This window comes from Rothia sp. HMSC068E02, from assembly GCF_001813565.1.
In the GTDB taxonomy this organism is placed as follows: domain Bacteria; phylum Actinomycetota; class Actinomycetes; order Actinomycetales; family Micrococcaceae; genus Rothia.
The window spans coordinates 1-49901 of sequence record NZ_KV812865.1 but is presented as its reverse complement, the minus strand read 5'-3'; the positions used below and the strand labels follow the sequence as shown (position 1 = coordinate 49901).

Genomic DNA, 49901 nt, shown 5'->3' with positions numbered 1-49901 from the left:
AACGCCCCTGCAACCCGAAAATGGGTGAAGTAGAGCACAAATACGGGGGTTTAGGTTCATCCTGACCTAAACATAACAGCAAAACCCCTAGTCAACGCAGGATAAGCCTCCCGAAAGTTCTTCAAAAAAAGTTTAAAAACCTTCAAAAGACCTCGAAAACCTGCAGAAGCTCCCTATAGAGCCCATATAGAAGGGCAGAAGAGCCCCTCAGCATCAAGAAGATAGGAAGAGAAGACGGGAAGAAAAGATGGGAAGAGGGGCTCCGCCCCTCCCCCATCTCTGTATTTCATACCGCCGTATTTCTGTACCGCTGCACTCCCCCGTTCTGCACCTCCCTATATATGAGCACCTACATATGGGGAGAGCGCAGAAGAGCACAGAAAAGGAGGGCACCCCTCACGGGGGCGCCCTCCTTATTCAAACTACAGAGCTACAGGCTGTAGCTCGCTAGCTTCAAAACTTTAGTTCGCGGAAGCGCGACGACGAGAAACATCGTACAGAGTAATACCCACAGCCATCGCCGCGTTCAAAGACTCCATCGCAGAATCAATCGGAATCGACACAATCTGATCGCAGTTCTCAGTCACCAGGCGGGACAGACCCTTACCCTCAGAACCAACCACCACGCACAGCGGCTCATTCGCAAGCTCCAGAGCCGGCAACTCAATATCGCCGCCGCCATCCAGACCAATCACGAAAATACCCTGCTCCTTAGCCTGCTGAATCACGCGAGTCAGATTAGTCGCCATCGCAACAGGAATACGAGCAGCCGCACCAGCACTAGTCTTCCACGCACCAGCAGTCACAGCAGCCGAACGACGCTCAGGAATAATCACGCCATCACCGCTAAACGCGGACACGCTACGAATAATCGCACCCAAGTTACGCGGATCAGTAATACCGTCCAAAGCAACAAACAGCGGCGGAGTCGACAGCTTACCCGAGTGCCAACGCTCCATAGTATCCAGCACCAGGTCAGTAGCGTCCGGGTACTTGTACGGAGGAATCTGCATCGCAACACCCTGATGCACAGAACCATCAGTCAAACGATCCAGCTCGCTACGCGGAATCTCCAGCATCGGAATATTGCGCTTATTCGCAATAGTCATGATCTCGCGAACGCGGTCATCAACCTCAACACGGCTCATGATGTACAAGTGCTTCGAGGGAATCTCAGTACGCAGAGCCTCAAGCACCGCATTACGACCAGTCACCAGCTCATCGCTAGCACGCTTACCGCCCAGACGAGTCTGGAACTTACGGTTCGTACCGGTAGCAGCACGACGCTCCGCCGCGCGCTTCATCTTATACGCCTTGTGATAAACGCGGTCCTCAGCCTTCGGAGTAGGGCCCTTACCCTCAAGCGCCTTACGACCGTGACCACCAGTGCCCTTAGTAGCACCCTTCTTCTTGCTGGTAGCGCCCGGGCGCGAACCTGCCTTAGCCATTCTTCTCTTCCTTCGTCAAAGTTTTGAATACGAGTCTACGCGAGAGAAACCCGCTCGACCTAAGCCTTACGCACAAACGCGGGGCACATCACCCTCTAGCCAACGCTCCAGCTCGAACCATTCGCGCCATCCTTCACCTGCACACCAGCAGACGCCAACAGATCACGCATCGCATCAGCCTTCGCCCAATCCTTCTGAGCACGAGCATCAGCACGCTCCGCCAACACAGCCTGAATCAGCGCATCCAAAGCCTCATGCTCAGCACCCGAAGTGCCCTCAGCATTAAAGCTCATCAGCTGCGCCAGACCCAGCACCTCAGCCATAGCCATCACAGCATTAGCCGCCTCCGAAGCGTCCTCACCGGCAGCAAGCGCAGCATTACCCGCACGAGTCTGCTCATGCAGAACCGCCAAAGCACGCGGAATATTCACGTCATCATCCATAGCCTCAGCAAAAGCCTCCGGAACCTCACGACCCGGTTTCAGCACATCCTGAGTTGCAGCAAGGAACGCCTCAACACGCTCAATAGCGGTTGCCGCCTCCTGCAGAGACGACGGACGGTAATCAAGAATCGAACGGTAATGCGCACTACCCAGGTAATAGCGAACCACCAGCGGACGAGCCATCTGCAGCATCTGCGCCGGCGAAATCGTATTACCGATAGACTTCGACATCTTCTCACCCTCATAGGTGACCATGCCGTTATGCATCCAGAAGTTCGCGAAATCATCACCAGCAGCAGTCGACTGCGCCAGCTCATTCTCATGGTGCGGGAAACGCAAATCCAAACCGCCACCGTGAATATCGAAACGCGAACCCAAATACTTACCAGCCATCGCCGAGCACTCCAGATGCCAGCCCGGACGGCCGCGACCCCACGGAGACTCCCACGAAGCAGTCAGCGGCTCACCCTCCTTATAACCCTTCCACAGGGCAAAATCGCGAGGGTCACGCTTACCGCGCGGATCAGCATCCGCAGAATCCTGCATATCCTCAACGCTCTGATTCGTCAGCGCACCATACTTATCCCACGAACGCACATCAAAATACACATCACCAGAATCATCCAGCGCAGGATACGCGTGGCCACGATCAATCAGACGCTGAATCAGAGCAAACATCTCCGGAATATGACCGGTCGCACGCGGCTCATAGGTCGGCGGATCAATACCCAGCGCCGCATACGCCTGAGCAAAAACCTTCTCAAAACGGTACGCGAGCGCCCACCACTGCTCATTCGGGAATTCACCCTCAAAACCGGGCTCCATAGATTCAGCAGACTTCGCCAAAATCTTGTCGTCAATATCAGTAACATTGCGGACCGTCGTCACCTTCAAACCGCGGTAACGCATCCAACGGCTCAACTGGTCAAAAACCAACGCCGAACGGATGTGGCCCAGATGCGGTTCACCCTGCACCGTAGCACCACAATAATAGATACGCGCCTCACCGGGCACGACGGGCTCAAACTCGCGGATAGTCGCGGAAGCTGAATCATAAAAACGCATAGTCACACTCTCATTCTACGGGGTCGGTTCAAACGCCGGGGCGGTAAATCAGCGATAGGTTACAGAATGGCTCGAAGCAACCAAACACCTACGAACGCGGATACACCAGCGCCGTCGCAATAGCAGCCACACCCTCACCGCGGCCCGTCAAACCCAAACCATCAGTAGTCGTCGCAATCACCGTCACCGGGGCACCCGCCGCCTCGCTCAGCACACGGTTCGCCTCATCACGGCGCGGAGAGAACTTCGGGCGGTTACCCACCAGCTGAACGCTCACATTACCAATCTCAAAACCAGCAGCACGCACAATCGCCGCAGCCTCAGAAAGAATACGAACACCAGAAGCGCCCTTCATATCCGGGCGGTCCACACCGAAATTAGAGCCCAAATCCCCCGTGCCGGAGGCGGCAAAAAGAGCGTCCGCAGCAGCATGAGCCACCACATCACCATCAGAATGGCCACTCAAACCACGCTCACCCGGCCAATGCAGACCAGCAATATACAGAGGAGTGCCCTCTTCGCCAAAAGCGTGGACATCAACACCGGTACCAACACGAGGAATAACAGTCATCACAGGACCCTTCAATCGATCAAACATCTTCTCAGCAGCAGTGCCTCCGCAAAAGAGGCGTTAGGCGGCAAGCTTAGGCAGCAGAATCACCAAACAGCGCGCGAGCAACCCGCAAATCCATCGGAGTCGTCACCTTAAACGCATCCGCATCACCGGCAACCGTCAACACCGGCTCACCCGCCGCCTCCATCGCCATCGCATCATCAGTCAACAGCTCAGCCTCCTCAGCAGGCAGGGAACGGCTACGCTCATGTGCCGCCAACAGGGCAGCCACCTCAAAACCCTGAGGAGTCTGCACCGCACGCATCTGCGCACGCGAAGGAGTACCCGTCACCAAACCAGCAGAATCCACAGTCTTCACCGTATCCACCACCGGCAACACAGGAATCACCGCACGCACAACACCCTGCGGGCTCTCAGAACCCAAACCCTCAAGCACGCGGTGATACACCTGCGGCGGAGTAAAAGCACGAGCGCAATCATGAATCAGCACATAATCCACCGGAACCTGCGCATCCTTCAAAGCATCCAACGCCGCAACCACCGAAGCAGTACGCGTATCACCGCCAGCAGTAATCAATGCACCGGCACGGCGGGCATCCTCCAAAAGCTCCGGGCAACTCACCGAACAATCAGCAGGAACAGTCACCACCACATGCTCAGCAACACCCGAAGCGAGCGCACCCTCCAACGCATAATCCAGCAGGGTACGACCATGCACACGCACAGCAGCCTTCGGGATCGGCTCACCCAGGCGAGTACCCGAACCAGCCGCCAAAACAATCACAGCAGTATTCGCCGCAGAAGCAGAACTCATCAGTCTCAAGCCCGCCTACGCCTCAAACTTATAACCCAAGCCGCGAACCGTCACCACATACTGCGGAGCAGAAGAATCCGGCTCAATCTTCGAACGCAGACGCTTAATATGCACATCCAGGGTCTTCGTATCACCCACATAGTCCGCACCCCACACACGCTCAATCAGCTGGCCACGAGTCATCACACGACCCACATTGCGCAGCAGAATCTCCAGGAGCTCAAACTCCTTCAGCGGCATAGAAATCTCTTCACCATTAACCGTCACCACATGGCGGTCAATGTCCATACGCACCGGGCCGCCCTGCAGCACCGACTCAGTAGCAGAATCAGTCTCCGCCGAACGACGACGCAACACCGCGCGGATACGAGCAATCAGCTCACGCGCAGAATACGGCTTCGTCACATAGTCATCAGCACCCAGCTCCAGACCCAGAACCTTATCCAGCTCAGAATCCTTAGCGGTCAGCATGATAATCGGGACCGAAGACACCTCACGCAGCTTACGGCACACCTCCATACCGGACATGCCCGGAAGCATCACATCCAGCAGCACCAAATCCGCGCCCTCGCGGTCAAACACCGGCAGAGCATCCAGACCGTTGTCCACAATAATCGTCTGGAAACCCTCACGACCCAGCAAAAACGCAAGGGGATCCGAGAGGGCCTCTTCGTCCTCAACAATCAGAATTTTAGACATCAATAACTTCCTTCGATTCCATAAAACCTATACCGCTAACACTACACTGCGGCCGGAGCCTCATTCAGCGGCAACGCCAACGTAAACGTCGAGCCCTCCTGCGGCATCGACCGAACCGTCACGCTGCCACCGTGCTGAGTCATCACGTGCTTCACAATGCTCAAGCCCAAACCGGTACCGCCCGTCTGACGCGAACGAGCCGGATCAACCCGGTAAAAACGCTCAAAAATACGTTTCTGCTCGTCCTCCGGGATACCCACGCCCTGATCAGCAACCTCAACCAGCAGCTGATCCGCCACACGGTGCACCCAAATATCCACCTTCGTATGCTCCGGCGAATAACGCACCGCGTTCTCCACCAGGTTCTGCACAGCAATACCGAGCAGCTCGGCGTCACCGTACACCTCGGGGACCTCCTCGATGCGGGTAGAAATCTGAATGTCCTTCTCCTCCGCCACAATATGCGAACGGTCCACCGCATCAGTAACCAAAGAAGGCACCGATACCGGACCACCACGCGCAATCACGTCGGTCGACTGCAGACGCGAAAGCTCAATAATGTCACGCACCAGCGCAGAGAGGCGGCGCGTCTCCTTATGCAGACGCCCCACAAAATACTCAATCGCCTCCGGGTCATCACTCGCCTGCTCAATAGCCTCAGCCAACAGACTCACTGCACCCACCGGAGTCTTCAACTCATGCGACACATTCGCCACAAAATCATTACGCATACGCTGCACACGAGAAATTTCAGTGCGGTCATCCGCAAGCACCAAAATGTACTCGTCCCCCAGCGAAGCAACACGCACATCCAAGACCAGCGCCTCACCCTCACCGCGGTCAATCTCAAAAGTACGCTCCGCAAAAATACCGCGATGACGCACCATGCGAATCATATCCGCCAACTCATCAGACGCCACCGTATGACCACGCACCAAACCCATCGCATATGCACCCGGAGAAGCCTGAACCACGCCGCCCACCTCATCAATCACCAGGTAGGCGCGACCAATCACAGCAAGCACCTGAGCGGCACCATCACGCAACGCCGGCGCCGACACCAAACTACGCTCCTGCTCCCGCTCACTACGCGCCACCGCGTTCATGCTCAGGACGCCCACCAGCAGACCTATCATGCCCGCAATAAAGGCGATCAGACCGGCATCCATGTACTTCCCTTCTGTTCGGGTACCCCATAAGTATAAATGTGGCCGATACCCAGCACTCAGGCGAACGCTCTTCTTCTCAGGCACGCTCCCCGTACAGAAACCTTACAGAGAACGCAATGAGCCGCCCACCTCAACGGTGGACGGCTCATCACAATGACAGGGGTGAAACCCTGCCGGAGGTATTACTTACCCTGGTTTGCTACGGCAGCAATAGCGTCCTTAGCAGCCTCGGGGTCCAGGTACTCGCCGGGCTTGACGGGCTGGAAGTTCTCATCCAGCTCGTAGTACAGCGGAATACCGGTGGGGATGTTCAGGCCAGCAATGTCCTCATCGGAAATACCCTCGAGGTGCTTGACCAGCGAACGCAGGGAGTTACCGTGTGCAGCAACCAGAACGGTCTTGCCTGCTGCGAGGTCGGGCTTGATGTCCGACTCCCAGTAGGGAAGCATACGGCCCAGAACGTCCTTCAGGCACTCGGTGCGAGGAGCGTTCTCAACATCCGCGTAGCGGGGGTCGTTTGCCTGCGAGTAGGGGTCGTTGTCATCCAGCGGGGGCGGCGGAACGTCGTAGGAACGACGCCAAGTCATGAACTTCTCGTCGCCGTATTCCTCGCGAATCTCGGACTTGTTCTTACCCTGCAGAGCACCGTAGTGACGCTCGTTCAGGCGCCAGGTGCGCTTGACGGGAATCCACAGACGGTCTGCTGCATCCAGTGCAAGGTTTGCGGTGTTGATTGCGCGACGCTGCAGGGAGGTGTGAACAACATCGGGGAGGATGTTGCGCTCTGCCAGCAGCTCGCCGCCGCGCTTAGCCTCAGCGCGGCCCTTATCGGTCAGGTTAACGTCCACCCAGCCGGTGAACAGGTTCTTCTCGTTCCACTCGGACTGGCCGTGGCGCAGGAGTACTAGTTTGTAAGTCATACCTCTATTTTTTCATTTACCCGCCGGTTTGTCATGCCTTAGAGCCTAGAAAATATGCATTCTCCCAAAAATTTATAAGGGTCTTTTCTACCAGAACGAAAGGCTCAAAAACCCCGCCAGAAAAGGGCAAAGCCCCGCACACCATCCGACCGGGACAAACCCATCAGACAGCGCACGAGGCTTCACCATCTATCGCACAAAGCGAGCGCAAAAGCTAACGCTAGAAACGGCGGCGACCCACCGAAGGCCACACACCAGCCAGGAACACGCAGCTAATCACAGCAGCAATCAGCTGAAGAATCAGCACGCTATTACCGCCGCCAGTCACCGCAGCAAAAACGCTAAACAGCGACACCGCAGCGGAACCACCGGTCAAAGCCAGCCACGTGTTCTTCGGGCGCTTACCAGCAAAATCGTAAGCGTTAGCCGGAGACGACCACGCACGAACAAAAGCCAGCACACCAACCACAGCGCCGGCAACAGCCAGTAGCACATCGATAAGAGTGGTCACATAGATGACCAACAGAATAGGAGACATAGTATTCCTTAGAATCAGCAGCTTCTCTAGACAACCCTAGCAAAGTGCCTAGCGGACAGCCTTAAAGGCCTCAACCAAGTCATTGTAAAGGTCATCGACGTTCTCAATACCTACCGACAGGCGAAGCAGGGATTCGGGAATCGAATCCGGCTCGTTACCGTGGCGACGGCGACGCTCCACGAGAGACTCCACGCCGCCCAGAGAGGTTGCCGGGGTCCACAGCTTCAACGCCTCCACGACGTTACGGGCACCAGCCGCATCGGTATCCAGGGTGACGCACAAAATCGCACCGAAACCGTCCATCTGCTTCTTCGCAACCTCATGGCCGCGGTCGCTCTCCAGACCCGGGTAACGCACCTCTGTCACGAAGGGGTGCTCGCTCAGACGCTCCGCCAGCACCTGTGCGTTCTGCACAGCACGTTCCACGCGCAGTGCCAGGGTGCGCAGGCCGCGCAGACCAAGCCACGCCTCCACGGGGCCGGGGATTGCGCCATTGGTGATGCGGTGGTGCAGCATAGCCTTGTACAGTTCCTCATTCGAGGTGAGGGTCATGCCCAGCAGAACATCAGAGTGACCCGCCAGGAACTTCGTTGCGGAGTGAACCACAACGTCAGCACCCAAATCCAGGGGACGCTGCAGAATAGGGGTCGCGAAGGTGTTATCCACCGCGGTCACAATGCCCAGGCGGCGAGCAGCAGAAAGCAGGGCAGGCAGGTCAGCGACCTCAAGCATCGGGTTCGTGGGGCTTTCCAGCCACGCCAGGACCTTCGGTGCCGAGTAGTTCACGTTCTCGGGAGTCACGCCGGTGCGGGATGCGGCATCCTCCATAGCGGCGATAACGCTCTCGGTGTCTTCAATGTCCACGCGAACGAGCTCAATGATGCCGCGGCGCTCCAAATCCTTGCACAGGGTCACCGACGCCATGTATGCGTGCTTCGGAATCAGAACAATGGAGCCAACCGGCACCAGGTCGATGACAGCAGCGACAGCAGCCATACCGGAGGGGAACAGCAGACCCGGCTGGGAAGCGTTCTCCAGCTTCGCCACAACCTCTTCCATGCCCTCCCAGGTGGGGTTCGAGAAGCGGGCGTACACGCGGTCCTGCTCAATATTGACGGCGTCCACACCGCGGTAGGTGGAAGAAAGAACGATCGGAGGGTTCACCGGCGCGTCATGCTCGTGTGCCGGGCGGCCGCCAGAGACGACGAAGGTCTCTGCGGAGTAATTCATGTCGTGGTTATCTGCACTCATGTCTTTAAGCCTGGCACACCCGCGCCCAGAACGCACGCCCGCGCAGGTGACGGCGCGCAGGATTTACATGTTTTTTACCTTGATACGCGCTCAATCCCACGCGGAGGTATCACCAAAACCGCACCGGTGCAGCTAAGAGACCCGGTACCCTTAAGGATGATGGATACTCTCAGCTACACCCCCGATGCACAGAATCTTCCCGCCGACCCGACCGGTCGCCGCGGGCTTTTTATCGTGGTCGAAGGAGGCGACGGCGCCGGCAAAACCACCCAGCTCGCCCTGCTGAATGAAGCACTCAGCGCCCGCGGGTACCGTGTCATCACCACCCGCGAACCCGGCGGCACCGAGATTGGCGAGAAGCTGCGCGCCCTTGTCCTGGAAGCAGGTCAGGGCACCATTGACGACCGCACCGAGGCGCTAATCTTTGCGGCATCCCGCGCGGCTCACGCCTCCCAGCTGATTCGCCCCGCGCTCGCTGAGGGCGCCATCGTGCTTAGTGACCGCTATATTGATTCTTCCGCCGCGTACCAGGGTGTTGGCCGTGATCTGGGTATTGAAACCATCGTCGATTTGAGCCGCTGGGCCACCGCCGACCTGGTACCCGACGCAACCCTATTGCTGAGCGTGCCGCTGAGCGCCGAGCAGGAACGCATGGACCAGCGCGGCACCATCGACCGTATTGAGGCTGAAGGCGCCGCGTTCAAGGCCCGCATTCACGGTGCGTTCGAGCAAATCGCCCGCGAGGACGCTAACGGTTCGCACCGCATCATTGATGGTGTGGGCACAATTGAGCAAGTGCACGCGCGCGTGCTCGAGGTGATTGAGCCTCTGCTTGCCGCCCGCAAGCTGGTCCGCACCGGTAAGGAGGACTCATGAGCCTCTGGGATACCCTGCTGATTCCTGCCGATAAGCTCCAGCAGCTACGCACGGATGCCGCCGCCGACCGCCCCACACACGCATGGCTTTTCACGGGCGCGACCGGTGCGCCTCACCGTGAGGCTGCAAAAATTTTCGCTGCCGCGCTACTGTGCGAGCAGCCCGACCCGCAGAACCGCGGATGCGGCCAGTGCAAGGGCTGCGTGACCGTCATGAACGGTTCGCACGCAGATTTTACGCACTTTAGTACCGAGGCGACGCACATCAGCATTGACGAGGCGCGCGAGCTGGTCATGAAGGCTCAGGACCGCCCGACCGTGGGTCGCTGGCGCGTGATTCTGGTGGAGGACACCGAGCGCATGCCGGAGCGTACCTCCAATGTGTTGTTGAAGGCGATTGAGGAGCCGCCGCCGCATACGATTTGGTTGTTGACGGCGCCCTCCCCCACCGACGTGCTGGTGACGATTCGTTCGCGGTGCCGCCCGGTGCAGTTGCCGGTTCCTACCGATGCGCAGGTGCACGAGTATTTGTTGGCGCACGGTGTGATGGATCCTCTGGCGCAGCGTGCGGCGCGCCTGGCTCTGGGCGATGCGCAGGAGGGGTACCGTTTGGCGACCGATGAGCGGGCGATGGCTCGTCGGGAGTTGATTACCTCCCTGATTCTGAATGTTCGTTCTATTTCTTCGGCTTTCAACGCAGCTGAGAAGCTCACCGACCTTGCCGACCAGGACGCACAGGCTGTCTCCGCTCTCAAGGATGAGCAGGAACGCCAGGAGCTTCTGGCTCTGCTGGGTATTCGCGAGGGTGAGCGTGTTTCTCCGTCCTTGCGAGCGCAGGTTCGCCGCCTGGAGGAGCAGCAGAAGCGCCGCGCTAAGCGCGTTTCCTCCGATACGCTGTTGCGTTCCGTGGCGCAGGTTCAGACGGTTCTGCGTGATGCGTTGGCGGTGGCTCTGTCGGCGAAGGCTCCGCTGGTCAATGAGCATTTGCGTGAGCCTCTGGAGGCGTTCTGCACCCGCCGTTCCGCCCAGCAGCTGCTGGAGGATGTGCAGGCGGTCGAGCTGACTCTGCGTCGTCTGCGGACGAACGCGAATGCGCGTTTGGCGCTTGAGGCGTTGATGAGCCGTTTCGTGTATCAGTAGCTTCTTGGTAGCTTATACAGCACAAAGGGGTACAGCACAAAGGGGAGGCACCGAAGAGATAATCTTCGGCGCCTCCCCTTTTCTATTCATTCTCAGCGCCCCTAGAGCTTAGTTGCGGAATCGAGCTTAGTTGCGGAAACCGTGAACCGGCGACGGAATACGACCGCAACGGGCGATGAACGCCTCCGCGCTAGGGGTGTGGGTGGGCATGACGGGTGCTCGACCGAGCAGGCCACCAAATTCGACCATGTCGCCTACGCCCAGGCCGACCGCCGGGATGACGCGGACCGCGGTGGTCTTGTGGTTCATCACGCCGATTGCTGCCTCGTCGGCAATCATTGCGGCGAGGGTCGCGGCGGGAGTGTCTCCGGGAACCGCGACCATGTCCAGACCGACGGAGCAGATGGCGGTCATTGCTTCGAGCTTGTCCAGGGTGATGTGTCCGGCGGCTGCGGATTCAATCATGCCGATGTCCTCAGAGATTGGGATGAAGGACCCGGAGAGGCCGCCGACATTTGAGCACGCCATGAGGCCACCCTTCTTCACCGCGTCGTTGAGCAACGCGAGTGCCGCAACGGTACCGTGGGTACCGACGGTTTCCAGACCCATTTCCTCGAGGATGTGTGCGACCGAGTCGCCAATCTCTGCGGTGGGCGCCAGGGAGAGGTCGATAATGTTGAACTGCACGCCAAGGCGTTCAGCGGCGAGGGTACCGACCAGCTGGCCAACGCGGGTAATCTTGAAGGCTGCCTTCTTGATTTCTTCTGCACAAGTGTCGAAGGATTCGCCGCGGACCTTCTGCAGGGCGCGGTGTACCACGCCGGGGCCGGAGACACCCACGGAGATGGTGGTGTCTGCCTCCTGAACACCGTGGAATGCGCCCGCCATGAAGGGGTTGTCGCTGACGGCGTTCGCGAAGACGACGAGCTTGGCGCAGCCGAAGCCGTGTGCATCCGCGGTCAGGTCTGCGGTGGCGCGGATGGTCTCGCCCATGAGCTTGACTGCGCTCATGTTAATGCCGGCTCGGGAGGATCCGATGTCTACGGAGGAGCAGACCACGTCGGTTTCTGCGAGCGCTCGCGGGATGGAGCGAATCAGCTTCTCGTCGGCGGGGGTCATGCCCTTATCGACGAGGGCGCTGAAGCCGCCGACGAAGTTCACGCCGACTGCCTTCGCAGCTGCGTCGAGGGTACGAGCGAACTCTACATAGTCCTCGTCGCCGGAGGCGCCTGCCACCAGCGCGATGGGGGTGACGGCGATGCGCTTGTTGACGATCGGGATGCCGAGCTCAGCTTCGATACCTTCGCAGACGCTGACGAGGTTTGCGGCGCGGTTGGTGATCTTGTCGTAGATTTTGCGGCGGGCTACTTCGCCGTCGGAGTCGGCGCAGTCGAGCAGGGAGATGCCCATGGTGACGGTGCGAATGTCGAGCTTCTGCTCCTCGATCATTCGGATGGTTTCTAGAATATTGGTGTTGCGCATCAGTGGAGCCCTAGATGGCGTGCATTGCTTTGAAGATGGATTCTGCCTGGATGCGAATCTGCACCTTCTGTTCGTGTTCGACACCGATCATGGCTTCCTGCAGATCGATGAGGTTCTGCTGCGCTTCGTCGAAGGAGCAGTGCATGATCATGGTGAAGTATTCGCCCATGATGGTCTGGGAGACGTCGAGGACGTTGACCTTACGCTCGGCGAGGGTTGCGGTCACGGCAGCGATGATGCCTTCGTGGTCGATGCCTGTGACGGTGAGGATGATCTTCACAGTGTTCTCCTAGCAGTTTGGGGCTGCGTACCTGAGGAAGAGGTGCATAAAGGCACAGGTATACGCATATTTATAAGACCAATTATAGGTTACTCAGAACACACTGTGCAGGGTAGACACAAAAATATCCCCTGCATCCCATATTCGGGGCATAAAAAATCCACGCCTTCCCGGTCTGAATAAATACAGGGAAGAACGTGGATTCTTTATTATGTGCCAGTCTTGATGTATCTTTCGACACTCCTTATATCTGGCTAGATTATAACTGTCTAGAAGTTTTAGTTATCGAGGATTATTTCCTAAACATAAGAAGCAATGTACAGCTCGCCATTACCGCTCAAGGTTGCCTCGGAGGGCTCACCCACGTGCAGTACCGACTCGGTGGCGCCCAGCACGAACTCTTCGGTGCCGTTGCCGTCTGCCGCGTGAATGGTGATTTCACCGGATACGCTCAGTGCGGCACTAATACCCTCAAAGGTGTATTCCTGCGGCTTGCCCTCTTCAACGCGGATGCGGGTTACGCTCATGCGCTCATCCCACATGGCATAGGTGCCCACGGGTGCGTTATCGGGGGTGGGTTGCTGAATCACGGGGGCGTCCTGGCTTTCGCCGAGAACCTTGATGAGCTCTTCGGTGTCGATGTGCTTTGCGGTCAGACCCGCGCGCATCACGTTATCGGAGGGGTTCATCAGCTCAATGGCGGTACCGGAGACGTAGGCGTGCACCTGGCCGTCGGGGGTGAATGCGGATTCGCCGGGTGCCAGGTGCACCAGGTTCATGACGAATGCGACGAGCAGGCCGCGGTCGCCGGGGTACTTGCCGGCAACAATCTGTACGAGCTCAGCGGCGTCAGCAATGAGCGCGTTTTCGGAGCCGGTCAGCTGTGCTGCCACCTCGATGAGCTGTTCAACAGCGGTTGCGGCAGCGTCTTCGGGCATGCGAATAATCTCGGTCAACAGCTGCTTGGGGGTAAGCTCCACGCGCTCTGCCAGCCAGTCAGCTTTGAATGCCCTCGCCAGTTCTGCCAGCTGCGCGGAGGTGCGCACACCGGTGAGCACACGCATCGGGGTCAGCGCAATGACGGTTTCGGGCTTGGAGTAGCGGTCCTTGTAGTTGCGGTGCGGCGCGTCAATCGCGATGCCGCGTGCCTGCTCGTCCTCGAAGCCAGCAATAGCCTGCTCGGGGGTGGGGTGCACCTGAATCGACAGGGGTGCATCAATCGCAAGGATCTTAAAGAGGAAAGGGAACCAGTCGGAGGTACGGTCCGGGCGCAGGAAACGGGAGGGCTCAGCCTGAATCAGTTCGTTGAGCGGGGACTCGGTGCCGTCAACGGTTGCGCGGGAGGGAGCAGCCGGATGCGCACCAACCCACACCTCAGCCTCGGGCTGCTCGGTGGGTACGGGCACGCCACGCATGCGTCCGAGAATTTCGCGGGAACCCCACGCATAATTCTGAATCTGGTTTTTTAGGGAAAAAATCTCACCCATGGGGGAAAATACCTCTCGACGTGAGTTATTTGAAGCAAGTGACGTGATAAAAAACCCATACATTCAGCGGAATTTATAAGGTTTTACCAGCCCATTATAGAGGCTACTTGCACTTCTTTACCGCTAAAATAAAAGGCGTGACTACTATTAATCTACATGACTCATTCAAAGCGTACGACGTGCGTGGCATCGTCGGCGAAACCATTACCGCAGAGACTGTTCGCGCTACTGGCGCGGCTTTCGTAGACGTTCTGGGCCTGGAGGGCCAGACCATTCTGGTCGGCGGCGACATGCGCCCCTCCTCCCCCGAATTCATGGATGCATTCGCCCAGGGTGCAACCGCTCGCGGTGCAAATGTTGAGAAGATCGGTCTGATCTCCACTGACGTTCTGTACTTCGCATGTGGCGTTGAGAACGCTGCCGGTGTTACCTTCACCGCTAGCCACAACCCCGCAGAGTACAACGGCATGAAGATGGCTAAGGCTGGCGCTGTTCCTCTGTCTTCCGAGTCCGGTCTGTTCGATATTCGCGACCTGGCTCAGAAGTACCTGGATTCGGGCGAGATTCCTTCGGTTGAGAAGGTTGGCACCGTTTCTGAGAAGGACATTCTCAAGCCTTACGCAGAGTACCTGCGCAAGCTGGTTGATCTGTCTTCCATCCGCCCCCTGAAGGTTGTTGTTGACGCTGGTAACGGCATGGGTGGTATGACCACTCCCGCTGTTCTGGGCGACACCATCCTGCCGGGCCTGCCCCTGGAAATCGTTCCCCTGTACTTCGAGCTGGACGGCACCTTCCCGAACCACCCCGCTAACCCGCTGGAGCCGGCTAACCTGGTTGACCTGCAGAAGGCTGTTGTTGAGCACGGTGCTGACATTGGTCTGGCATTTGACGGTGACGCTGACCGCTGCTTCGTCATCGACGAGAAGGGTGAGCCTGTCACTCCTTCCGCTGTGACCGCTCTGGTTGCTGAGCGCGAGATTGCTCGTGCGAAGGCAGAGGGTAACGAAGAGCCCGTCATCATCTACAACCTGATCACCTCGAAGGCTGTTCCTGAGCTGGTTGAGAAGCTGGGCGGCCGCGCAGTGAAGACCCGCGTGGGCCACTCCTTCATCAAGGCTGTTATGGCTGAGGAGAACGGCGTTTTCGGTGGCGAGCACTCCGCTCACTACTACTTCAAGGACTTCTTCAACGCAGACACCGGCATGCTCGCTGCAATGCACGTGCTGGCTGCTCTGGGTGGTAGCGATGAGCCTCTCTCCGAGATCAGCGCGAAGTACTCCCCGTACGTTGCTTCCGGTGAGATTAACTCCGAGATTGAAGACAAGGCTGCCGCTGTGGACCGCGTGCGTGCACACTACGCTAACGCTCCCGTGGTTGTTGAGGACTCCGACGGCACCACCTTCACCAACACCGAAGAGGGTTGGTGGGTTAACCTGCGTCCTTCGAACACCGAGCCTTTCCTTCGCCTGAACCTTGAGGCACCGGATGTTGCGACTATGGAGCGCGTCCGCGACGAGGTTCTGGCTCTGGTTCGCCAGGCCTAGTCTTTCGTAGACATTCTCTCTTCTGCTCTTTGAGCAGTTGAAATATAAAGATCCCGCCCGCAGATTGTTTCTGCGGGCGGGATCTTTTTATTAAGTTCCAAGAAACCTAGCGGACGAGCCGGCTTACGGGGTTTTTACGCCTCGCGTGCCTGGTCGTGGAGCATCCACTGGTCCGGGCCGAAGATTTCGTAGTTGATGTTCTTGCCGGGAACGCCTGCCTCCACCAGTGCGGAGCGTACGCCCTGCATGAAGGGCAGCGGGCCACAGAGGTAGACGTTAGCGTTGGCGGGAACATCCAGCTTGGAGACGTCGACGCGACCGGTGAAGTCGCCGCCTTCGCCCTCGATGAAGGAGACGAGGCGTGCGTTGGGCAGCTTGCCGACGAGCTCGGTGAGCTCTTCGCGCAGGGGCCAGGTGTCCAGGCGGCGGTCTGCGTGGACCACGGTCACGGGGCGCTCGGAGCCCTTCTCAACCAGCTCGGAGAGGAAGCTGAGCATGGGGGTGGTGCCAATACCTGCGGAGAAGAGGTACAGGGGCGCCTCAGGGTCGCCAAAGCCTTCCAGAGTCAGGTCACCGTAGGGGTTGGAGATTTCGACGACTGCGCCGACTTCCAGCTCGTGCAGGATGGAGGTCATCTCGCCGTTGGGGTCGAGCTTCACAGCGATGCGGCGCTGGTTCTTTTCGCTGGGCAGCAGGGTGTACTGGCGTGCCTGGCGCAGGCCGTCACGTGCGGGAACGACGATGGAGATGTACTGGCCGCCCTTGGACTCGGTCATGGGGGTCTCGTCGGCGGGCTCGAAGGTCAGAACTACGACGTTCTCACCGGTCTCCTTGCGGTCAACGAGCTTGAAGGGTGCGAACATGACGTCGTTTGCCTGGGAAGCGTACAGGCCCTTCTCCAGCTTGATGAGGGCGTTGCCCATGAGCCAGTAGACCTCGGTCCATGCCTCAACGATTTCGGGGGTTGCCAGGTCGCCGAGGTTAGCGGCGATTGCCTCGAAGAGGTACTTGTAGACGGTGGGGTACTCTTCTTCCTTCAGGCCCAGGGATGCGTGCTTGTGGGCCACGCGGGAGAGGACCTCGTCCGGGTAGGAGTCCGGGTGCTCGACAATATAGGAAGCGAATACTGCGATGGAGCCAGCCAGTGCGCGGGGCTGGGTGCCTTCGAGCTGAGAGGAGCGGGAGAACATGCCGTCCATCAGGTCGGGGCGGGCAGCAAACATTCGACGGTAGAAGTCGGGGGTGATGTCGTTGATGCGCTCAGCGATAATGGGCAGCGTTGCCTCAATAATGGGGCGGGACTTCTCAGAGAGCATGTCATGCCTTCTTCCTGTGTGGTCACCTGGTCGTTGTGATGATGCCCTTGATATGTGTGATGCTGGGGCGTTCACTCGGACAGCTCAGTTGGTGACGAAGTGTTTATAAAGCACCCTTACCGTAGCATTTTGCGGGGTGCTTGCGCTGTGTGCAGGTCATGCCCCGAGGGTTATTTGGCGCTACAGATGCTACTTATGGTTCACCCTGACTCAAAGAGAGAGCCGAGCGTCACACTATATATTTTCAGCACTGTTTTTGAGTTCGCCGGGTGACTAGCCCCGAAGTGTGCATAAAAATTCTGGCATGGAAATATATTTACTATGGAAAGTATGCAGTGCGGTGCAAAAATGAATATGGTCACATTTTCTGCATTTGAAAAGCAAATTTGCAATATCCTGCATTTACTGCACATTTTCCGGGTTCGTGCAGGTGCCGACAACCGCGCACGCAGAGTCAAAAACACTCCCCCGCGGCCCTCAAAACCCCCACGAAACACCCCCGCGCGAACCGCCTAGCAGCCCCCGCATCAAGCACAGAAACGCCCAAACCTCCGTGTTAAAAACTCTGTGGAGCCTCCCGCTGGAAAGCTCCACAGGCATCACGTATCGCTTGAATACTTACGACTAGCGCGCAGGCAACGCATTCTCCGGAGGCCCAAAGCCCAGCTCGACGAACACCGGGCCAACGGGGCGCGCACCGGCAGTCAGTTCGCTAATGATCACCGAATCAACCGATGCATAGAATGCCTCGCGAGCCTTCGCCAGCACATTGCGCAGGCGACAGAACTTATCGAGGGGGCAGTGGCCATTCTCGTCCTCGCACTCAATCATGGGGATATCGCCCTCAGTAGCGCGAAGAATAGTGCCGACGGTCGCAGAACGACCCGCATCCGAAAGCATGACGCCACCGGAACGACCGCGAGTCGAGTCCAGGTAACCCATGTTCACGAGGAAAGCTACAGCCTTCGCCACGTGGTTGTAGGGGGTGTCCACACCTTCAGCGATCTTCTGGGTGGAAAGCTTCTGACCGGGCTCCAGAGCAGACAGGAGCATCAGAACGCGGAGCGAGACATCCGAGAATGCTGTCAAACGCATGGATACTCCTTCTAATCTCTCGTGCCACCACATATCAGTACATGTAGCAGCGGATATGCGCAGCTCGTGAAAGCCATGTGCATTCAAAAATCTTACATTGGAATTGTATAGGGGTGATAAGAGAGGCAAGAAATTATAACCAGCTGCTTCTGTGCCCCAACCACCCCGGCGGGGATTTAAAGTATTTCTCAAGAGCAAGTGGACTGCATAGCCTTACATTCACACCTTTGCGAGAAAACTTATCATTCCCCCCAGCTGACGGGGATTCAAATTTTCCCCAAGCAGAAGGAAGGAGCGGAATCTCATCGGGAGATTCCGCTCCTTCAATGCGCTAAACCTTAGGTATTAGCTGGAGTGTCTTAGCCCTCCAGAGCCTTCGCCAGAGCGTCGCGCTGTTCGCGAACCTCAGCAGGCAGCTTGTCGCCGAACTTCTCGAGCCACTCGTCGATGCTGGGCAGCTCAGCAACCCATTCTTCCTTCGAGACAGCCAGAGCAGCCTTCAGTTCTTCCTCGGAGATTTCCAGACCGGTCAGGTCCAGGTCTTCCTTGGTGGGAACGGTGCCCAGGAAGGTCTCCTGGCCGCCAGCCTTGCCGTCGAGGCGGTCGCAGATCCACTTCACAACGCGAGAGTTCTCGCCGAAGCCGGGCCATGCGAAGCCACCATCGGGGGTACGGCGGAACCAGTTGACGTAGTAGACCTTCGGCATATTCTCAGCGCCGTGCTTCTTGCCCAGGTCCAGCCAGTGCTTGAAGTAATCACCAGCGTTGTAGCCGATGAAGGGCAGCATTGCCATCGGGTCGCGGCGAATCACACCGACAGCGCCCTTAGCAGCCGCGGTGGTCTCGGAGGAGAGGGTAACTGCGCGGAAGACGCCCTGCTCCCAGCTCTCGGACTCGGAAACCAGGGGGATGGTGGTCTTGCGGCGACCGCCCAGAACGATAGCGCTCAGCGGCACACCCTCGGGGTCGTAGTACTCGGGAGCGAGCATGTCGACCTGGGATGCGGGGGTGCAGAAGCGGGAGTTCGGGTGAGCTGCCGGGCGGCCGGACTCGGGGGTCCAGTCCTGACCGGTCCAGTCAATCAGGTGCTCGGGAGCCTCATCGGTCTTACCCTCCCACCAGACGGAGCCGTCGTCGGTCAGTGCAACGTTGGTGAAGATGGTGTTGCCCTTGGCGATAGCCTTCATAGCGTTCGGGTTGGTGGAGTAACCGGTGCCCGGTGCCACGCCGAACAGGCCAGCCTCGGGGTTGACCACGCGTGCCTGGTGGTTCTCGTCGAACTCGATCCATGCGATGTCGTCGCCGACCATCTCAGCCTTCCAGCCGTCAATGGTGGGTTCCATCATTGCGAAGTTGGTCTTGCCACATGCGGAAGGGAACGCTGCGGAGATGTAGCGAACCTTGCCCTCGGGGTTGGTGACCTTCAGGATGAGCATGTGCTCTGCCATCCAGCCCTCATCGCGACCGATAACGGATGCGATACGCAGTGCGTAGCACTTCTTACCGAGCAGTGCGTTACCGCCGTAGCCGGAGCCGAAGGACCAGATTTCGCGGGTCTCGGGGAACTGGACGATGTACTTCTCGGGGTTGCAAGGCCAGGGAACATCTTCCTGACCGGGCTCCAGGGGTGCACCAACAGAGTGCAGAGCCTTGACGAAGAAGCCGTTGGTCTCGTTCAGCTTGGCAAGAACGTCCTTACCAATGGTTGCCATGATGCGCATGGAGCAGACAACGTATGCGGAGTCGCTGAGCTCAACAGCAATCTTGGGGTTCTTAGCCTTCAGGGAGCCCATGACGAAAGGAATGACGTACAGGGTACGACCGCGCATGGAGCCCTCGAACAGACCGGTCAGGGTCTGCTTCATTTCGACGGGGTCGCGCCAGTTGTTGGTCGGGCCTGCGCCTTCTTCAGTCTCGGAGCAGATGAAGGTGCGCTCCTCGACACGTGCAACGTCGTCGGGATCGGAGAAAGCTGCGTAAGAGTTCGGGAATTCGTGATCGCTGAGGCGAACGAAGGTACCGGCGTCAACCAGTTCCTGTGCCAGGCGGTCATATTCTTCCTGGGAGCCATCGACCCAGTAGATGTGTGCGGGCTGGGTCAGTGCCGCAACCTCGCGAACCCAATCCAGGAGGCCCTGGTGGGTGGTAGGTGCGCTCTGCAGCTCCTTTTCGAGTTCGGCAGAGAGAGTACGAGTTGAGGTGTCAGCCATTGACATTTTCCCCTTCAATCGGTGGCCCGGATACTACATTGATCCGGTTAGGTCTGCGGTAACAAAGAAGCAGTTAAACACTACAAGCGTGCAAACAAATGTGAATATGCACGCTTGGACAGTCTCCACTTCCTCGTGATGCTTACAGAATAACGCATTAATGGTCTGCAGAGCTTTCTATGACACCATTTCTTAAGTTCTGCGCATCACATTCTTAGAGTACGAGAAGATTTCTGTAAAGAATTTTTAGGTCGTATGGCGGGACCCTTCGGGGATTTTAGGGGCCTACAGCACCGGTTTTAGGGTGCCGAGAAAATATTTTGAAAAAATTTTACGCCACCAAAAACCCCGGAATCATGCGGTAAAACAGGGCATTATCGAGTCTTTCGGAGGGGATTTTGGGTCAATTTCGAGTTTTTCGGCTTGCGCACCCTTGGAGACATCCGTATAGTAGTACCTGTTGCCGCGACGGGTTGAAGAAATCCGAAGCGAGGAACATGCGCCTGTAGCTCAACGGATAGAGCATCTGACTACGGATCAGAAGGTTGGGGGTTCGAATCCCTTCGGGCGCACCACCGATCCCCGGTTCTTTGGAACCGGGGATTTTTTGTATGCCCAGAAGATAGACCCCGGAAGACACACCCCTGGAAGACATCTTTGGGAAACAAGCGCGCTGAAAACGCTCTGACACAAGCCCCGGGCAGAGCTCAAGCCACTGCACAGTACAACATGTTGCAGTACGACACGCCGCAGGCTCTAGCTAGGTGTAGCAAGGACGCTTCACCAGCTGACGCTGCCCCATCCGTGCCAAAAACCGCGCCCCAAAGCACCCCAACCTGTGAATCCACAGATTTATGCTCCCAGATGACGTGCCCCGGGGCACACCCGCCAAAAAACGCATAGGATGGAAAGAGGACCCTCCACACATAGGCTGGAGAGCAGACAACGCGAAGGAGCACTATGGCACAGCTATCCATTCCGCAGTCCCTGATAGGTGCACTCATCGATATAGCCGACCTTGGAACACTCGACTACTTCCCGCCCACCGAACGATGCGCCCACTGGTCCCTCTATGACGCGCAGCGCCAGGAGCTCCTCTGCCCCTGCACACCCGCCGCCAACACCACCGCGGAGAAGCTCTTTGAGGCCGCGGCGAAGATTCTCTACGAGAATTTCCCGCGATATATCGATTCGCCCGAGGAAATCATTCCTTATACTTCCCGCCAGGAACTCGTTGCCGCCCTACGCCGCGGCGATGAGGAAGCCAGCGACACTAAGCCTCTTGAAGAGGAACAGAACGACCTGCAGGCAACCGAAGCTACCGCAGACTCCACGGCTGAGGCTCCCGTTGCAGAGGCCAACGAGGGTGTAGTTACTGAGGACGCCGCGGTGAGCGCAGCCGCCACTCCCAAGCCTGCAGCCCCGAAGCTCGCGCCTTCCCCCGCGCTCTTTGCCGCCCGCGCGGCACAGGCACCCGCCCCGGCTCCCAGCCTGGCTCCCAGCGCGCCGGAAGAAGCATCTGTGGAAGCAGCTGCAGAAAAGACGGTTCCTGTACCGACCCCCGCCACGGTTACCCCCGCGGCGCCGAAGCCCGCTACATCTGAGCCCGCTGCGCCGAAACCTGCAGTTCCGAAGCCTGCAGTGCCGACTCCCGGTGCGCCCTCCCCCGGCATGTTCCGCAAGTCCACGCTGACCTACCGTCCGCCGCGCATCGAAGAGTACCTGGAGGGGCTGCGTGCCCGCCAACAGGCTGCCGAAGCCACAGAAGCTACCCATACGGCAGTATCTAGCGAGCAGGCACCTGTTGAAGAGTTGCCCGTACTCAGCCAGTCCCTACCGAGTGCGCCCGCCGCTCCGGAGACGAATACCCCGAAGCCGAGCGCGCCGAAGCCCGCAGCCCCGGTCCCCGCTGCTCCGGCGGCCCTCAGCGAGCCCGCGGCTCAGCCGGTAGCCGCCGAACCGACCGCGCCTCGCGGCGTCAGCGAAGAGGACCGCGAACGCAGCTACCGCCTGCGCCCGAGCCTGCGCGCCCGCCTCGAACGCGAAAACATCAGCGAAGAGCTCGTGCGCACCATCCTGCGTGAAGGCGCGGCAGAACGACTCAACGACTGGACGATTCGCTTCACCCACGACGATTACCGGGTGGACGTCAACACCGCCTCCGCAGAAGTCATTACGGTCATTGACGAATACGACGCCGAATACAACGAAGCGGCGCAGGCATCCCTGGCGCAGGGCGAATACAACTCGCTCAACGCCCTGGAACTCGAATTCAGCGAGCGCGCCCGCACCTTCTTGAAGAAGAACCCGCCGTTCGTTTTCGATCTGATGCTTCAGACGCTGAACAGCCCCGAGAGCGTGCGTATGGCTGAAGGCTGGACCCGCATCTACGCGGCGCAGGGCCTGGAAATCGCAATCTCGCCCGATGAGCGGACCGTTATGGCTCTGGCGAAGACAGCGGACTTCCACAACCTGCACGCAGAAACCCTGCGCAAGGTGCAGCTGGAAGAGCTCAGCAACACCCTGGCAAAGCAGGCAGAAGATAAAGCAGCTCGGGCAGACACCACCGAGGAGGAGAAATAATGTCCGCTAAGCAGATTACCGTTCCTCTTGAGGTGTACGTTCGCCTGCAGGAGCTTGCTTCCCTCGCAACCTATAGCTACCGGGACAACCAGGGCTCAGAAGAAAGCACCGCAAACGATAAGCCGTGGGATTTGCTCTCCAAGGACGGCGCCTCCCTGCTCGATGAGAACGGCGCGCTCAAGCCCGAAGCCGCAGAGCTCTACTTCACCCTGTTGCCGCTCATCGCCCAGGAATTCGTGGAGCAACAGCAGGCACTCGTGGACGCATACCGTCAGGCGCCCAAGCCCGCCGCCGCACGCGCCAAGATTCGCCCCTCCAACCAGCGCCTCATCCCGCTGACCGAGGTGCCGCTGGAGAACCAGCGTATTGCCGCGCGCATCGAGAAGGAATTCTACGGCGAGGTGCCGCCGCGCCGCCGTATCTACGGCGTGCTCCCGGGCGTGATGGACTATATGATGCGCCACGGTCTCACCTACGAGCTACTGCTGGACATCATCGAATCGCCCGCAAGCACCGTGGTTCAAGAGAGCGCGCAGGAGAACCGTTACGGCCGCGAAGTCACCCTCTACACGCATGAAGAGGAAGGCTACCAGGTGGTGCTCAACCCCCTGACTGCCGAAGTGCTCGCGCTGCGCCCGCTGCAGGCTCTGGCGGGAGGCTACCAGCTCTCCCCCGATGCTCAGGCACAGCTGAAGGCGCTCGGTCTGACCGGCGAGTACATTGCCCGCATCCTGGATGAGGCTGAGGACCGCCGCCCAATTCCCGGCAGTAGCCGCACCGTGTACTCGCTCAACGGCTACCAGGTGGAGTTCTCGCACTCCGACCAGCAGGTAATCCGTATTAGCCGCGGCACCGCGCCCAGCCGTAACCCCTTCGAGTCGCAGCCGAGGATGAGCGGCACAAAGAGGCAGCGCGGCCGCAAGATCCCGCACGATGTGGATGCGTTCGTGCAGCTGTTGCAAGAGCACGGCTTCACCATCACCATGGGCGGTAAGCACTACGATATTCGCCACGAGAAGCTGGCTCCGGGTCAGAAGGCGGTCACCTCCGTGACCCCCTCAGATTCGCAGCGTTGGCACCTGAACTCGGCACGCCAGATCCGCAATACCTTCGGTATCGACCTGCGCTACGCCGACCCGCGCGATAGCGTACGCGGTATTGTGCGCGGTCCCGGAGGAAGCGTCCAGAATTCCGATAACCACAGCACAGAAAAGCAGGACGCCGAGAAGACTGCGGAGAAGGAATCCGAGTAGCTCTTCGTCACAGTTGAAGCATAGCCGTTGAAGCGCGCCCGCGTGCCGGTTCTTTATACTGCCCCCAGCATGTCTTTGCATCTGGGGGCAGTATTCATATGCGCCTATATCCCGCGTTGTCAGGGCAATACGGGGTAGACTGGGGGCAATACAGACATGCTATTCAGCATAAAAATTAATATGCGTTCCCGTGATATGCGTGACGGTAGGGTTGGGGATGCGCCACAAAGTACGGTGAATAACAGCCCCTACCTCTACAATAGAAACGCATCACTACAGAAGAAGGAGAACGCATGGGCGTAACGATTAAGGTCACTGACGAAGCAGGCGTAAACTACGACATTCAGTGGGAAGACCACCACACCCTCCTGGAAGCCCTCCAGGCTAACGGCGTGCCGGTCCTCGCAACCTGCGGTGGTAACGCATCCTGCGCTACCTGCCACGGCTTCATCGACCCCGAGCACTTCGAAGCTTCCGGTGAACGCACCGAAGCTGAGCAGGACCTGCTCGACATGGTCGACGATGTCGCCAACGAATACTCTCGCCTGTGCTGCCAGGTCGAGTACGCCCCCGGTATGGACGGAGCAGAAATTCAAATGCAGGCGGCGATGTAATCATGTTTAAATCGGCTCAGGTACTCGCATCAACCACCCTCCTCTGTTGCGTGCTCGCGCTCAGTGGATGCGGCGCGTCCCAGGCCGGTCAGGAAGCTGAAGGCACCTCGGCGCAGCCGAGTGCTTCGGCTTCGGTCAAGCCCGGTACGATTCGAGTAGCCTCCGACGGGGCTACCCCTTCGGTGAGCCCGGGCTCCATTACCGTGGTGAACTCCCCCGATGCGGCGCACCACGATTCTTCCTCTGAGCACTCCGAGTCTTCTTCCCACACCGAGACTCACGAGTCGAAGCAGAACTCTGACTCTCATTCTTCTGATTCCTCCCGCGAGGGTTCCGATCAGAACAAGTCAGACGACTCTGCAGATTCTCAGCAGGATTCCCAGAAGAGCTCAAACTCGTCGTCACAGTCGGGTTCCAACTCTTCGGGTAACTCCTCGAACTCCTCCGGTTCTTCGGGCTCGTCGAATTCTTCCAATTCCTCGAATTCTTCGAGCTCTTCGGAGAAGTCCTCTAACTCCTCCAACAATAACGCTGCTGAGGGACCGACCCAGTGCGATCTGGACGACCTGAACGTTTCGGTTGCTGTGGGAGAAGGCTCCCCCGGCGCCCGAAACTACACCCTGTACTTCCAGAATTCCTCGAACTCCCCCTGCACCCTGCGCGGCTACCCGCGTGTGGTGCATGCGGGTCCTTCGGGAACCTGGGTTGGTCGTGAGGCTTCCACCTCCGATGAGTACATGAACTCTGCGGGCGTGACCCTTAACCCCGGCGATAGCACCACCGCGGTACTGCGTTCGGTGTATCCGGCACGCTTCGGCGATGATTGCGGTAGCCGCCCGGTTCAGGGCTTCCTGGTGGGTCTTCCCTCGGGTTCCGGTGGAGTGATTGTTCCGCTGGATACGACCGCGTGTTCCTCGTCTGTTCCGCAGCTGTCGGTGGGTCAATTTGGTGCCCGCTAACGCGGCGTTGCAGATGTGACAACATCTCTGGCACGTTGTGTGCGCATATAGTTCGCATATAGTTCAAGGGCGGTTCCCCTCGATGGGGAACCGCCCTTGAACTGTCTATAAACCTAGGGTTTAGCTTGAGCTATGCGGTAGCCGCACGCTCTTAGAGGGAGCGAGCGACCTCGTCGTGGCTGAAGCGTGCACCGCGCGGGTATGCGGGAGCCTCGCCGTGACCGATGTTGACGACGAGGAAGGGGATTTCTGCGTTGTCCGCGAAGAATTCCTTCTTGATGCCGGCGAAGTCTGCGCCGGTCATGGGGCCGGCATCCAGACCGAGGGCGCGGATTGCGGTGATGAAGTAGCCTGCCTGCAGGTGAGCGCTCAGCTCAGCGGCGGGGGTGGCGAGCTCTTCGGTGGTGTAGAAGCCCTTGATGAAGCCGGCAGCGTTGGGGTTGAAGGTGTCAGCGTGCTCTACCCAGTTTGCGTCTGCGGAGAGAATCGCCGTGACCGGTGCCGCCTGGGTCTTAGCCTTGTTGCCGTCAGCCAGGTGTGCGACGAGGCGCTCGCGTGCCTCGGGGCTCTTGACCCAGGTGATGCGCAGGGGCTGGCTGTTGAAGGCGGTGGGACCGTAGAAGGTCAGCTCCTGGATGCGGCGCAGCTGTTCGTCGGTGACGGGCTCCTCGGTGAAGGAGGAGACGGTGCGAGGCTCGTGGAAGAGGTTGATGAGCTGTTCTTCGGTCAGGCGGGTCATGGTGGCGCTCCTTTGTGTTGTTCTCTCAGTCGATTACTTTACAAGTAAAACATTACGGGCTTGTTGGGAACCTGTCAAGCACATCTTCCTCCCCCAGCCCCCAACAATTCAAGAGGCGCACACCATAAACCCCGCCATAATAGATACATGACCGACGCACTCTCCCACTTCTCCGCACCCGTACGCGACTGGTTCCGCGCCACCTTCAGCGCACCCACCGCCGCCCAAGAAGGCGCATGGGAGAACATCCGCAACGGCAACAACACCCTCATCATCGCCCCCACAGGCTCCGGCAAAACCCTCGCCGCATTCCTCTGGGCACTCGATGCCCTACACCGCGAACACGAAGCCGGAACTGCAGGCGGCACGCGCATCCTCTACATCTCACCCCTCAAAGCACTCGGTGCGGACGTCGAACGCAACCTACGCGCGCCCCTCGCCGGAATCACCCGCCTGAGCGGCAACGACACTGGCGAGCCGAGCATCACCGTGGGCGTGCGCAGCGGCGACACCCCCGCACGCGAACGCCGCCAACTCATCAGCAACCCACCCGACATTCTCATCACCACCCCTGAATCCCTCTACCTCATGCTCACCAGCGCCGCCCGCAACACCCTCGCCGGCGTGACCACCGTGATCGTGGATGAGATTCACAACCTTGCCGCCACCAAACGCGGCGCGCACCTGGCAGTATCCCTCGAACGCCTCGATGCGCTCCTTGAAAAGCCCGCACAGCGCATTGGTCTCTCCGCAACCGTCGAAAACCCGGAGGCGGTCGCCCGGTTCCTCGGTGGCATTCAGCCGGTGACCATCATGAGCCGCCCGGTTGCCAAAGAATGGGACCTGCGTCTGAGCGTGCCCGTACCCAATATGGCGGCGCTCGGAGGCGCCAACGACTACGGGCAGGGGCTCTACGCCCCATCAGAATATGCGCCCTCGGAGGTGCCGGGCGGCGGGGGCTCAACTTCTGCCGGCTCGGCGCAGGGCGCGGCACAGCCTGCCCCCAGCGCAGCGAATACCCCGGCAAGCGCGCCCTACACGCTGGAAGATGCCATTGGCGTATTCCCCGGGCAGGAAACTGGTCAAGAAACCGGACAAGAAACCGGACAGGCAAACCCGGCGCGACAGGGCAATAACGCCGCGCCCAAAAATACGCTCACCATCCCGGAAGAATCACTCCGTGAAACTGCCGATAGCGAGCGTCCCGAGACTTCCATCTGGCCGCGCGTACAGGAGCGCATCGTCGACCATATTGAGAACAACCGTTCTACGATTGTTTTCGTTAACTCGCGTGGACTAGCGGAAAAGCTCACCGCGGCACTCAACGATATTCACCTACACCGCGTGCTCGCAAAGCAGGGCATCAGCCCCGAAGACTACGCGGCGGGCATCTGCGACATCGCCGAGGTGCCACCGCTCGCCCGCGCGCACCACGGCTCCGTATCCAAGGAACAGCGCACCCTCATCGAGGAAGCGCTCAAGGGCGGAACCCTACGCTGCGTGGTCGCCACCAGCTCCCTGGAGCTGGGCATCGACATGGGCCACGTGGACCTCGTAATCCAGGTGGCCGCACCTCCATCGGTTGCCTCCGCACTGCAGCGCGTGGGCCGCGCCGGACACCGCGTGGGCGAAATTTCGCGCGGATTCTTCTACCCCAAGCACCGCGGCGACCTGCTCGGCGCAACCGTCACCCTCGCCGGAATGCGCAGTGGAACCCTCGAGCCGCTTGCCATCCCCACCAACCCCCTGGACGTACTCGCGCAGCAGACCGTCGCCGCCTGTGCGTTGGGCCCCATCAGCGTGGACTCCTGGTACGAGGCGCTACGCCGCAGCGCGCCCTACGCCGAACTGCCGCGCGCCCTCTTCGACTCCGTACTCGAAATGCTCGCCGGACGCTACCCCTCCGACGAATTCGCCGAACTGCGCCCGCGCATCATCTGGGACCGCACCCCCACCGAGGAAGCCCCCTCCGGCAGTATTGAGGGCCGCCCGGGTGCGCAGCGCCTCGCCGTCACCAGCGGCGGCACGATTCCCGACCGCGGGCTCTTCCCCGTCTACCTGGTCAGCGGCAATGAGGAGCGCGGCCCTAAGCGCGTGGGTGAGCTCGACGAGGAAATGGTGTACGAATCCCGTGCTGGCGAGGTCATCACCCTCGGCGCGAGCAGTTGGCGCATCGAAGAAATTACGCATGACGCGGTGCGGGTCTCCCCCGCACCCGGTCAGCCCGCACGCCTGCCCTTCTGGCACGGCGACCGCATGGGCCGCCCCTACGCCCTGGGCGTGCAGACGGGTACGTTCACGCGCGCCCTCTCCAGCCTGGACGCCACCGATAGCGCCGCCGCCCGCCAGCAACTCGAACAGCTCGGACTGGACACCTGGGCAGTCGATAACCTGCTCGCCTACCTGCGTGAGCAGCGCGAATCCACCGGGGCGGTCCCCTCCGATACCCGCATGATTGTAGAGCGGCACCGCGACGAACTGGGCGATTGGCGCGTGGTCCTGCACTCGCCGCTCGGCTACGGGGTGCACGCACCCTGGGCGCTGGCGGTACGCGCCCGCATTGAGGAGCGGTACGGGGTGGACGCTTCCGTCATGGCGAGTGATGACGGCTTGATTCTGCGTCTGCCCGCTATGGAGGATGTGCCGCCCGGCGCTGATCTGTTCCTTTTCGACCCGGACGAGCTGGAGGCGATTGTCACCGAACGCGTAGGCGATTCGGCGCTTTTTGCGTCTCGGTTCCGTGAGAATGCGGCGCGTGCCCTGCTGTTGCCGCGCCGTGATCCGGGTAAGCGCACCCCGCTGTGGCAGCAGCGTCAGCGTGCGGCGCAGCTGTTGGATGTGGCGCGTAAGTACCCTGATTTTCCGGTGCTTTTGGAGACGGCGCGCGAGTGTCTGCAGGATGTGTACGATGTTCCGGCGCTGGTTCAGGTGCACCGTTCGTTGCAGTCTCGGGCGGTGTCCATGCTGGAGGTTGAGACGAACGACCCTTCGCCTTTTGCGCGCACTCTGCTCTTTGAGTACGTTGCCGAGCACCTCTACGACGGCGATGCGCCCGCCGCCGAACGCCGCGCCGCCGCGCTGTCGCTGGACCCGGCACTGCTGGCTGAGTTGCTGGGTTCGAGTGGTCTGCGTGACCTGTTGGATCCGGCGGTTCTGGTGCAGACTCAGCAGCGTCTGCAGCGCACGGGTGAGCGTTACCGCGCCTGCGGTGTAGAGGGCGTGGCGGATCTGTTGCGCCAGTTGGGTCCGTTGAGCGCGCGGGAGTTGAGTCTGCGTTTGCGTGCCGACAGCCCACGGGCTGAATCTGCGACACACGGTTCTCAGGATTTCGGCGAGTCCGAAGACTCTGAAAACTACGGCGAGGAGCATGGCGAGGAGTACGGCGCGCACGCCAGCACGGATCAGGCGCGCGCCCTGGCGGAAGAGCTGGTGCGCTCGCGCCGCGCGTTCTCGTTCATGGGAGCTGCCGACATGGGAGCTACCGACGATTCCGCCGAGCCGCAGCTGTACTATGCGGTGGTTGAGGATGCTGCGCGTCTGCGCGATGGGCTGGGCATTATGCCCGCCGCGGCGCTTCCTGTAGCCCTTCTGGAGCCGGTCGCGGAGCCTTTGGAGGATCTGGTTTCTCGCTATGCGCGCACCCATATTCCCTTCACTGCGCAGCAGGCGGCGGAGCATTTTTCGCGCCTGACCCCGGTGGGTGTGGGCGTGCTGACTCCGGTGTTGCAGCGTCTTCAGCAGCAGCGCCGCCTAAGCTCCGGCGAGTTCCTGCCCGAGGTGCTGCGCACTCCCGGGTCTGCCGGTGTCGAGTGGGTGGATGCGCAGGTTTTGCGCACGATTCGTGCCCGCTCTCTGGCGGCGTTGCGTGAGGAAATTGAGCCGGTATCGGCGCAGGTCTATGGTGTATTCCTACCCTCATGGCAGAACGTTCGTTCTTTATCCGTGCGGGTTGCGCAGACCCTGCCGGAGGCGAGCGCCTACGGCGCGTTCATGCCCTCCCGCCGCACCGCCACGGTAATGGGCGAGAGGGTGGCGCCTCTCGGCCCGGCGGCGCTCAACCCGGCGGTACCCAACCCGTTAGCTGAGCACGGCACAGAACATACGGGACAAGATTCCGCCTCCTCCACGGAGGATCTGCTCACCGCCATCGACCAGCTGGCGGGTGTGCGCGTACCGGCTTCCGCGCTGGAGACGCTGATCCTCCCGGCGCGTGTGCCCGGCTACCAGCCGCACATGCTGGACGAGCTGATGGCAAGCGGCAGGGTGTTCTTCACCGGCGCCGGTCAGCTCGGCGGCGGTAGCGCGCAGAAGTCTGACGGCTGGATTCGCCTGCATTTGAGCGAGAGTTCCTCGCTGACTCTGGGTGAGCTGACCATGGGCGAGGACTACCCGGAGCAGCTGTTACGCGCGGAGAACCCCGAGCTTTGGGAGGCGCTGCAGGCTCCGGGCACGCTCGAGCACGCCATCTATGAGGCGCTGGCTCATGGCGGCCTGTTCGTGCCGGCGCTACGTGAGCGGGTGGCGCAACTGATGAGCGCTGCGGCACCTGCCGGTCAGGTGGTGACTTTCCCGGATGCGGCGGAGGTTTCGGCAGCGCTGTGGCGCCTGGTGTGGGCTGGTGCGGTGACGAACGATAGTTTCGCGCCGGTTCGGGCGATGCTTGCGGGCGTCCGCAGTGCGCATCCGACTCCGGCAGCCCCTGCGCGTCTGTCGCGGGTGGGTCGCCGTGGTGCGGGCCGTATTGCGGCGGCACGCGCCTCCATGGGTAACGGCTTGGCGGGCGGATACGGCGCTGCCACCGGGCGCGGTCTGCGTTCCCTGCGCGGCGGGTTCCATGGCGCCGCTCCCGCCGTTGCCCCGCAGGATAGCGGTCGCTTCTCACGCGTGGACACACTGCTGCAGGAGCCGGTGGAGGCGACGGTTACGGCGCTCGCACGCGCCGACCTGCTGCTGGACCGCTACGGTGTACTGACTCGCGGGTGCCTGCAGGTGGAGGATTCTGCCGGCGGGTTCTCGCAGCTGTACCGGATTTATTCGGCGGCTGAGGATCGTGCGCTGGTGCGTCGCGGCTACTTTATTGAGGGTTTGGGCGCGGCGCAGTTTGCCGCCCCCGCGACGGTGGACCTGCTGCGTTCTACCGCCGATAGCCTCAGTGTTCCCGCAAGTCCACAGGGTTTTGGCGCGACACAGGGTTTTGGTGCGAGTGCCTACACCCCGCAGCGTACCGATACGGAGCGGGTGTACGGCACGTTCACAGTGACCCTGTTGGCGGCGACCGACCCCGCGAACCCGTACGGTGCGGCGCTGAGCTGGTCCGCGATTCCCTCCTTTGCGCACGAGGGCGAGGGCACCGTAAAGCACCGCCCGGCACGCAAGGCGGGCGCCTGCGTGGTGCTGGTGGACGGCGCACCGGTGCTCTATGTGGAGCGTGGCGCGAAGACCCTGTTGGCTTTCACCACCGACCCGGTACTTCTGGAGGCGGCGGCCCCCGCCCTGGCGCGCCTGGTGTCCGCCGGCGGTGCGGAGAAGATTTCGGTGGAGAAGGTCAACGATGTGGAGCTTTTGGGCACCCACACGGTGAGCACATCCACATTGGGCGCATCCGGCGGCGAGGTTGTAGAGCATCCGGTGGAGGCGCTGCGTGCGGCACTGCAGGCGCAGGGGTTCTACGCGACGGTTCGTGGCCTGTCGCTACGCCGCTCCATTTAGCCCGAGCCTCAAGCTTAGCCTCAGAGTAAAACTATTTTCTTCAATCTCAACTTGAGCATCATAATGCCCCGCACCCCCACGGAAGGGGGTACGGGGCATTATGTTTCCCTACTCACGAACCGGGTGGTGTTCCCGGAGTCCACCACGTCGCAAGCGGCGTAGCGGAGGAATAACCGCCCGGATGTCCACGTCATCTTTGCCGTGGAGCACATAACCAAACATCGGAGCGGGAAGTCCTGTGTAGACCTGTCACCTCTTGAGGCGGCTAGTAGCCGCCAGTGAGGGTGTCCACGGCACCCAGGCACAGGTCGATGGCTTCTTCGAGCCCGAGCCCGCGGGAGCGAACGGTGCGCTGATCGCGGGGGTTGAGTTGCACGACGTGCATGGCGAAGTAGTCGACGAGCTGCAACCAGCCTCCGAGGATGACGCGGGTGCGGTCATTAATCGGCATGCCGGTGCGTTCAAGCATCCATTCGAGGTAGTCGGTGGGGTTGTTCGGGAAGTCCTCCCCACCGGGGGTGGGGACACCGGCTACGACGAGGAAATAGGTGCGCAACTCCCTGCGGAGTGCTTCCTCGGGATTTTCGTGGTGCTCGCCGAGAGCCTCAAGGACTGCGTTGGCTTCGCGTCGGGTGACAGCTGCCGCCAGGGAGTCCTTGCCGGGGAAGTAGTGGTAGAGCAGGGCGCGGGTAATGCCTGCATCGCGGGCGATAGCGCTCATGGAGGCACCGAGCACGCCGCGGCGAGCGAAATGTTCTGCAGCGATTTTCAGAATTTGCTCTTCGCGTTCGTGCGGCTCCATGCGCAGGGCACCGGTGCGAGGCTCCGCATTCTTTTGTGAATGTTCCATAACCTCTCCTCTCGCATTTTCCGGTGCTTTGGAATTGTCCGATTGCACCGCTGTAATTGGGGGTGTTCCTTTAACCTCTGCATCCTTGCGCTGTTTCTGTCCCATTTCGACCCCTTCGTTCGAAATATCGAACTTCTGTGTCTTAATCGTACCGCTTTAAGGCGGTTTCCAGCCTTTATTAAGGTGTTTATGACGTAGGATGCCCAGGTTATCAGGTCTTTAATTGCTTTACATCTTTTATACTTAGAAAAACCACAGGGGCTAAATTGAGGGTTATTGATTTATGATTTGACAGCATTTTCGAAAATACCGCACTCAATCGATAGTTTTTGTAAAATTAATGCACTTTTTTTAAATTAAATGTCCAATAATTTCAAAAATTTGTGAAGTTTTCGTTTTCTGTTCCACGTATTCACACAAACATTCATGAGTGTCAGACAAAACTGTCTTCTGCAACCCCACACCAAGCCCACGGTAATATTTCCACCCGCATGCTGCTCAGTCTGGCGCACCCGGGTCGCCGCCGAATCAGTCCCTCCCAAAAGGTAGAGTAGAGCCATGCCCGCACAGAACACCGCACGCCCACAACCCACCTCACAGTCCAGCTCTCAGCCCAAAACACAGCAGGGAACACAGCCCACCTATCAGGCAAAGCCTGCACGCCGCACGCATCGCCGTCTGCTGACCCCTCCGCTGGCTCAGAAGAACGGTATCGACCCGATTCAGCTGATCCTGCCGCTCGTGGAGGAGCTCCCCGCCGAGCTCGCCCCGAGCAACACTGCACCGAACAACACCGCCCCGAACAATACGGCTCCGACAACCATTGCGGATTACCTGATTGCGCGCTTCTACCCGAACGACCCGCAGATTATTCACGCCCGCTTTAATACCGGTGAGGTGCGCCTGGACGACGGCACAATTCTGACTAGCGACAGCCCGTATATGCCGGGTGAGCGCATCTGGTACTTCCGTGAGCTTGCCGATGAGCCGCAGCTACCCTCAGACATGCCGGTGCTCTACGAGGATGAGCACGTGCTGGCGATTGATAAGCCGCATTTTCTGCCGACCACCCCGCGCGGTTCCTATATTGCGCAGACCGCGCTGACCAAGCTGCGGGTGCGTGAGCAGAACCCGCTACTGATTCCGATTCACCGCCTGGACCGCCCGACCGCGGGTGTGCTGCTTTTTGCCAAGACCGTTGAGGCACGCCGCCCCTTCCAGATGATGTTTCAGCACCGTCAGGTGTCAAAGACCTACCGTGCCGTGGCGCCGGTTCCCGCCGATGCTGCCGCCGCCGAGCAGGCGTTGAGTGCGGAGGGGCTGCAGGTGCGTTCGCATATTCAGAAGATTCGTGATCAGCTGCAGGTTCAGCAGCTTTCTGAGCAAGAGTGCGCGGCGCAGGGTGTGGAGCCGAATACGCTGACGACCGTGAAGATTCTGCGGACTTTCACTCCGAGTGCGCAGGCGGTTGAGGGGTGGCGCGCGGAACCGAATAGAGAATGGGCGCTCTATGATTTGGCGCCTCACACCGGCAAAACGCACCAGCTGCGGGCGCATCTGAATATGCTCAGCGCCCCCATTCTGGGCGATGTGCTCTACCCGCAGGTGCTACCCGACGCGCCAGACCGCCCGGAGTACCCGCTGCAGTTGCTGGCGTACAGCCTGCATTTTGAGCATCCCATCACCGGCGAGCGAGTGGATTTGTACAGTGGCCGCTCACTCACTGCCGCCTCCTAACTGGTTTTTGAATGGCGTTCACCCCGTTCCCTGCGGTGCATCTTCTCGGCGGTCTCTCGAAAAGGAATCACACCCGAGAGCCCGCCCACAGCATCCGGGCGCTCAGAGGGCAAAAAGTGGGATAATTCAGACGTAATACTTCACCGCAACTACAGAGGGTCCATGAATTCCCAGCCGTCTTCCCACAACGCGCAGTCTCTGGAGTCGATTAGCGAGTACGCCGAGCGCACCTCCTCGCATGCCGCTGCCGCAGCCGCCAGCGTCACCGACACCTTCGTGCACCGTATTCTTGGCGTTCCCGGCGCCCTCATCGGTTCGGTGCAAGTGCCCGACCCGCGCCCGCTGAGCCAGCGCCTGAACGCTTGGCACTACTGGTGGCAGGCGCACCTGCTGGACTGTGTGATTGATGCCGGTCAGCGTCACCTGCGCGAGGGCGATATTACTGCCGCACAGGAGGAGCTGCACCGCGCCCGCGCACTATTGCGCGGCATTAACGTGCGTAATTACGGCCGCTTCGCGAACGACTACTTTGACGATATGGCGTGGCTGACCCTCGCGGTGGGCCGCATGAATTCCTTCTGCATTGAGCTGACCGGCGCTAATGATGTTGCTGCCCAGGATGCTGGCGTAGCTCTCTTCGAGCAGTTGGCGAAGGGCTTCTCCCCGGTGGGTGGCATGAGTTGGCGCAAGTCCAAGCGTGATTTTGTGAATGCTGCGGCAACCGCGCCGACCGCGCTGGCGTATGCGCGTGCGGGCGACCCGAAGACTGCCGCCGCGCTCATGGACTGGATGAACGAAACCCTCTGGGATGCAGAACGTTCACTCTATATTGACGGAGTGAACGTGCGCGGCGAGGAGTACGAATACGAGCGTAGCGAATTCACCTACAACCAGGGAACCGCCCTGGGCGCGCTGCTGAGTTTGGCGGCCTCCGGTGTGCCCTGCGAGGTAGACCCCGCCGAGCGCGCCGAGCGTCTCATCGTCGGCATCGTCAAGCACATGACCGAAGAGGTGGAGTTCCTCTCCGGTGCGCGCCGCCGCATCCTCATCTCTCACGGCGACGGCGACGGCGGCCTGTTCACCGGCATTCTCGTGCGCTACCTGGGCATGGCGGCGTCCTCGCCGCTGCTCAGTGATGAGGCGCGAGCGCTCGCCTCGACCCTGGTGTACTCGACCGCACGCGCCCTGTGGGAGGGTCGCCGCGAGTTTGACCCCGACCTGCCGATGAATGAGTACGGCATTGACCCGAATGAGATTCGCGGTAAGGCGCTCGTGCAGTTCTCCCCGCGATTCACCGAGCCGATGAGCAAGGTTGTGAAGCCCGGCGCGCCGGTGGAGCTGTCCGCTCAGGTGCAGGCGTGGACTATTTTTGAGACGGCGGCGCGTCTGGCGCATGCGCGGTACCTCGCCTCCCACAGTTTCTAAAGTACGGCTTCTAAAACCCTGCTGTTCTTTATCCCCAGCCCTAATCTTCTCCCAGCGGTGCGTTCTCCCAGCAGCGCAGAAGGTTAGGGCTGGATTCATTGCGGGGGCGTACACACGGGCGTACGGTGAGTTTTATGTTTGCACCAGAATCACAACAGGTCACTGCCAGCCCGAACGCTAACACCATTTTCATGGTGTGGAAGTTCAAGGAAGACATCAGCCAGGATGCGCTCATTGAGGGGTTCCAGAACCTCTGCGGGCTCGTTATTAACCTCAACCACACCGCCGCGAACCGCTACTCTCCCGAGAACGCCAGCGTTGTGCTGGGTATCAGCCACAGCGCGTGGCTGACCCTGGATCTGCCCAAGCCGCTGCCGCAAGAGCTCGTGGAGTTCGAGGAGATTAGGGGCCCTAAGCACACCGCGGTGTCCACTCCCGGCGATCTGCACTTCCACATCCGCGCGACCCAGCCGTCCGTCGCCTACGATATGGCGTCCGCTATTACCGCGGCTCTGCGCGATGTTGCCGAGGTACTGGATGAGGTGCACGGCTTCCGCTACTGGGACGGCCGCTCCATCATCGGTTTTGTGGACGGCACCGAGAACCCGCAGACCCCCGCGGCACGCGAATACTTTGGCGTCATCGGTGACAGCGACCCCATGTACAGGGGCGGCAGCTACCAGTTCGTGCAGAAGTACATCCACGACATGACCGCGTGGAACGCCCTGCCCGTCTCCGAGCAGGAGAAGGTCATTGGCCGCTCCAAGCACGACGACATCGAGATGAGCGAGGACGAGAAGCCCACCAACTCGCACTCCGCTATCGCCAATATCGGTGACGACTTCAAGGTTATTCGCGACAACATGCCCTTCGGCACCGTGGGTAACAACGAGCTGGGCACCTACTTCATCTGCTACGCCAGCACCTTCTCGACCGTCCGGAAGATGCTCATGAACATGTTCACCGGCGTGGATGGCGCCAACTACGACCGTCTGCTGGATTTCAGCACTGCGGTGACCGGCACCCTCTTCTTCGTGCCGACTGTGGATATGCTCGGCGACTTCGCCGGCTAAGGCGAGCTAAACCCAGCTACCCTCAGCTAAATTCTCGTGAACCCCGCCTCCGGCAAGAGAGGCGGGGTTTTCCGGTAGGCTAGGGTGTAGACATTCAGACGGAAAGCAAACAATCGAGAGAAGAATGAGCGTTCTAGATAATTCTTTCCCTACCGAGGACTTTGGCTTCACCATCACCAGCCGCCTGGCGGACACCGCCTCCCCCAGCGCTGAACGTGTAGAAGCCAACGGCGGACAGTTCCGCGGACGCACCGGTGTCATCACCACCCCGCACGGACAGATCCAGACCCCCGCCTTCACCCCCGTGGGCACCAAGGCAACCGTCAAGGCGGTCCTGCCCGAATCCATGAAGGAGCTCGGCGCTCAGGCTCTGCTCTCCAACGCCTACCACCTGTACCTGCAGCCCGGCCCCGAAATCCTCGACGCGGCAGGCGGCCTGGGCGCATTCATGAACTGGGACGGACCCACCTTCACCGACTCCGGCGGATTCCAGGTCATGAGCCTGGGCTCCGGCTTCAAGAAGGTTATCGATATGGGTACCGTCGCGGACGCTAAGGGCGCCGACGGCCGCCCCCTCGGCGACGACGACGTGGCGAAGGGCAAGGAACGCCTCGCCCACATTGACGACGACGGCGTGAACTTCAAGTCGCATATTGACGGCTCGATTCACCGCTTCACTCCCGAGGTGTCCATGCAGGTTCAGCACCAGATTGGTGCCGACGTCATGTTCGCCTTCGACGAGCTGACCACCCTCTACAACTCCCGCGGCTACCAGGAGGAGGCGCTCGAACGCACCCGTCTGTGGGCGCTGCGCTGCATCGCTGAGCACCAGCGCCTGACCACTGAACGCGTGGGCAAGCCCTACCAGGCACTGTTTGGCGTCATTCAGGGTGCACAGTACGAGGACCTGCGCCGCAAGGCATGCCAGGACCTCGGTTCTATGCCCTTCGACGGCTTCGGCATCGGTGGTGCGCTCGAGAAGGAAAACCTCGGCACCATCGTGCGCTGGTGCGCCGAAGAGCTACCCGAATCCAAGCCCCGCCACCTGCTCGGAATCTCCGAACCCGACGACATCTTCGTCGGCATAGAAAACGGTGTAGACACCTTCGACTGCGTCTCCCCCACCCGCGTGGCACGCAACGCCGCCGTCTACTCCCCCACCGGCCGCTACAACATCACCAACGCGCGCTTCAAGGCGGACTTCTCGCCCATCTACGAGGGCTGCGACTGCTACACCTGCACCCACTACACCCGCGCCTACCTGCGTCACCTCTTCAAGGCGGACGAGCGTCTGGCGGCGACCCTCGCCTCCATCCACAATGAGCGCTTCATCGTGCGCATGGTGGACGACGCCCGCGAAGCCATCAAGGACGGCACCTACTTCGAGTACCGCGACGAGTTCCTCGGCAACTACTACTCCGGCAAGAAGCCCTAAACCCGCTCTTCAACCCGTTTAAGGAGAACCCTATGAGCATCACTCATGTTCCCGATGAGGAGCTTCTCGTCTTCGACCACGAGATCGCAGCCCCGGTCGAGGACGTCTTCGGCGCCTACCTGGACCCCGAACTGCTGGTCCGCTGGTACGGCCCCGCAGGCTGGCACGTGCGCCCCACCGACGTTGTCGTGGAGCCTGTCGTCGGCGGCATGCAGCGCCTGTCCATGATCAACGAGGTTGACCCCTCGGTGTCCTGTATTCTGCAGAGCCGCTTTTTGAGCATTGAACCGTTCAAGGAGCTCGAATACGCCGAGCAGCTGCCCGACCACCTGGGCAACCCCGACAGCGTGCTGGTGTACCAGCGTCACCGTTTCTTCCCCGAAACCGTGATTACCGCTGACGGTGTGGGTTCCGGTACCCGCATCGTTATTGAGATTGGCCCCATGCCCGCCTCGGTCCACGAGGAGGTGCGCACCACCTGGCGTTCGACCTTCGCCCGCCTGGATGACGTGCTCGCCACCCGCGCACACGGGGAGCTCTAAAACCCGCCGCGCCAGCTGCTTGAGATAGCTTCGAGACACGAAAGCGCCGCGTTGACGAATGATTCGTCAACGCGGCGCTTGTGTTTAACACCCGTGCTTTGCGGGGGGGTTCCTTCTGGGGTGTGCCCTGCCGGGTGTGAGTCGTAAACTAGTTGGTCAGCTTCACGGTAATGACGGTGCTGCCACCATCCAGGGACACGCACTCGGGGGTCGCACGATCCGCGCCGTCGCCCGGCTTCCAGTAGCAGCGCGCCGACATGACGGTACGCTCACCATTCGCCTTATCGGTCACCTCGGCGGGGTTCTGCACCACAAACTGGCGGATCAACTCACGCGCAAACAGGCAATCCACCGCACCGGAAGCCACCTGAACCGTAGCGTTGTGCTTCAGGTAGCCGGTAGCGTCCATGCTGCCGCAGCTACCGCCCGCAGACTGAACATCCGAGCTGGACAGGCTCGCGGTGCTCGACGCCTTCGCCACCGCGCTCGCCGAAGTATTCGCCTTAGCCGATGCGGAGGGGCTCGACGCTGCGCTCGCCTGAGCAGTCGTTGCCGGGCTTGCGGTGGTGATGGTTCCGGGGCTCACGGTAGCCACCGCGGTGGGGGTGTGCACGGTACCGGCAGTCGGGGTGCTTTCAGTGACCGTTGCGGTGCGGGTGGGCGAAGGGGTCGCCTTCGCGCTCGTAGCGCTGGGGCTAGGGGTCGCGGTGGCGCTCGGGGAGGCGGTGGTAGCGCCTCCGGAGCATGCCGACAGCGCCAGCAGCAGCGTGGCACCGAGCGCTACGAGGCTGTAGCGCTTAGCGGTGCGGAGCGTAGTAGAAGAAGTCTGGGTAGAGTGCTTCTGTGCCGGATGCATGGTGACCTTTCTGCGTCATCGGTTCGGGTTCCTAACCAGTATTCTAAAGACGCTACCTGTGAGCTAGCTATACGGCATCTTAGGAACCCACAGGGTGCCCCCGCTAGGACACAGCGGGTAGAGGCACAGCGCAATAAGAGGGGCTCCCCGGCAGTGCGGGAAGCCCCTCCTTAGCTCTCTTCACAACTCACTGACAACTCATTGCCTCTAGCGCGGGTGTTTAGCCTTCGTGCCTGCCACGCACCAGAATAGTGTGCCCGTTTCCGTCATGGCAGCTTATCGAGCTATTCTCAATCTCGCCGAAACAGGTCAGCTGATTACCATCGGCAGCGGGCACAGTCACCACATCCCAGGTGTGCATCATCTTCGTGTTTGCGGTGGTGGTTTCCGCGTGCAGAGCCGAGGACCCATTCGCGGTATTCACCTCGCTAGCGCCGGTCAGGAAGTTCATGCGAGTCACCTCCACCGGACCTGCAAAAGTACGACCGACCGCACCGTTACCGTCACCGGTCTGCTCACCGGTGCGGCGCTCGCACACCAGGGTTCCATCCGCGGGGTTCAGCTCGCAGAGGGTGCGCTCGTCATCGCTCTTGAAACGGTAATAGCCGGCACCGGAATCGTAGTAGGAGGGCTCCATGAGGAACGGGATCTCGGGAGCATCCGGGTTTTCCAGACGAGCCACAAAGGCGACATCCTCACCGATAGTGCACTCGGGGGCGCCGCGATCCTCGCGACGGTTCTCAGCCATCGCGTACTGCGGGTTCCAGTAGCAGGTGGCGTCCTGAACCTTCGCAACCTGGTGCTCGGTCAGGTTGTCGTCGGCACGCGGGGTGGTGATGTACTCGGTCAGCACGTCCAGGGCGTGGGCGCAGTCCACGGTACCGCGCAGCACCATGATTTCCGCACCAGTCTTCAGGTAGCCCTTGCGGCCAATGTGTCCGCAGCGCTCGCCGGCGGAGGCGCGTTCAGCCTCCACCTTTTCGGGCGCGCGGGGAGTGTCACCGGTGGGGGTTGCTGCCGCGACGGGGGTTGCCTTTGCATCAGCGGGTGCGGAGGAATCGGACGCCTTCGCCTCGGCGCTCTCGCTGGGGGCGGGTGCCTGAGTCTCGGTGACGGTCGGCTCGGTCTTCTTCGTCGGCGTCGGGGACGCGGTGGAGGAAGGAAGCGGGTACTTCGAGTGGTTAGCCGTACTGGAGGCGCTGGGGGTCGACGAGGAGTTTTCGCTCTGAGAACCGCCGAAGCAGCCGGTCAGAGCGAGGAGCAGGGCGGCGGCGCATCCGGTGGCGCGCATCGTGCGGCGACCCCAACCGGTGGGGTCTGCCTGAGTGTGGTGGAACGACATCGTTATCTCTCCCGGGAATGAACCTTTTGCACCCTTTGCAGAAGGTATTTAAAGCATACGCTTGACCCCGTTCAAGACCGGTTTATTACAGCGGAGCGCCGGTATCTACCCCTACTTCTGCGGCAGGTAGGAGCTCAACAGCTCACGCTGCTCGGGGCTCAGACGGGTCAAACGCCCCACAACCGAATCCCAGAACGCCAGCACGGTAAAGGCACGCACGCATTCGCGGCCGTCCACCGGGGAGAGAATCGAGTAGCCAATCCGCACGGATGCGGCGCTGACCTTCTCCACGCTCAGGCGCACGGGTACGGGCTCACCGGTGTAGGGCAGCTGAGCCAGGTAGCGGATGCCGTGCTCGGCAATAAGCGCCTGCACGCCCTCGGCAACCAGGTCGAAAAGCGGAATCGGAGGCTGCGGTGCCACGGTGGGCTTCTGCCCGGAGGAGGGCGGCGGGCCGAAGAGCGCCACACGGGCTTCTTCCATGACCGAGAGGATGGCAACGTTGTTGACGTGCCCGTAGGCGTCCATATCGCCCCAGCGTGCGGGTACGTGCACCAGCAGTTCGTCGGTGGTACCGACCTCAGAGGTGGGGGTGTTTTCGCGGTTCTTTTCGTGGCTTTGCATGGTTTTAACTCTACTCCCCCACCGCTGTGAGGCGGCTATTCGTACGAATCCGCAAGGTACAGCAAATGAATCAGCTGATAATGATTCGGGGGCTAGAAATATATTTGATAGTTAAAGCGATGAGGCTCGAAAGCTACGATGCTTTCGAGCCTCATCCAACACACAGACATTTGAACGCATACAAGATCATACGGTTCACTGTCTATGATAGACCCCACTCTGAGGGCCAACTGCATTTTTACGGTTTTATTACGAGGAATTCCAGAAATTTTCCGTATTTTTCGTTTATTACTGTGTTGGAGTCTCTGCAGGCCCCAGCACCGGCTCTCCCGGCAGCTACAGAACCTTAACGGCCCAGCTTAGCCGCAGTCTCCAGGGCATGATCAGCGTCGTACTTCATGGCGTCATACTCGGCAGTTGCCTGCTGAGCCTCAACAAAGGTCTGCTCATCAATCATGTGAGTGTGGCGGATACGAGCAAAGTACAGCAGGCTCAGAACCACAAAGTAGCCCACGCCCACAATTGCCGGAACCATAGAACCGCGCACCATGAAGAGCGCAACCCACACCGCGAAGAGCAGCAGAACGCCAACCGCCGCGGTGAACTGGCCACCCCACAGGCGGAAACCATTGGCAGCAGGCTCAACACGCTTGTACACGATGTAGGCGAACAGAATCAGAACCCACACGGTCAGCGCGCACACCATGATCACAAAAATCATGGAGAGGAACGCTTCCTTCGGGCTGTACAGCGCCAGCAGAATAGCAATAACCATGCCGCTGGTCGACGCCCACACGGCGCGAGCCGGAACGCCAGCACGGTTCACCTGAGCCAGCTGGCGAGGCGCCATGCCGTCAGCCGCCAGGGAGTGTAGCAGACGCGCACCCGCGTACAGGTTTGCGTTCGCGCTCGACAGTGCCGCAATCAGCACCACAAAGTTCACGAAGTGCGCCACGCCCTGAATGCCGAGCTGTTCAAAGACCAGAACGAACGGGGAAGCATCCACCGCATCGCCTATGCCCGAGGCCGAACGCCACGGAATGATAGCAACAACAATCAGCACCGCCAGCACGTAGAAGGTCGCCAGGCGAATCATCATCGCCTTCGCCGAGGAACGCACCGAACGAGAGGGATCCTTCGCCTCCGCAGCAGAGATTGAAATCATCTCAATACCGCCAAAGGAGAACATCACCACAGCCAGCGACAGCCACACCGACTGGAGGCCGTTCGGCATGAAGCCGCCGTCGTTGAAGAGGTTTGCGGTACCCACCGCGGCGTGACCGGGCAGGCCGAAGAAAATCAGGCACAGGCCCACCAGCAGGAAGGCAATAATCGAAATGACCTTAATCGAAGACAGGAAGAACTCCAGCATGCCAAAAGACTTCACGCTGGTCAGGTTCAGCACAATCAGCGCCACACCAAACGCGGCAATACCCGCCCACAGCGGAAGCTGCGGCCACCAATAATTCAGGTAAGTCGCTACCGACACCAGCTCAACGCCAGCAATCAGAACAGTCGCCGTCCAGTATGCGATGCGAGTCAAAAAGCCCGCGAAGGGGCCCAGGTAGCGGGTAGCGATAGTGCCAAAACCGCCGCGGACAGGGTAGCGAACCGCCATTTCACCGGTTGCCGCGCCAATCACCGAAGCGAGCGCAGAACCAATAGCGTAGGTGAGAATGACCGCGGGACCAGCCATCGCAATGGCGGTGCCCGAACCCAAGAAGAGGCCCGTACCGAGCGCGGAACCCATCACGATCATGGTCATCTGTCCGTGGGACAGAGAACGCTTCAGGGTGCGCGATCCGGCGGTCCCCGCTGCAGCGTGGCTGCGGGTATCGTCGTTGTGGGACACGAAGGTGCCTTCCGTCAGTACGCCTTAGGGGCGTGATGTGCAATGTGTGCTCGCACCCGGCTTCTGCGGCTTCTAGCCGCGTTGACGGGTACGAATAGTTAACTATTCTACGGGCACACTCACATCGCTCAGAACGGCGCCGTCTAGAGTACAGAAGCGAAAAGGCACCGAACGGGGGTGCTCCCCCATCCGGTGCCTTTTATGTTTTAGCCTCGCGAGGCTTTCACGCTATTTAGTGCTGTGCCGTGCTGGTGTTCTCGTCGGCGTGCATAGCGTCCAGGTCGGGGCGCTCATAACCGCCCTGAACCTTCGACGAGATGGCGTAGCCAATAGAAATCAGCACGAAGAAGACGATACCGACCATGATGGATTCCTGAACGCCCGAGCCGGGCAGCATGAACATTGCCGCCAGGGTCGCCAGGACACCCGCCAGAGCCAGACCTGCGGTGACGCGGCCACCCAGCACGGTGAAGGAGGAGGCGTCCTTTTGGTCCTTCTTGTACGCCTGGTAGGTCAGCAGAATCATGATCCACACAATCAGGATGCACAGGGTCACCAGCGCCATGAGCAGAGCGAAGATGTCGCCGATCTTGGCAACAGCCATCACGGTTGCCACGACCACGCCGGTGAAGGAGATGAGCAGAGCCACGACCGGCACGCCGCGCGAGGAGGTGCGGGCAGCCACTGCGGGAGCCATGCGGTCAGAGCCCAGGGCGTGCAGCAGGCGGGTTGCCGCATACAGGGAGGCATTAGCGCCAGAGAGCGCAGCAACGAGCACCACGAAGTTCATGATGTCCGCCGCGAAGGGGATACCCAGTTCAGAGAAGACCAGCACGAACGGCGACTCGGTCAGCTCCGAGTTCTGTGCGGCGGTCTGCCAGGGCACCAGGCACAGAATAATTGCCATGGACACCACGTAGAAAGTGGACAGGCGCCAGATCATTGCCTTCACGCTGGTTGCCACCGAGCGTGCCGGGTCCTTCGCCTCCGCTGCGGAGAGAGAAATCATTTCCACACCGCCGAAGGAGAACATGACAACAGCCATCGAAATCCAGATGGATGCCGGGCCGTTGGGCAGGAAGCCGCCGTCGTTCACGAGGTTTGCGGTACCCGCCGCAGCGTGACCGGGCAGACCCACGAACACCAGCAGCACACCAATCACCATGAACACGATGACGGCAGAAACCTTAATCGAAGACAGCAGGAACTCCAGGGCGCCGAAGGACTTCACGCTCACCAGGTTCAGCACCAGAATAATCGCGCCGAAGAGAGCGACGAACACAGCCAGGGGAACATCCGGGAACCAGTACGCCATGTAGTGGCCAACCGCCACCAGCTCAGCACCAGCCAGCGGCACGGTGCATGCCCAATACGCCCAGCGAGTCAGGTAGCCGCTAAAGGGGTTCAGGTATCGGCTCGCGATGGTGCCGAAACCGCCCTGGACGGGGTGACGCACGGACATTTCGCCCGCGCACGCAGCAATGGTTGCCGCAATCATCGCACCAATAGCGTAAGAGATGATTGCGCCGGGGCCCGCAATTTTAATGGCGGAGGAGGAACCCAGGAACAGGCCCGTACCCAGCGCCAAGCCCATCGCAATCATGGTCAACTGGCCGTGGGAGAGGGAACGATTCAACGAGTTGTTCTTCTCCGACTGCTCGGGGATATTCCCCTGCAGTTTAGACATAACGTATCTCTTTCTTAGACATGCTGTGTATTGAATAAAGCTGAAATGGCAATGCCGCCCAGGCGTTAGGCCGGGCGGCTGCGCACATCAGCTGTAAGGAGGTTAGTTTACGCCACGTACTCGAGTTCGTGACGCTTGAACCAACCAATAATCGGGTAGCTAATCGGCATGAGGAGCACCTCGACCAGGCACTTGTAGATATAGCCGATCAGCACGTAGTTAATGAATGCTTCCATGGTGTCGATGCCGAGCACCGGTGCCGCGATGGAGCAGAAGATGAGGGTGTCGAGCAGCTCACCGACCAGGGTGGAGACGATCATACGCAGCCACAGGAAACGGCCCTTGCTTGCCTTCTTCATTGCCACCATGACCCAGGCATTCAGGGTCTGGCCGAAGAGGTAACCGAGCAGGGAGCCCGCAAAAATCTGCCAGACCGGGCCGAGAACCTGCGCGAACGCCTCCTGGCCGGTGTAGAAGCTCGCAGCGGGCAGGTGCACGATCAGCAGGAAACACAGGGCAGCAAAAGCGGCTGAGGCGAAGGAGGCCACAATCGCGCGGCGGGCACGCTTGAAGCCGTACACCTCAGAAAGAAGGTCGCCAATAACGTAGGCGAGAGGGAAAAGGAAGAAACCACCGTCGGTGACGATGGTGTTACCAATGAGGGGCAGTTCGAAGGGCAGGGGACCGAACTCCACGCCCTTAGTTGCACCAATATTCGAAATGATCAGGATGACGCAGGACGCGCCCAGCAGCAGATCAAAGTAGCCGCGGCGACCAGCCCAGGGCACCTTGACGGTGCTCGTCTGAGCCTTAGATTCGCTAACGGGTTTAGCCATTACTTTCCCCAAGTCTTTCTTCATGCGATGTGTTTCTTCACGCAAGGTACGAGCCCTCACGTGTGGTGGGTGAGTGCGCTATGCAGGGCGCTACTCACCGGCTCGTCTGCCACCCGAGCCTATCTAATAGTACCTATATGCCGTGGCGGCGGCAGGTTTACGGGCTTCGTTCAAGAGTGTGGACGCTCATGACCACCCCGCCAGCCTTCCTGACCGCACATTTACAATAAATGTATGAAGAATCTGGGCCACGGAATTCACCGCACTGAGCAGGTGGTATCCCTGCTGGGGGCGGGGCGTGCGCTACGCGCCTCGCTTCGGCGGTCGGTACGGGGTTCTTCACAGCAGGTGCGTAGGCGGCGGCACCGTAACCAGCGGCGGCTGAGCGCGCATATTCCGCGTCTGCATCCGCTGTTCACCTATGCGGCGCAGGCTGTGCGCACCGGTCTTTCCCTGCTGGAGCCGATGTTTCTGGCTTCGTCTGAGTTGCTCGGTTACCGATCGTTTACGCATCGCGGGCGTAATATCTACTATCGGGTCGATAACCTGTATCTTCTGACCGATTCTGAGTCTGCGCCCGGTGTGCTGTTCTATTTTGATGGTGACCACCTCTCGCGTGCCGGTAGCCGCCTGTTGCGCCGCGACTCCCCGTTGCGTGCCGAGTTGGCGCAGGTGGCGGCTGAGTTCAATATGCTGTCGGTGCCGGTGCTGTCGCCGGGTAGTATGCGGGAGCCGCGTCTGGCCGATGGTGATTCTTATGCGCCTCCGCTGACCTATAACTGGTGGGTTCGTGCCCGCTCGAACGGCAGGATGGTTCGCGCCCTCATTGAGGAAATTGCCCTGGCGTACGGGGTGGATACGAGCCGTATCTGGCTTGCGGGCTATTCGGGTGGCGCCGAGTTCCTCAGCTACGAGCTGCTGTCACACGATATTGAGTGGATTCGTGGAGGTGGCGCCACCTTTATCGGTGGCGGCGGTACTGACGGCGTGCCGGCTCGGGTGCGTGAGCGGGCTGCGCTGAATCCTTCTTCGCATGCGCATCTGTTGATGAGCTGGCATGTGGGTGTGCTGGATGGTCGTTCGCCGTCGGCTCGTCGGCGTATGGCGACGAGTTCTGAGGGGAGTTGGTCGGCGCGGATTGCGGTGCAGGAGGGTAGTGCGTTCTACGAGGGTTTGGGTGCGCGGACTTTGTTGCAGGTGACTCCGGGGCGTGGCCATACGGGGTATCCGATTGCGTCGTTGGTGGGTGCTGATTTGGCGGCTGCTACGCGTTTGGGCTTCTTGTAGTGCCGGTCGTTCTGTCATATTTGTGAAAATTCGCATGGATTGGGCAAATTTCTTGGTGACACATTCGATAAATTCGTCATTTGCTGACGATTTGGGGTAGAGTGTCACTATGCCTCGTATTTCTGCAGCAACCAACGCCGCCCAGCGCGAAAACACCAAGCGCGCCATCCTCAACTCCTTCGGCGAGATCCTCTACAACCGCGGCCTCTCCGGCCTGACCATGACCGACGTCGCCAAGAACGCCGGAATCGGCCGCACCGCGGTCTACAACTACTTCGCCGACATGGGCGAACTGCTGGTCGCCTACGCCCTGGACGAGACCGAACGCTTCCTCAACGAGCTGCGCGTCGGCCTGGAGGGCATCGAAAACCCGATTGACCAGCTCGCGGTCTACATTCGCTTGCAAATCAACGACCTGGCGCGCCGCCACCTGCCTCCGGGCCCTGCGATGCGCTCCATGCTCTCCCCCGAGTCCTACGCGAAGCTCGGCAAGCACGTTCACGAGCTGCAGATGGTGCTCGCGCATATTCTTTCTGCCGCCATTGCCGAGAACTACATTCCGAAGAACGACATTCGCGAACTGGCGATGCTCGTGCACGGCTCCCTCTCCTCAAGCGCCGGTCGCGCCGAGGACGCACCGGATGAGGAAACCCGTGAGCGCCAGATTCTGAATACTATCCGTTTTATTCAGATGGGCCTGGGCGCGCGTTTTGACGCCGAGGGCAACCCGGTTCGCCTGGATTCCGAGGAGTCCCTGCCGGAGCAATCCCCGGTGCAGGAGGCGGGCCTGAAGGTTGCGTCCTAAGCGTGGTATCTCTGCGTAGCGGAACGTAGCTCAGTTATACGTCACAAAAATGCCGCGGACCTGATGCTTCTCGCATCGGTCCGCGGCATTTTCTGTATTCGGGTAGGCGTTTACGCGGTTAGGTTTTTACGCGAGTAGGTTTTTACGCGCCGGGCAGCAGCGCCGGGGAGATTGAGTCCAGGTCCAGTACGCGCGCATACATGACGGCGCGGCGGTGCAGGGCGTTACGCAGTGCGCGGTGCACGCCGTCTTCGAGGTAGAGTTCGCCGCCCCATTTGACCACGTGCGGGAAGAGGTCGCCGTAGAAGGTGGAGTCTTCGGCGAGTAGGGTCTCGAGGTTGAGGGTTTTTTGGGTGGTGATGAGGGTGTCGAGGCGTACCTGCTGCGGCGGGATTCCTCCCCAGTCGGCATGGGTCATGCCGTGCTGGGGGTAGGGGCGGCTGTCGCCTACTTTTTTGAAGATCATGGTGGTGCTTTCTGCAGGTATGGGGCGCTCCGATGGCGCCCGGAACCGTGGGGTTCTGAAGAAATAGTACCAAGGGGTATAAAAAATCCCCGGTCTTAGATTCTAAGACCGGGGATCGGTGGCGGAGGATGGAGGATTTGAACCTCCGAGGGTGTTAACCCAACACGCGTTCCAGGCGTGCGCCATAGGCCGCTAGGCGAATCCTCCAGCTATGTTTTCTACGCATTGCGTAGGCAACAAATAAAACCTTACTACGCTTTTGCTAAGCATGCAAGCCCTGAGCAATAAAAATAACAGAAAGCACATTTATGGATGCTTGTGCCCCTGTTTTTGGGTGGTGATAAGGGTGTCGAGGCGTACCCGCTGCGGCGGGATTCCTCCCCAGTCGGCGTGGGTCATGCCGTGCTGGGGGTAGGGGCGACTATCGCCTACTTTTTTGAAAATCATGGTGGTGCTTTCTCAGGTATGGGGCGCCTCGGCGGCACGTGTAACCGTGGGGTTCTGAAGAAATAGTACCAAGGGCGCAAAAAATCCCCGGTCTTAGATTCTAAGACCGGGGATCGGTGGCGGAGGATGGAGGATTTGAACCTCCGAGGGTGTTAACCCAACACGCGTTCCAGGCGTGCGCCATAGGCCGCTAGGCGAATCCTCCAGCTATGTTTTCTACGCATTGCGTAGGCAACGAATAAAACTTTACTACGCTTTTGCGAAACGTGCAAGCCCTGGATGGGAAAAGTAACAGAAAGCACATTTGTGGTTGCTTGTGTCCTCGCTTTTGGACGAGGCGCAGGCGGAGCGGGCACGTAGTGCATATGACGGGTACCCAATTGCCTAAGTAGCCATTTTTGGGCATGAAAAAACCTCCTACGCAACCGCT

Annotated in this window: 39 protein-coding genes, 3 tRNA genes and 1 pseudogene; 16 read left to right on the top strand and 27 right to left on the bottom strand. The window is 60.0% G+C overall.

What is annotated here, in order from left to right:
- Positions 1 to 461 precede the first annotated feature (461 nt).
- From rlmB to HMPREF2919_RS00445, 9 genes are all read right to left on the bottom strand, one after another.
- The gene (gene rlmB, locus HMPREF2919_RS00485; protein ID WP_005507146.1) at positions 462 to 1448 is read right to left on the bottom strand and encodes a 23S rRNA (guanosine(2251)-2'-O)-methyltransferase RlmB; all 987 of its coding nucleotides are present in this window, start codon (positions 1446 to 1448) and stop codon (positions 462 to 464) included.
- A 95-nt stretch (positions 1449 to 1543) separates the two neighbouring features.
- Complete coding sequence (cysS, locus tag HMPREF2919_RS00480) at positions 1544 to 2962, bottom strand: cysteine--tRNA ligase (RefSeq protein WP_049358237.1); 1419 nt, start codon at positions 2960 to 2962, stop codon at positions 1544 to 1546.
- 82 nt (positions 2963 to 3044) lie between these two features.
- Positions 3045 to 3527, bottom strand: coding sequence for a 2-C-methyl-D-erythritol 2,4-cyclodiphosphate synthase (ispF, locus tag HMPREF2919_RS00475; RefSeq protein ID WP_005509302.1), 483 nt, complete (start codon positions 3525 to 3527; stop codon positions 3045 to 3047).
- A gap of 73 nt (positions 3528 to 3600) precedes the next feature.
- Positions 3601 to 4344: a 2-C-methyl-D-erythritol 4-phosphate cytidylyltransferase gene (ispD, locus tag HMPREF2919_RS00470; RefSeq protein ID WP_070665658.1), complete on the bottom strand. Its 744-nt coding sequence runs from the start codon at positions 4342 to 4344 to the stop codon at positions 3601 to 3603.
- Positions 4345 to 4359: 15 nt separating this feature from the next.
- Positions 4360 to 5043 (bottom strand): response regulator transcription factor, encoded by a 684-nt coding sequence (locus tag HMPREF2919_RS00465; protein ID WP_070665655.1) that lies wholly within the window; start codon positions 5041 to 5043, stop codon positions 4360 to 4362.
- A gap of 41 nt (positions 5044 to 5084) precedes the next feature.
- Positions 5085 to 6212: a sensor histidine kinase gene (locus tag HMPREF2919_RS00460; RefSeq protein ID WP_070665651.1), complete on the bottom strand. Its 1128-nt coding sequence runs from the start codon at positions 6210 to 6212 to the stop codon at positions 5085 to 5087.
- A gap of 182 nt (positions 6213 to 6394) precedes the next feature.
- Positions 6395 to 7132, bottom strand: a complete 738-nt coding sequence (locus HMPREF2919_RS00455) for a phosphoglyceromutase (protein WP_049357741.1) — start codon at positions 7130 to 7132, stop codon at positions 6395 to 6397.
- Positions 7133 to 7352: 220 nt separating this feature from the next.
- Entirely contained in the window at positions 7353 to 7670 is a 318-nt protein-coding gene (locus tag HMPREF2919_RS00450) for a DUF2516 family protein (RefSeq protein WP_049340347.1), read from the bottom strand.
- A 48-nt stretch (positions 7671 to 7718) separates the two neighbouring features.
- Positions 7719 to 8921, bottom strand: a complete 1203-nt coding sequence (locus HMPREF2919_RS00445) for a trans-sulfuration enzyme family protein (RefSeq protein WP_070665648.1) — start codon at positions 8919 to 8921, stop codon at positions 7719 to 7721.
- A 159-nt stretch (positions 8922 to 9080) separates the two neighbouring features.
- On the opposite strand from HMPREF2919_RS00445, the gene tmk reads away from it, so the two are divergent.
- Together tmk and HMPREF2919_RS00435 are read left to right on the top strand one after the other, a co-directional pair.
- The gene (tmk, locus tag HMPREF2919_RS00440; RefSeq protein WP_083311114.1) at positions 9081 to 9797 is read left to right on the top strand and encodes a dTMP kinase; all 717 of its coding nucleotides are present in this window, start codon (positions 9081 to 9083) and stop codon (positions 9795 to 9797) included.
- A complete protein-coding gene (locus tag HMPREF2919_RS00435) occupies positions 9794 to 10936 on the top strand; it encodes a DNA polymerase III subunit delta' (protein ID WP_070665644.1) in 1143 nt (380 codons plus the stop codon). Before tmk ends, HMPREF2919_RS00435 begins: the two co-directional genes overlap by 4 nt.
- 126 nt (positions 10937 to 11062) lie before the next feature.
- On the opposite strand, the gene HMPREF2919_RS00430 is transcribed toward HMPREF2919_RS00435, so the two are convergent.
- The 3 genes from HMPREF2919_RS00430 to manA all read right to left on the bottom strand — a co-directional run bounded on the left by HMPREF2919_RS00430 (position 11063) and on the right by manA (position 14185).
- The gene (locus tag HMPREF2919_RS00430) at positions 11063 to 12418 is read right to left on the bottom strand and encodes a PFL family protein (protein WP_070634708.1); all 1356 of its coding nucleotides are present in this window, start codon (positions 12416 to 12418) and stop codon (positions 11063 to 11065) included.
- A 10-nt stretch (positions 12419 to 12428) separates the two neighbouring features.
- A complete protein-coding gene (locus tag HMPREF2919_RS00425) occupies positions 12429 to 12698 on the bottom strand; it encodes an ACT domain-containing protein (RefSeq protein WP_049340339.1) in 270 nt (89 codons plus the stop codon).
- 299 nt (positions 12699 to 12997) lie between these two features.
- Positions 12998 to 14185: a mannose-6-phosphate isomerase, class I gene (manA, locus tag HMPREF2919_RS00420; RefSeq protein WP_070605027.1), complete on the bottom strand. Its 1188-nt coding sequence runs from the start codon at positions 14183 to 14185 to the stop codon at positions 12998 to 13000.
- Positions 14186 to 14322: 137 nt separating this feature from the next.
- On the opposite strand from manA, the gene HMPREF2919_RS00415 reads away from it, so the two are divergent.
- Positions 14323 to 15729 carry a phosphomannomutase/phosphoglucomutase gene (locus HMPREF2919_RS00415; protein ID WP_049346696.1) on the top strand — a complete coding sequence of 469 codons (1407 nt, stop codon included), beginning with the start codon at positions 14323 to 14325 and terminating at the stop codon, positions 15727 to 15729.
- Positions 15730 to 15863: 134 nt separating this feature from the next.
- Here HMPREF2919_RS00415 and HMPREF2919_RS00410 read toward each other — a convergent pair whose 3' ends face one another.
- The 3 genes from HMPREF2919_RS00410 to HMPREF2919_RS00400 all read right to left on the bottom strand — a co-directional run bounded on the left by HMPREF2919_RS00410 (position 15864) and on the right by HMPREF2919_RS00400 (position 20350).
- Entirely contained in the window at positions 15864 to 17045 is a 1182-nt protein-coding gene (locus HMPREF2919_RS00410) for an FAD-binding oxidoreductase (RefSeq protein ID WP_049346694.1), read from the bottom strand.
- Between the two features lie 624 nt (positions 17046 to 17669).
- Entirely contained in the window at positions 17670 to 18140 is a 471-nt protein-coding gene (locus HMPREF2919_RS00405; RefSeq protein ID WP_044150790.1) for an RrF2 family transcriptional regulator, read from the bottom strand.
- Between the two features lie 359 nt (positions 18141 to 18499).
- Complete coding sequence (locus HMPREF2919_RS00400) at positions 18500 to 20350, bottom strand: phosphoenolpyruvate carboxykinase (GTP) (RefSeq protein ID WP_044150793.1); 1851 nt, start codon at positions 20348 to 20350, stop codon at positions 18500 to 18502.
- Between the two features lie 499 nt (positions 20351 to 20849).
- Here HMPREF2919_RS00400 and HMPREF2919_RS00395 point away from each other — a divergent pair.
- The 5 genes from HMPREF2919_RS00395 (at position 20850) to HMPREF2919_RS00375 (ending at position 25759) form a co-directional block, all read left to right on the top strand.
- Positions 20850 to 20925 (top strand) — tRNA-Arg (locus HMPREF2919_RS00395).
- 385 nt (positions 20926 to 21310) lie between these two features.
- On the top strand, positions 21311 to 22933 hold the full coding sequence (locus tag HMPREF2919_RS00390; protein ID WP_070665641.1) for a DNA repair protein: 1623 nt from the start codon (positions 21311 to 21313) through the stop codon (positions 22931 to 22933).
- Positions 22933 to 24186, top strand: coding sequence for a hypothetical protein (locus tag HMPREF2919_RS00385; RefSeq protein WP_049353401.1), 1254 nt, complete (start codon positions 22933 to 22935; stop codon positions 24184 to 24186). The genes HMPREF2919_RS00390 and HMPREF2919_RS00385 overlap by 1 nt, the downstream gene beginning before the upstream one ends.
- Positions 24187 to 24479: 293 nt before the next feature.
- The gene (locus HMPREF2919_RS00380) at positions 24480 to 24800 is read left to right on the top strand and encodes a 2Fe-2S iron-sulfur cluster-binding protein (RefSeq protein WP_005507166.1); all 321 of its coding nucleotides are present in this window, start codon (positions 24480 to 24482) and stop codon (positions 24798 to 24800) included.
- 2 nt (positions 24801 to 24802) lie between these two features.
- Complete coding sequence (locus HMPREF2919_RS00375) at positions 24803 to 25759, top strand: DUF4232 domain-containing protein (protein ID WP_070665638.1); 957 nt, start codon at positions 24803 to 24805, stop codon at positions 25757 to 25759.
- Between the two features lie 151 nt (positions 25760 to 25910).
- On the opposite strand, the gene HMPREF2919_RS00370 is transcribed toward HMPREF2919_RS00375, so the two are convergent.
- Positions 25911 to 26498, bottom strand: coding sequence for a malonic semialdehyde reductase (locus HMPREF2919_RS00370; protein ID WP_070665635.1), 588 nt, complete (start codon positions 26496 to 26498; stop codon positions 25911 to 25913).
- A 147-nt stretch (positions 26499 to 26645) separates the two neighbouring features.
- On the opposite strand from HMPREF2919_RS00370, the gene HMPREF2919_RS00365 reads away from it, so the two are divergent.
- Positions 26646 to 32207: a DEAD/DEAH box helicase gene (locus tag HMPREF2919_RS00365; RefSeq protein ID WP_070665632.1), complete on the top strand. Its 5562-nt coding sequence runs from the start codon at positions 26646 to 26648 to the stop codon at positions 32205 to 32207.
- Positions 32208 to 32472: 265 nt separating this feature from the next.
- On the opposite strand, the gene HMPREF2919_RS00360 is transcribed toward HMPREF2919_RS00365, so the two are convergent.
- Positions 32473 to 33057 carry a TetR/AcrR family transcriptional regulator gene (locus HMPREF2919_RS00360; protein ID WP_049354486.1) on the bottom strand — a complete coding sequence of 195 codons (585 nt, stop codon included), beginning with the start codon at positions 33055 to 33057 and terminating at the stop codon, positions 32473 to 32475.
- Positions 33058 to 33615: 558 nt separating this feature from the next.
- Between HMPREF2919_RS00360 and HMPREF2919_RS00355 the strand changes: the two genes are divergently transcribed.
- From HMPREF2919_RS00355 to HMPREF2919_RS00335, 5 genes are all read left to right on the top strand, one after another.
- Entirely contained in the window at positions 33616 to 34794 is a 1179-nt protein-coding gene (locus HMPREF2919_RS00355; RefSeq protein WP_049354485.1) for a pseudouridine synthase, read from the top strand.
- 162 nt (positions 34795 to 34956) lie between these two features.
- Positions 34957 to 36219 carry a glycoside hydrolase family 76 protein gene (locus HMPREF2919_RS00350; protein WP_049354484.1) on the top strand — a complete coding sequence of 421 codons (1263 nt, stop codon included), beginning with the start codon at positions 34957 to 34959 and terminating at the stop codon, positions 36217 to 36219.
- 134 nt (positions 36220 to 36353) lie between these two features.
- Complete coding sequence (locus tag HMPREF2919_RS00345; protein ID WP_049354483.1) at positions 36354 to 37292, top strand: Dyp-type peroxidase; 939 nt, start codon at positions 36354 to 36356, stop codon at positions 37290 to 37292.
- Positions 37293 to 37416: 124 nt separating this feature from the next.
- Positions 37417 to 38727: a tRNA guanosine(34) transglycosylase Tgt gene (gene tgt, locus HMPREF2919_RS00340; RefSeq protein WP_070541876.1), complete on the top strand. Its 1311-nt coding sequence runs from the start codon at positions 37417 to 37419 to the stop codon at positions 38725 to 38727.
- Between the two features lie 32 nt (positions 38728 to 38759).
- The gene (locus HMPREF2919_RS00335; RefSeq protein WP_070665629.1) at positions 38760 to 39269 is read left to right on the top strand and encodes an SRPBCC family protein; all 510 of its coding nucleotides are present in this window, start codon (positions 38760 to 38762) and stop codon (positions 39267 to 39269) included.
- Positions 39270 to 39417: 148 nt separating this feature from the next.
- Here the strand turns inward: HMPREF2919_RS00335 and HMPREF2919_RS00330 are convergent, their stop codons facing one another.
- From HMPREF2919_RS00330 to HMPREF2919_RS00300, 6 genes are all read right to left on the bottom strand, one after another.
- Positions 39418 to 40125, bottom strand: coding sequence for a hypothetical protein (locus HMPREF2919_RS00330; protein ID WP_070665626.1), 708 nt, complete (start codon positions 40123 to 40125; stop codon positions 39418 to 39420).
- Between the two features lie 220 nt (positions 40126 to 40345).
- Positions 40346 to 41467, bottom strand: coding sequence for a phosphoglycerol transferase (locus tag HMPREF2919_RS00325; protein ID WP_070665623.1), 1122 nt, complete (start codon positions 41465 to 41467; stop codon positions 40346 to 40348).
- 111 nt (positions 41468 to 41578) lie between these two features.
- Positions 41579 to 42091 carry an acyl-CoA thioesterase gene (locus HMPREF2919_RS00320; RefSeq protein WP_070634313.1) on the bottom strand — a complete coding sequence of 171 codons (513 nt, stop codon included), beginning with the start codon at positions 42089 to 42091 and terminating at the stop codon, positions 41579 to 41581.
- A 346-nt stretch (positions 42092 to 42437) separates the two neighbouring features.
- The gene (locus HMPREF2919_RS00310; RefSeq protein WP_049357780.1) at positions 42438 to 43943 is read right to left on the bottom strand and encodes an amino acid permease; all 1506 of its coding nucleotides are present in this window, start codon (positions 43941 to 43943) and stop codon (positions 42438 to 42440) included.
- 232 nt (positions 43944 to 44175) lie between these two features.
- Entirely contained in the window at positions 44176 to 45630 is a 1455-nt protein-coding gene (locus tag HMPREF2919_RS00305; protein WP_070665620.1) for an amino acid permease, read from the bottom strand.
- A gap of 107 nt (positions 45631 to 45737) precedes the next feature.
- Positions 45738 to 46466: a queuosine precursor transporter gene (locus tag HMPREF2919_RS00300; protein WP_070665617.1), complete on the bottom strand. Its 729-nt coding sequence runs from the start codon at positions 46464 to 46466 to the stop codon at positions 45738 to 45740.
- A 234-nt stretch (positions 46467 to 46700) separates the two neighbouring features.
- Between HMPREF2919_RS00300 and HMPREF2919_RS00295 the strand changes: the two genes are divergently transcribed.
- Both HMPREF2919_RS00295 and HMPREF2919_RS00290 read left to right on the top strand, forming a co-directional pair.
- On the top strand, positions 46701 to 47753 hold the full coding sequence (locus tag HMPREF2919_RS00295) for a hypothetical protein (RefSeq protein ID WP_049350498.1): 1053 nt from the start codon (positions 46701 to 46703) through the stop codon (positions 47751 to 47753).
- A 109-nt stretch (positions 47754 to 47862) separates the two neighbouring features.
- On the top strand, positions 47863 to 48558 hold the full coding sequence (locus HMPREF2919_RS00290) for a TetR/AcrR family transcriptional regulator (RefSeq protein WP_005509262.1): 696 nt from the start codon (positions 47863 to 47865) through the stop codon (positions 48556 to 48558).
- A 142-nt stretch (positions 48559 to 48700) separates the two neighbouring features.
- Here the strand turns inward: HMPREF2919_RS00290 and HMPREF2919_RS00285 are convergent, their stop codons facing one another.
- The 4 genes and pseudogenes from HMPREF2919_RS00285 to HMPREF2919_RS00275 all read right to left on the bottom strand — a co-directional run bounded on the left by HMPREF2919_RS00285 (position 48701) and on the right by HMPREF2919_RS00275 (position 49676).
- Positions 48701 to 49024 carry a type II toxin-antitoxin system VapB family antitoxin gene (locus HMPREF2919_RS00285; protein ID WP_005507186.1) on the bottom strand — a complete coding sequence of 108 codons (324 nt, stop codon included), beginning with the start codon at positions 49022 to 49024 and terminating at the stop codon, positions 48701 to 48703.
- Between the two features lie 119 nt (positions 49025 to 49143).
- Positions 49144 to 49231: transfer RNA gene (locus HMPREF2919_RS00280), tRNA-Ser, on the bottom strand.
- Positions 49232 to 49351: 120 nt separating this feature from the next.
- A pseudogene (locus HMPREF2919_RS09240) lies at positions 49352 to 49471 on the bottom strand (type II toxin-antitoxin system VapB family antitoxin); the annotation flags it as partial.
- Between the two features lie 117 nt (positions 49472 to 49588).
- Positions 49589 to 49676 (bottom strand) — tRNA-Ser (locus tag HMPREF2919_RS00275).
- Between the last annotated feature and the right edge of the window lie 225 nt (positions 49677 to 49901).

Coding starts and splice junctions, on each gene's coding strand:
- rlmB (WP_005507146.1), bottom strand. CDS start 1,448: ATGGCTAAGGCAGGTTCGCGCCCGGGCGCTACCAGCAAGAAGAAGGGT.
- ispF (WP_005509302.1), bottom strand. CDS start 3,527: ATGACTGTTATTCCTCGTGTTGGTACCGGTGTTGATGTCCACGCTTTT.
- ispD (WP_070665658.1), bottom strand. CDS start 4,344: ATGAGTTCTGCTTCTGCGGCGAATACTGCTGTGATTGTTTTGGCGGCT.
- HMPREF2919_RS00465 (WP_070665655.1), bottom strand. CDS start 5,043: ATGTCTAAAATTCTGATTGTTGAGGACGAAGAGGCCCTCTCGGATCCC.
- HMPREF2919_RS00460 (WP_070665651.1), bottom strand. CDS start 6,212: ATGGATGCCGGTCTGATCGCCTTTATTGCGGGCATGATAGGTCTGCTG.
- HMPREF2919_RS00455 (WP_049357741.1), bottom strand. CDS start 7,132: ATGACTTACAAACTAGTACTCCTGCGCCACGGCCAGTCCGAGTGGAAC.
- HMPREF2919_RS00450 (WP_049340347.1), bottom strand. CDS start 7,670: ATGTCTCCTATTCTGTTGGTCATCTATGTGACCACTCTTATCGATGTG.
- HMPREF2919_RS00445 (WP_070665648.1), bottom strand. CDS start 8,921: ATGAGTGCAGATAACCACGACATGAATTACTCCGCAGAGACCTTCGTC.
- tmk (WP_083311114.1), top strand. CDS start 9,081: ATGGATACTCTCAGCTACACCCCCGATGCACAGAATCTTCCCGCCGAC.
- HMPREF2919_RS00435 (WP_070665644.1), top strand. CDS start 9,794: ATGAGCCTCTGGGATACCCTGCTGATTCCTGCCGATAAGCTCCAGCAG.
- HMPREF2919_RS00430 (WP_070634708.1), bottom strand. CDS start 12,418: ATGCGCAACACCAATATTCTAGAAACCATCCGAATGATCGAGGAGCAG.
- manA (WP_070605027.1), bottom strand. CDS start 14,185: ATGGGTGAGATTTTTTCCCTAAAAAACCAGATTCAGAATTATGCGTGG.
- HMPREF2919_RS00410 (WP_049346694.1), bottom strand. CDS start 17,045: ATGCTCTCTGAGAAGTCCCGCCCCATTATTGAGGCAACGCTGCCCATT.
- HMPREF2919_RS00405 (WP_044150790.1), bottom strand. CDS start 18,140: ATGCGTTTGACAGCATTCTCGGATGTCTCGCTCCGCGTTCTGATGCTC.
- HMPREF2919_RS00400 (WP_044150793.1), bottom strand. CDS start 20,350: ATGGCTGACACCTCAACTCGTACTCTCTCTGCCGAACTCGAAAAGGAG.
- HMPREF2919_RS00390 (WP_070665641.1), top strand. CDS start 21,311: ATGGCACAGCTATCCATTCCGCAGTCCCTGATAGGTGCACTCATCGAT.
- HMPREF2919_RS00385 (WP_049353401.1), top strand. CDS start 22,933: ATGTCCGCTAAGCAGATTACCGTTCCTCTTGAGGTGTACGTTCGCCTG.
- HMPREF2919_RS00380 (WP_005507166.1), top strand. CDS start 24,480: ATGGGCGTAACGATTAAGGTCACTGACGAAGCAGGCGTAAACTACGAC.
- HMPREF2919_RS00375 (WP_070665638.1), top strand. CDS start 24,803: ATGTTTAAATCGGCTCAGGTACTCGCATCAACCACCCTCCTCTGTTGC.
- HMPREF2919_RS00370 (WP_070665635.1), bottom strand. CDS start 26,498: ATGACCCGCCTGACCGAAGAACAGCTCATCAACCTCTTCCACGAGCCT.
- HMPREF2919_RS00365 (WP_070665632.1), top strand. CDS start 26,646: ATGACCGACGCACTCTCCCACTTCTCCGCACCCGTACGCGACTGGTTC.
- HMPREF2919_RS00360 (WP_049354486.1), bottom strand. CDS start 33,057: ATGGAACATTCACAAAAGAATGCGGAGCCTCGCACCGGTGCCCTGCGC.
- HMPREF2919_RS00355 (WP_049354485.1), top strand. CDS start 33,616: ATGCCCGCACAGAACACCGCACGCCCACAACCCACCTCACAGTCCAGC.
- HMPREF2919_RS00350 (WP_049354484.1), top strand. CDS start 34,957: ATGAATTCCCAGCCGTCTTCCCACAACGCGCAGTCTCTGGAGTCGATT.
- HMPREF2919_RS00345 (WP_049354483.1), top strand. CDS start 36,354: ATGTTTGCACCAGAATCACAACAGGTCACTGCCAGCCCGAACGCTAAC.
- tgt (WP_070541876.1), top strand. CDS start 37,417: ATGAGCGTTCTAGATAATTCTTTCCCTACCGAGGACTTTGGCTTCACC.
- HMPREF2919_RS00335 (WP_070665629.1), top strand. CDS start 38,760: ATGAGCATCACTCATGTTCCCGATGAGGAGCTTCTCGTCTTCGACCAC.
- HMPREF2919_RS00330 (WP_070665626.1), bottom strand. CDS start 40,125: ATGCATCCGGCACAGAAGCACTCTACCCAGACTTCTTCTACTACGCTC.
- HMPREF2919_RS00325 (WP_070665623.1), bottom strand. CDS start 41,467: ATGTCGTTCCACCACACTCAGGCAGACCCCACCGGTTGGGGTCGCCGC.
- HMPREF2919_RS00320 (WP_070634313.1), bottom strand. CDS start 42,091: ATGCAAAGCCACGAAAAGAACCGCGAAAACACCCCCACCTCTGAGGTC.
- HMPREF2919_RS00305 (WP_070665620.1), bottom strand. CDS start 45,630: ATGTCTAAACTGCAGGGGAATATCCCCGAGCAGTCGGAGAAGAACAAC.
- HMPREF2919_RS00300 (WP_070665617.1), bottom strand. CDS start 46,466: ATGGCTAAACCCGTTAGCGAATCTAAGGCTCAGACGAGCACCGTCAAG.
- HMPREF2919_RS00295 (WP_049350498.1), top strand. CDS start 46,701: ATGAAGAATCTGGGCCACGGAATTCACCGCACTGAGCAGGTGGTATCC.
- HMPREF2919_RS00290 (WP_005509262.1), top strand. CDS start 47,863: ATGCCTCGTATTTCTGCAGCAACCAACGCCGCCCAGCGCGAAAACACC.
- HMPREF2919_RS00285 (WP_005507186.1), bottom strand. CDS start 49,024: ATGATCTTCAAAAAAGTAGGCGACAGCCGCCCCTACCCCCAGCACGGC.